This window comes from Olsenella sp. kh2p3 (assembly GCA_900119625.1).
Classification (GTDB): Bacteria; Actinomycetota; Coriobacteriia; order Coriobacteriales; family Atopobiaceae; genus Tractidigestivibacter.
In genome coordinates this window covers 57,672-115,342 of sequence record FPKD01000003.1, presented here as the reverse complement: position 1 = coordinate 115,342, position 57,671 = coordinate 57,672, and the positions used below count along the sequence as shown (strand labels likewise).

General features: G+C 62.9%; 47 protein-coding genes and 3 tRNA genes (1 of these 50 only partly in view). 34 read left to right on the top strand and 16 right to left on the bottom strand.

The window, feature by feature from the left end; all coding sequences use genetic code 11:
- Positions 1–1,252 carry the 5' portion of an aminopeptidase gene (locus BT122_RS05545; protein WP_072354996.1) on the bottom strand. 149 nt of this gene lie to the left of the window's left edge, so 1,252 of the gene's 1,401 nt are visible here — the first part of the coding sequence; its start codon is at positions 1,250–1,252; the stop codon falls past the left edge of the window.
- Between the two features lie 197 nt (positions 1,253–1,449).
- Between BT122_RS05545 and secG the strand changes: the two genes are divergently transcribed.
- The 17 genes from secG (at position 1,450) to BT122_RS05460 (ending at position 21,937) form a co-directional block, all read left to right on the top strand.
- Positions 1,450–1,710: a preprotein translocase subunit SecG gene (secG, locus tag BT122_RS05540; protein WP_072354995.1), complete on the top strand. Its 261-nt coding sequence runs from the start codon at positions 1,450–1,452 to the stop codon at positions 1,708–1,710.
- A 175-nt stretch (positions 1,711–1,885) separates the two neighbouring features.
- Complete coding sequence (locus tag BT122_RS05535; protein ID WP_072354994.1) at positions 1,886–2,701, top strand: creatininase family protein; 816 nt, start codon at positions 1,886–1,888, stop codon at positions 2,699–2,701.
- A 73-nt stretch (positions 2,702–2,774) separates the two neighbouring features.
- Positions 2,775–3,596, top strand: a complete 822-nt coding sequence (locus tag BT122_RS05530) for a creatininase family protein (protein ID WP_072354992.1) — start codon at positions 2,775–2,777, stop codon at positions 3,594–3,596.
- A 47-nt stretch (positions 3,597–3,643) separates the two neighbouring features.
- Positions 3,644–4,717, top strand: coding sequence for a M42 family metallopeptidase (locus BT122_RS05525; RefSeq protein WP_072354991.1), 1,074 nt, complete (start codon positions 3,644–3,646; stop codon positions 4,715–4,717).
- Between the two features lie 212 nt (positions 4,718–4,929).
- Positions 4,930–6,612: a peptide ABC transporter substrate-binding protein gene (locus BT122_RS05520; protein WP_072354990.1), complete on the top strand. Its 1,683-nt coding sequence runs from the start codon at positions 4,930–4,932 to the stop codon at positions 6,610–6,612.
- 98 nt (positions 6,613–6,710) lie between these two features.
- Positions 6,711–7,751, top strand: coding sequence for an ABC transporter permease (locus BT122_RS05515; protein ID WP_072354989.1), 1,041 nt, complete (start codon positions 6,711–6,713; stop codon positions 7,749–7,751).
- 6 nt (positions 7,752–7,757) lie between these two features.
- The gene (locus BT122_RS05510) at positions 7,758–8,729 is read left to right on the top strand and encodes an ABC transporter permease (protein ID WP_083432334.1); all 972 of its coding nucleotides are present in this window, start codon (positions 7,758–7,760) and stop codon (positions 8,727–8,729) included.
- 3 nt (positions 8,730–8,732) lie between these two features.
- The gene (locus BT122_RS05505; protein ID WP_072354988.1) at positions 8,733–9,845 is read left to right on the top strand and encodes an ABC transporter ATP-binding protein; all 1,113 of its coding nucleotides are present in this window, start codon (positions 8,733–8,735) and stop codon (positions 9,843–9,845) included.
- The gene (locus BT122_RS05500) at positions 9,845–10,855 is read left to right on the top strand and encodes an ABC transporter ATP-binding protein (protein ID WP_072354987.1); all 1,011 of its coding nucleotides are present in this window, start codon (positions 9,845–9,847) and stop codon (positions 10,853–10,855) included. The genes BT122_RS05505 and BT122_RS05500 overlap by 1 nt, the downstream gene beginning before the upstream one ends.
- Before the next feature lie 334 nt (positions 10,856–11,189).
- A complete protein-coding gene (locus tag BT122_RS05495) occupies positions 11,190–12,182 on the top strand; it encodes an ABC transporter permease (protein ID WP_072354985.1) in 993 nt (330 codons plus the stop codon).
- Between the two features lie 9 nt (positions 12,183–12,191).
- On the top strand, positions 12,192–13,220 hold the full coding sequence (locus BT122_RS05490; RefSeq protein WP_083432333.1) for an ABC transporter permease: 1,029 nt from the start codon (positions 12,192–12,194) through the stop codon (positions 13,218–13,220).
- A gap of 14 nt (positions 13,221–13,234) precedes the next feature.
- Entirely contained in the window at positions 13,235–15,259 is a 2,025-nt protein-coding gene (locus tag BT122_RS05485; RefSeq protein ID WP_072354982.1) for a dipeptide ABC transporter ATP-binding protein, read from the top strand.
- A 216-nt stretch (positions 15,260–15,475) separates the two neighbouring features.
- Entirely contained in the window at positions 15,476–17,281 is a 1,806-nt protein-coding gene (locus BT122_RS05480; protein WP_072354981.1) for an ABC transporter family substrate-binding protein, read from the top strand.
- Positions 17,282–17,738: 457 nt separating this feature from the next.
- Positions 17,739–17,829: transfer RNA gene (locus BT122_RS05475), tRNA-Leu, on the top strand.
- A gap of 544 nt (positions 17,830–18,373) precedes the next feature.
- Complete coding sequence (locus BT122_RS05470) at positions 18,374–18,817, top strand: ACT domain-containing protein (RefSeq protein WP_059054793.1); 444 nt, start codon at positions 18,374–18,376, stop codon at positions 18,815–18,817.
- Between the two features lie 45 nt (positions 18,818–18,862).
- On the top strand, positions 18,863–21,082 hold the full coding sequence (locus tag BT122_RS05465) for a GAF domain-containing SpoIIE family protein phosphatase (RefSeq protein WP_083432332.1): 2,220 nt from the start codon (positions 18,863–18,865) through the stop codon (positions 21,080–21,082).
- 81 nt (positions 21,083–21,163) lie between these two features.
- Positions 21,164–21,937 carry an anti-sigma factor antagonist gene (locus BT122_RS05460; RefSeq protein WP_072354980.1) on the top strand — a complete coding sequence of 258 codons (774 nt, stop codon included), beginning with the start codon at positions 21,164–21,166 and terminating at the stop codon, positions 21,935–21,937.
- Between the two features lie 241 nt (positions 21,938–22,178).
- Here the strand turns inward: BT122_RS05460 and BT122_RS05455 are convergent.
- Together BT122_RS05455 and BT122_RS05450 are read right to left on the bottom strand one after the other, a co-directional pair.
- Positions 22,179–22,252: transfer RNA gene (locus BT122_RS05455), tRNA-Cys, on the bottom strand.
- Positions 22,253–22,289: 37 nt separating this feature from the next.
- Positions 22,290–22,365 (bottom strand) — tRNA-Gly (locus tag BT122_RS05450).
- A 235-nt stretch (positions 22,366–22,600) separates the two neighbouring features.
- On the opposite strand from BT122_RS05450, the gene BT122_RS05445 reads away from it, so the two are divergent.
- From BT122_RS05445 to BT122_RS05430, 4 genes are all read left to right on the top strand, one after another.
- Positions 22,601–23,506 carry a putative ABC transporter permease gene (locus tag BT122_RS05445; RefSeq protein WP_072354979.1) on the top strand — a complete coding sequence of 302 codons (906 nt, stop codon included), beginning with the start codon at positions 22,601–22,603 and terminating at the stop codon, positions 23,504–23,506.
- A complete protein-coding gene (locus BT122_RS05440; RefSeq protein WP_286130313.1) occupies positions 23,503–24,786 on the top strand; it encodes a cysteine desulfurase family protein in 1,284 nt (427 codons plus the stop codon). Before BT122_RS05445 ends, BT122_RS05440 begins: the two co-directional genes overlap by 4 nt.
- Positions 24,786–25,877, top strand: a complete 1,092-nt coding sequence (gene mnmA / locus BT122_RS05435) for a tRNA 2-thiouridine(34) synthase MnmA (RefSeq protein ID WP_072354978.1) — start codon at positions 24,786–24,788, stop codon at positions 25,875–25,877. The genes BT122_RS05440 and mnmA overlap by 1 nt, the downstream gene beginning before the upstream one ends.
- A 69-nt stretch (positions 25,878–25,946) precedes the next feature.
- Positions 25,947–27,281: a lysylphosphatidylglycerol synthase transmembrane domain-containing protein gene (locus BT122_RS05430; RefSeq protein ID WP_072354977.1), complete on the top strand. Its 1,335-nt coding sequence runs from the start codon at positions 25,947–25,949 to the stop codon at positions 27,279–27,281.
- An 85-nt stretch (positions 27,282–27,366) separates the two neighbouring features.
- On the opposite strand, the gene BT122_RS05425 is transcribed toward BT122_RS05430, so the two are convergent.
- Entirely contained in the window at positions 27,367–28,311 is a 945-nt protein-coding gene (locus BT122_RS05425; protein ID WP_072354976.1) for a lactate/malate family dehydrogenase, read from the bottom strand.
- 45 nt (positions 28,312–28,356) lie between these two features.
- The gene (locus BT122_RS05420) at positions 28,357–29,502 is read right to left on the bottom strand and encodes a DUF389 domain-containing protein (protein WP_072354975.1); all 1,146 of its coding nucleotides are present in this window, start codon (positions 29,500–29,502) and stop codon (positions 28,357–28,359) included.
- Between the two features lie 661 nt (positions 29,503–30,163).
- On the opposite strand from BT122_RS05420, the gene BT122_RS05415 reads away from it, so the two are divergent.
- The 5 genes from BT122_RS05415 (at position 30,164) to BT122_RS10850 (ending at position 37,010) form a co-directional block, all read left to right on the top strand.
- Entirely contained in the window at positions 30,164–32,023 is a 1,860-nt protein-coding gene (locus tag BT122_RS05415) for a TerB N-terminal domain-containing protein (RefSeq protein WP_072354974.1), read from the top strand.
- A complete protein-coding gene (locus tag BT122_RS05410) occupies positions 32,020–33,411 on the top strand; it encodes an ATP-binding protein (RefSeq protein WP_072354973.1) in 1,392 nt (463 codons plus the stop codon). Before BT122_RS05415 ends, BT122_RS05410 begins: the two co-directional genes overlap by 4 nt.
- A 6-nt stretch (positions 33,412–33,417) precedes the next feature.
- Positions 33,418–35,823 (top strand): DEAD/DEAH box helicase, encoded by a 2,406-nt coding sequence (locus BT122_RS05405; protein ID WP_072354972.1) that lies wholly within the window; start codon positions 33,418–33,420, stop codon positions 35,821–35,823.
- A 167-nt stretch (positions 35,824–35,990) separates the two neighbouring features.
- On the top strand, positions 35,991–36,596 hold the full coding sequence (locus tag BT122_RS05400) for a hypothetical protein (RefSeq protein ID WP_072354971.1): 606 nt from the start codon (positions 35,991–35,993) through the stop codon (positions 36,594–36,596).
- Between the two features lie 165 nt (positions 36,597–36,761).
- On the top strand, positions 36,762–37,010 hold the full coding sequence (locus tag BT122_RS10850; protein WP_143189983.1) for a hypothetical protein: 249 nt from the start codon (positions 36,762–36,764) through the stop codon (positions 37,008–37,010).
- A 35-nt stretch (positions 37,011–37,045) separates the two neighbouring features.
- On the opposite strand, the gene BT122_RS05395 is transcribed toward BT122_RS10850, so the two are convergent.
- A complete protein-coding gene (locus tag BT122_RS05395; protein ID WP_143189982.1) occupies positions 37,046–37,897 on the bottom strand; it encodes a DUF2238 domain-containing protein in 852 nt (283 codons plus the stop codon).
- 257 nt (positions 37,898–38,154) lie between these two features.
- Between BT122_RS05395 and BT122_RS05390 the strand changes: the two genes are divergently transcribed.
- Positions 38,155–38,946, top strand: a complete 792-nt coding sequence (locus BT122_RS05390; protein ID WP_072354968.1) for a hydrolase — start codon at positions 38,155–38,157, stop codon at positions 38,944–38,946.
- Between the two features lie 173 nt (positions 38,947–39,119).
- Positions 39,120–40,436 (top strand): histidine--tRNA ligase, encoded by a 1,317-nt coding sequence (gene hisS / locus BT122_RS05385; RefSeq protein WP_072354967.1) that lies wholly within the window; start codon positions 39,120–39,122, stop codon positions 40,434–40,436.
- 407 nt (positions 40,437–40,843) lie between these two features.
- Here the strand turns inward: hisS and BT122_RS05380 are convergent, their stop codons facing one another.
- Both BT122_RS05380 and BT122_RS05375 read right to left on the bottom strand, forming a co-directional pair.
- Positions 40,844–41,575 (bottom strand): PrsW family intramembrane metalloprotease, encoded by a 732-nt coding sequence (locus BT122_RS05380; RefSeq protein ID WP_072354966.1) that lies wholly within the window; start codon positions 41,573–41,575, stop codon positions 40,844–40,846.
- A gap of 356 nt (positions 41,576–41,931) precedes the next feature.
- Entirely contained in the window at positions 41,932–43,311 is a 1,380-nt protein-coding gene (locus tag BT122_RS05375; protein ID WP_072354965.1) for a Na+/H+ antiporter NhaC family protein, read from the bottom strand.
- Positions 43,312–43,492: 181 nt separating this feature from the next.
- Here BT122_RS05375 and BT122_RS05370 point away from each other — a divergent pair, with 181 nt between their 5' ends.
- Positions 43,493–44,434, top strand: coding sequence for a LysR family transcriptional regulator (locus BT122_RS05370; RefSeq protein ID WP_083432330.1), 942 nt, complete (start codon positions 43,493–43,495; stop codon positions 44,432–44,434).
- A gap of 184 nt (positions 44,435–44,618) precedes the next feature.
- Here the strand turns inward: BT122_RS05370 and BT122_RS05365 are convergent, their stop codons facing one another.
- The 6 genes from BT122_RS05365 to BT122_RS05340 all read right to left on the bottom strand — a co-directional run bounded on the left by BT122_RS05365 (position 44,619) and on the right by BT122_RS05340 (position 50,722).
- Positions 44,619–44,933, bottom strand: a complete 315-nt coding sequence (locus BT122_RS05365; RefSeq protein ID WP_072354963.1) for a DUF4160 domain-containing protein — start codon at positions 44,931–44,933, stop codon at positions 44,619–44,621.
- On the bottom strand, positions 44,933–45,199 hold the full coding sequence (locus BT122_RS10960; protein ID WP_072354962.1) for a hypothetical protein: 267 nt from the start codon (positions 45,197–45,199) through the stop codon (positions 44,933–44,935). Before BT122_RS10960 ends, BT122_RS05365 begins: the two co-directional genes overlap by 1 nt.
- Before the next feature lie 270 nt (positions 45,200–45,469).
- Positions 45,470–46,687 (bottom strand): ABC transporter permease, encoded by a 1,218-nt coding sequence (locus BT122_RS05355; protein ID WP_072354961.1) that lies wholly within the window; start codon positions 46,685–46,687, stop codon positions 45,470–45,472.
- Complete coding sequence (locus BT122_RS05350) at positions 46,684–47,445, bottom strand: ABC transporter ATP-binding protein (RefSeq protein WP_072354960.1); 762 nt, start codon at positions 47,443–47,445, stop codon at positions 46,684–46,686. Before BT122_RS05350 ends, BT122_RS05355 begins: the two co-directional genes overlap by 4 nt.
- A 1-nt stretch (position 47,446) precedes the next feature.
- Positions 47,447–48,847 (bottom strand): efflux RND transporter periplasmic adaptor subunit, encoded by a 1,401-nt coding sequence (locus tag BT122_RS05345; protein WP_072354959.1) that lies wholly within the window; start codon positions 48,845–48,847, stop codon positions 47,447–47,449.
- Positions 48,848–49,366: 519 nt separating this feature from the next.
- A complete protein-coding gene (locus tag BT122_RS05340) occupies positions 49,367–50,722 on the bottom strand; it encodes a dicarboxylate/amino acid:cation symporter (protein ID WP_072354958.1) in 1,356 nt (451 codons plus the stop codon).
- A gap of 480 nt (positions 50,723–51,202) precedes the next feature.
- On the opposite strand from BT122_RS05340, the gene BT122_RS05335 reads away from it, so the two are divergent.
- From BT122_RS05335 to BT122_RS05320, 4 genes are all read left to right on the top strand, one after another.
- Positions 51,203–51,490, top strand: coding sequence for a type II toxin-antitoxin system Phd/YefM family antitoxin (locus BT122_RS05335; protein WP_072354957.1), 288 nt, complete (start codon positions 51,203–51,205; stop codon positions 51,488–51,490).
- 4 nt (positions 51,491–51,494) lie between these two features.
- Positions 51,495–51,791: a type II toxin-antitoxin system RelE/ParE family toxin gene (locus tag BT122_RS05330; protein ID WP_072354956.1), complete on the top strand. Its 297-nt coding sequence runs from the start codon at positions 51,495–51,497 to the stop codon at positions 51,789–51,791.
- 35 nt (positions 51,792–51,826) lie between these two features.
- Positions 51,827–52,717, top strand: a complete 891-nt coding sequence (locus BT122_RS05325) for an RluA family pseudouridine synthase (protein ID WP_286130312.1) — start codon at positions 51,827–51,829, stop codon at positions 52,715–52,717.
- 171 nt (positions 52,718–52,888) lie between these two features.
- On the top strand, positions 52,889–54,484 hold the full coding sequence (locus BT122_RS05320) for a 4Fe-4S dicluster domain-containing protein (protein ID WP_072354955.1): 1,596 nt from the start codon (positions 52,889–52,891) through the stop codon (positions 54,482–54,484).
- A gap of 324 nt (positions 54,485–54,808) precedes the next feature.
- Here BT122_RS05320 and BT122_RS05315 read toward each other — a convergent pair whose 3' ends face one another.
- Positions 54,809–55,117: a CDP-alcohol phosphatidyltransferase gene (locus BT122_RS05315; protein WP_072354954.1), complete on the bottom strand. Its 309-nt coding sequence runs from the start codon at positions 55,115–55,117 to the stop codon at positions 54,809–54,811.
- Positions 55,118–55,394: 277 nt separating this feature from the next.
- Here BT122_RS05315 and BT122_RS05310 point away from each other — a divergent pair, with 277 nt between their 5' ends.
- Positions 55,395–56,231, top strand: coding sequence for a nitroreductase family protein (locus BT122_RS05310; protein ID WP_072354953.1), 837 nt, complete (start codon positions 55,395–55,397; stop codon positions 56,229–56,231).
- Between the two features lie 422 nt (positions 56,232–56,653).
- Here BT122_RS05310 and BT122_RS05305 read toward each other — a convergent pair whose 3' ends face one another.
- Positions 56,654–57,640, bottom strand: a complete 987-nt coding sequence (locus BT122_RS05305) for a D-isomer specific 2-hydroxyacid dehydrogenase family protein (RefSeq protein WP_072354952.1) — start codon at positions 57,638–57,640, stop codon at positions 56,654–56,656.
- Positions 57,641–57,671: the final 31 nt, after the last annotated feature.

The following is a 57,671-nucleotide window of genomic DNA, read 5'->3' as shown; positions in this document are numbered from 1 at the left end:
TGCCACCGCCACCGGCGTCAACGCGGCCGAGCTCGGCGGTCTGGAAGCGGACGTTTGCGTCATCCATCACGCGACGGATGAGGGCAACGTACTCGGCGTCGGCATCGTTGGAGCCAGACTTGCCGCTGCCTCCCGTGTACTTGTTGAAGGTGAGACCGCGCCCAAGGAAGCACGAGTTCTTTGCCTCGAAGACCGAGGAGTAGTTGGGGTCGAAGGCCGCGGAGACGTCACTCGAGAGCATGCGAGAGCGCTCGAGGCAACGGCGCAGCGCCAGGGGAGTACCCTGTCCGGCTGCCTCGATAAGCTCGGCCATGACATCCTCAAAGAAGCGGCTGCTCATCGAGGTAGCACCGCGGCTGCCAATCTCCTCCTTGTCAACAAGGATGGTGACGGCGGTGCGCTTGGGCGCCTCGCACGCAAGCTGGGCAAGAAGCGAGGGATAGGCGCAGGAGCGGTCGTCCTGGCCGTAGCCCAGGATCATCGAACGGTCCAGGCCCATGTCGCGCGCCTGGCCAGCGGGCACAATCTCAAGCTCGGCGGAGAGTAGGTCCTCCTCGGTGATGTCGTACTTCTCGGCGAGAATATCAAGGACGGTTGCCTTAACCGCTTCTTTGTCTTGGTCCTTCTCGGCGCCGTCGCTAGCTGCCCTGGGGCGGTTGCCCACAATCACGTCGAGAAGCTCGCCCTCAATGAGCTCGGACGCCTTCTTCTGCATCTGCTCACGGGCAAGGTGGGGGAGAAGGTCGGAGACGCAGAAGACGGGGTCCGATGGGTCCTCGCCAATCACGACCTTGATGACACTCCCATCCTTCTTGGCAACAACGCCATGGATTGCCAGAGGCAGGGTTGCCCACTGGTATGTCTTCACGCCGCCGTAGTAGTGCGTGTCAAGCGTGGCGATGTCGTTTCTCTCCTCGAGCGGGTTCTGCTTGACGTCCAGGCGGGGCGAGTCGATGTGGGCACCAAGGATGTTGACGCCCTGCTCGAGGGGCTCCGTGCCCAGCTCGATGAGCATGAGGCTCTTGCCGCGAACCGACGCGTAGACCTTGTCGCCGGCCGAGAGCTTCTCGCCTGCCTTGACAGCCTCCTCAAGCGGGCGATACCCATGTGCCTCCGCAAGCTCGATGGCGGTTGAGCAGCACTCTCGCTCCGTCTTATTCTCAGAGATGAACTTCCTGTACCCCTCGCAGAATTCAGTGAGCTGCGCCAGGTCCTTCTCGCCATAGCCCTTCCAGGCGTTTGGTCTCTCCATTCCTGCTCCCTTCCAAAGTCCTCGGGTAAGCTCCGGAGAAGACTGTATCACCCATGGAACTCGCGCCGTTCATCGCGCCGCTCGCCGGACGTAATCTGAGTTGTGAAATGAGAAAAACGATAAAACACGCGTATCACCATATGCTATGCTGAATCACATTGCATACAGCCCATCCGCTCTCGAAGGAGCCAGAATCCGTGAACGTCCTCAACGTCATCCTCCTTGTCTTGCTGTTCATCTCCGGCCTGCTCACCGTGGCTCTCGTCCTCATGCACTCGGGCAAGGGCACGGGCGTCTCTGACATGATTGCCTCCTCGCTCTACAATGCCTCCGCCGGCTCTGGCATCTGGGAGAAGAACCTCGACAGGCTCACAGTCATCACCTCCGTCATCTTCGTTGTGTGCGTCATCGTGATGGCGGTGACCTTCCCCACGGGAACCATCGGCCTGGCCGGCTAGGCCTTCTCGAAAAAGCGCTTTCATGCGGGACGGAGTGGCGTGTGCCCCCCGTCCTTTTTTGTCTGCATGCAAGGGTTTGGTTAACAGGTGGGACATTAAACCATCGAGTTGGCATCCTTAAACGCTTGCAAGCCTATGCTGGTGACATAAAGGCTTGTCACAAGGAGGATGCCACATGTACATGGAGAGAAGCACCTGGACGCAGGTTCGTGACTACTTCAAGGAGCACGACCTGGTGATTATTGGAGTTGGCTCGACGGAGTGCCACGGCAGGCACAATCCGCTGGGCACCGATACCATGGCGCCAGACAAGATCCTTGAGCTGCTGGAACAGCGCGACGGGACGTATCTTGTGGCTCCAACCCTTCCCTATGGCGCAACGGATGACCTTGTTGGGTACCCTGGCACGGTGAGCCTTGGCGTCCAGGGGCTCTACGACGTCCTTTCGAGTATCACGCGGCAGCTCAGAGCCTATGGCGCACGCCGCTTCGTCTTTCTCAATGGTCATGGCGGCAATGTTAAGTCGCTCTCGATGGCATCGATGGACCTGAACGATGCCGGCTGCCTTGCGGCGGTGGTCAACTGGTGGAGGGTTGCCCCGCAGCTTGATCCCGCATGGGGCGGCGGGCATGGTGGCGCCATGGAGACCAGCGCCAATCTCGCCATAGACCCGGCCTCCGTTGACATGTCGCAGGTGACAGACGAGAACCTGCTCCCCGACATTGGGGCCGACATGCCCTCGACGGGATGGAACAGCGTGAGCTTTGGCGGTGCGGAGGTGGAGTTCCCGCGCAGGCTTGCCCGCTTTGCAAGCTCCGGTTGGGTTGCCGAAGGCCACGACGACCATCCACGCGGGGCAAGCGCGGAGCTTGGCAAGGAGATGCTCGAGGGTACGGCTGCGTGGCTTCAGGAGTTCACGCACGCCCTCGAGGCAGAGAAGCTGCCCGAGCCAATCGACTTCTCTCGGGCAACGGAGCACCTCGACCAGTAGCGCACACTGCATAGCTGCATCTGTACCAGGCGTTCCCGCCTGCCGAGGGACGGGCGGACAACAAGGAGGAGAAATGCGCATCGAGCTGAGTACCTGGCCTGCCGTGAAAGACTACTTTGAGCAGGGAAACGACCTCGTCGTCATGGCCATAGGAAGCACGGAGGAGCACGGGAGGCACAACCCGCTGGGAACAGACACCCTTGCACCCAATCTGCTGCTGGAAAAGATTGATGCTGCCCTTGGCGAGGACGTGCTCATTGCGCCCACGATTCCCTTTGGCAACGCGGATGACCTCCTGGGGTTTCCGGGAACGCTCTCGATAGGCTATGACCTTCTCCGTTCGCTTGTCCGGACGCTCAGCATGCAGCTCTACGACTATGGAGCAAGAAGGTTCCTCTTCATCAACGGCCACGGCCCCAACATCAAGCCCATCTCAAGCGTGTGCGAGGAGCTCAATAGGCGAGGGTGCCTCGCGGCAAGGGCGGATTGGTGGCTCATGGCAGGCGAGCTCAACCCTGCGTGGGGCGGTGGCCATGGCGGGGCAGAGGAGACGGCTGCGGTGATGGCCGTCGACCCCTCGCTTGTGGATTCCTCCGAGCTTGGCCCCATGGCGCTTGCTAACGACATCTCCGACGAGCTTCCCACGTCTGGCTGGGACAACGTTGAGTTCAAGGGCGCCCACGTTGCCATTCCGCGTGACGCCTGCCGCTACGCCGGCAACGGCTGGATTGGCCCCGACGACCCAGCGGACGCCAACCCGGAGTGGGGAGGCCAGATGATGGACGGCGTGGCCAGCTACCTCGTCGACTTCATCGGCGCCCTCAAGCGCGCGCCGCTTCCCGCGCCCATGCCCGTCCGCACTACCAAGGCATACGGCGGCAATGGCGGCAAGTAACGTCAGCACGTACGCGATATTGGCTCCCAGGAGAGAGGCAAGTGGCAATGGATTTCAACGATAGCGAGGTCGTGGACCTTCTCGGCAGGCTCTCTAACGCAAAGTCCCCCTCGGGCTTCGAGGACGAGACCATAGAGGTCGTGCGCGACTTCTGCCAAGGGTGGGCAAAGGTCGAGACCAACAGCGTCCACGACGCACTCGTCACCCCCAAGAACTTTACAGGCGAGAAGCCCGTGCTCATGCTCGATGCCCACGGCGACGAGGTTGGAGGCATGGTCAAGTCCATCCGCTCCAACGGCACGATGACCTTCGTTGAACTAGGACGCTTCTCTCCCAACGTGCTCACCGGCCAGGACGTGCTGGTGAGAAACACGCTTGGCGAGTGGGTCCATGGCGTGATTGGCGTGAAGCCGCCCCACTTCATGAGCGCTGCCGAGCGCGCCTCCGGAGAGCTGCAGCTCATCCTGGACGTTGGCGCCACCTCCAAGGAGGAGGCGATAAACGTCTTCCATATGGGTATGGGCGAGCCTTTTGTCCCGGCCACCAAGTTCGAGTACAACGAGAAGACTGGCGTTGCGTTGGGGAAGGCATTCGACTGCCGCGCAGGAGTCACCGCAGAGCTCCTCGCCCTGCGCGAGCTTTCTAGCCGCACGGATCTACCCTTTGACGTTGTTGCCTCGGTGAGCTCGATGGAGGAGGTGGGGGAGCGCGGCGTGCTGGCAGCGGCGCTGCACTTCGATCCCATGGTCGCCTTCATGTTTGAGGGCTGCCCGGCAGATGACACGTTTACCATCCCCGATGACGTCCAGACTGCCTTTCGCCATGGCCCCATGTTTCGCTACTTTGACTGCTGCATGATTACGAACCCTCGCTACCAGCGCTTTGTCCTCAAATGTGCGGCGGAGGCGGGACTTGTCTGCCAAACGAGCGTGCGGGAGGGCGGCGGCACCGACGGCGGCCCCACCCACATGCTTGACATTCCCTGCGTGGTCGCTGGCGTTCCCAGTCGCTACGTCCACTCGGGAACCGCGCTGTGCACGCTCTATGACGTAAAGATGACGGCGGAGGTTGCGGTTGCCGTGGCCGAGCGGATTACTCCGGATGCCGTTCGCTCCTTTTAAGCGGGGCGTAACCCTTGGCAATCTGGGGTTACATTAACGAGTAATTACGTAGTCATTTCGTAAGTTTTTCTATTTACGTTCTTAACGTTACATGTAGACCATTCGTCCTTTATGAACACTGTTTAGAAACATTGACTCGCTACGCTAGGTCACAACATCAAGGTGGGACTTGGTGCTTTGGTATTCAAGTTGGCGTGGAAGAGGAGGAGCATATGGAAGACAGATTTGGCGGAGTCTCTCGTCGAGGCTTCATCAAGGGCGGCGTTGCCGCAGCGGCACTGGCCGGCCTCGCGGGATGCGGCAAGAATAACTCTGGAAGTGCGACTTCGGGTGGCTCTTCCTCTGATGCGGGAGCCAGCACGGGCGGCGTGCTGAAGTACTATATCAACGACCCCGTTGCCATCGACCCCTACAACACGCAGGAGTCCGAGGGCACCCAGGTTGCGAAGTGCCTGTTCGACTCCCTCACCAAGTACAACTACGACACCAAGGAGCTTGAGCCGGCGGCGGCCGAGTCCTGGGAGTCCAACGACGACGCGACCCAGTGGACCTTCCACATCCGCAAGGACTGCAAGTTCCACAACGGTGACACCGTGAAGGCAGAGGACTTCAAGCGCGCCTTTGAGCGCATCTGCGACCCAACGATGAAGACCCCCTCGGACGTTGCCTACCACCTCGACCCCGTAAAGGGTGCCAAGGAGATGCAGGCGGGCGAGGCCGACGAGATCTCTGGCGTCACATGCCCGGATGATTACACGCTCGTCTTTGACCTGACCACGCCCATGTCCGAGTGGCCGCTCGTCTGCGCCCACCAGGCGCTCGTGCCTGTTCCTAAGGCGGCGCGTGACGATCCCGACAGTTTCCTCGTTGCCCCCATCGGCAACGGCCCCTTCCAGATGGATGGCACCTGGGTCTCCGGCCAGTACATCAACGTCAAGAAGTTCGACGGCTACTACGGCACCCCCGCAAAGCTCGATGCCGTGAACTTCTCCATCCAGAAGGACCCGGATACCGCATTCAAGGAGTTCCAGGCCGGCAACATCGACTTCTGCTCCGTGCCCTCCGGCCGCCTTGGCGAGGTCGAGCAGCAGTACGGCACCTCCGATGACGGCTATACCGTGACGCCGAAGAAGCAGGTTCTCACCGGTGCTGAGGCCGCGACCTACTGGCTCATCTGCGAGATGGGAGACGAGAACCTTGGCAAGAAGGAGGTCCGCCAGGCGCTCAGTCTTGCCATCAACCGCCAGAACATCTGCGACACGCTCTTCGAGGGCTCCCGCAAGCCCGCTACCAGCTGCTTCCCGCCGCTGATTGACGACTCTCCCGACTCCACCTGGGAGTACTGCGACTACAATCCCGACAAGGCTAAAGAGATCCTTGATAGCGCTGGCTACACCGCAGACGCGGATGGCAAGCGCAATCTCACGGTGAAGCTCTCCTACAACTCCGGCGGTGGCCACGAGGACATCATGTCCATCATCCAGGGCGACTTCGAGGCTATTGGCGTGACCGTTCAGCAGAACTCCCAGGAGTGGGCTACCTACCTCACCGCGCTCGATGGCGGTGGCTTCCAACTTGCCCGAATGGGCTGGATTGCCGACTACCCCAATATGGACAACTTCCTGTACCCCAACTTCTACAGCACCTCGTCGAATAACTACGGCAAGTACTCCAACCCCGAGTTCGACAAGCTCGTCGAGGAGGCCCGCAAGGTCACCGACGAGGACGAGCGCAAGTCCGAGTACCGCGAGGCCTGCAAGCTCCTGGGCGAGGACATGCCGGTCATCCCCATCATGTTCTACGCGCACGACCACATTGGCTCCGAGAGGATTCAGAGCCTGTACTACGACCCGGCAGGCATTGCCCACCTAGGTGAGGCGAGCGTCCAGGCCTAGTCCCCACAAGCTCGTGCGGGGCATCGGGGCTCCGGTGCCCCGCCCTGTCTTTTATCGGCATCTATTCGCTCGTCCCATGCGGTGGCAGGGGAGTGACCATGGGAAAATACATCATCAAGCGCGTTCTGCAGTTCATCCCGGTGTTCTTGGGAGTCACGCTGATTCTGTTCTCCCTCGAGAACATCGTTCCGGGAGACCCAATCAGGTTGATTGCCGGCGACAAGAAGCTCGACCCCGTCACCGAGAACAACCTGCGCGCCTCCTTCCACCTCATCGAGACGAACGATGATGGCACAATCAAGTATGACGAGAACGGCAACACCATCGAGACCCCTATGTGGGAGAGGTACTTCCTCTACGTTGGTGGCCTTCTCCACGGGGACCTTGGCGTGAGCTACCAGAAGTCGGGCCAGTCGGTCTCGAGCATCCTGGCAGACAAGTACCCCTACACCGTGAGACTTGCCATTGTGGCAATCATCATGGAGGCGGTGCTCGGCATAGGTGCCGGCATAGTGAGCGCACTCAAGCGCTACTCATTCTGGGACATATTTGTAACGTTCCTCTCGGCCCTGTTCGTCTCCATGCCTGCGTTCTGGCTGGGCATGCTCTTGCAGTTGTTCTTTGGCGTTTTTCTTAAGGATGCGACCGGCGGTGCCTTCTATTTGCCCATATCAGGTGCCGGTGGGCCATATGCCGAATTTCAGGACTGGATGTACTACATACTCCCCGCATTCACTCTGGCAGCAATCTCAATGGCATATACGGCCCGCATAATGCGGTCTCAGTTGCTTGAAGTCATGAACCAGGACTACATCCGTACGGCAAAGGCAAAGGGCCTATCTCGTAAGGACATCGTCATCCACCACGCCCTCAAGAATGCGCTCATCCCCGTTGTCACTTACATTGGCATGGACTTCGGCGGGCTGCTTGCCGGTGCCATTCTGACCGAGACGGTCTTCAACTGGCCTGGAGTTGGCTATGAGACATACCGCGCCATCACCCAGCGCGACTGGCCCCTGGTGCTAGGCTCGGTTACCGTCATCGTGGTCGTGGTCATGGTCATCAATCTTGTCGTTGACGTGAGCTATGCCTTCCTTGACCCGCGCATCCGCTTTGGCGCACCAAAGAACGAGAGGTAGGCAGGCATGGCAGAAAACACCACACAGACATCTGGGGCACCAAAGGACGAGAACACCCTTGGCATCTTCTCCGCGAAGGCCGCCGCAGCTGCCGTCAACGCCCAAACCTCGTCCAGAACCATGTGGGGCGACGCCTGGAAGCGGCTTAAGCGCAACAAGCTGGCCGTGATTGGCATAATCTGGATTGGGATTGTCATTGTTGTCGCGCTTACGGCAGATCTCTGGGTCCCAGGCACGCTTGGCAATCCCACTGAGACCGACTCGGCAACCATGGCCCAGAACTCGAGGCTTGCACCGTCCCCCGATCACCCATTTGGTACGGACACACTTGGTCGTGATGTCCTGTGCCGCGTTATCTACGGTTCGAGGATCTCGCTTGCCGTCGGCGTTCTTGCAACTGCCATTTCGACCGTGCTGGGCCTCATCATGGGCGCACTTGCCGCCTATTACGGTGGCATTTGGGACACCATCATCATGAGGTTGGCCGACATCTTCTTAGCCTTCCCGTACACGCTCTTTGTCATCGCGATGCTTGCGGTCATTGGGCCGGGCATCCAGAACGTGTTTATCGCCATCGGCATCCTGGGCTGGCCGTCCATCGCCCGCGTGTTCCGTTCGGCAATCCTCACTGTCAAGGAGAACGACTACGTTGACGCGGCGCGTGCGATGGGCGCCTCCGACGCGCGCATCATCGCCCGCCACATCTTCCCCAACTCCGTGGCAGTCATCGTGGTCTACGCCACGATGAACATCGGCTCCGCAATCCTCACCGAGGCGGCCCTTTCGTTCCTGGGCATGGGCGTCCAGGCGCCCAACCCGTCCTGGGGCATTATGATCCAGGACGGAGCCACCTACCTTGCTACCCAGCCTTGGCTCATGATTATGCCCGGCCTCGCAATCCTTACCACAGTGCTTGCCTTCACCCTCCTGGGCGACGGTCTGCGCGATGCCCTCGACGTCAAGATGAAGGATGCCTAAGCCATGTTCGAGAAGAAGACTAGAGTGCAGATGCACCTCAAGGACCAGCCCGTCCCCGAAGGAGAGCACCTTCTTGAGGTCGACGACCTCAAGATGTACTTCCACACGCAGGACGGCGTGGTCAAGGCCGTGGACGGCGTGTCCTACACCCTCGACCGCGGCGAGACGCTCGGCGTGGTGGGCGAGTCTGGATCGGGCAAGTCCGTCACGCACCTCACCATCATGGGCCTCATCGACATGCCCCCGGGACGCATCGAGGGGGGTGACGTTCGCTACCGTGGCCAGTCCCTCCTCAAGATGAGCGAGGAGCAGATGCAGGACATCCGCGGCAACGACATCGCGATGATCTTCCAGGACCCCATGACCTCGCTGAACCCGGTCTACACCATTGGTCGCCAGCTGGGCGAGGGCATGCGCCTGCACCGCGGCTACTCCAAGGATGAGGCACTCAAGCGCTCCATCGAGCTTCTCGACATGGTGGGCATCCCCAACCCCGAGCAGCGCGTCAAGGACTACCCGCATCAGTTCTCCGGTGGCATGCGCCAGCGCGTCATGATTGCCATGGCGCTTGCCTGCGACCCCGACATCCTCATCGCCGACGAGCCCACCACGGCCCTCGACGTGACCATCCAGGCGCAGATCATCGAGCTCATGCGCGAGATGCAGAAGAAGAACGGCAACGCCATCGTGATGATTACCCACGATCTGGGCGTTGTTGCCGACGTTGCCGACAAGATCATGGTCATGTACGCGGGGCATCCCGTGGAGTTTGGTACGGCCGATGAGATCTTCTACAACTCCACGCATCCCTACACCTGGGGTCTCATCCGCTCGATCCCCGATCCAGTCATGACCGAGAAGCACCCGCTCACGCCCATCAAGGGCAACCCGCCCTCGCTCGTGACGCTGCCATCTGGCTGTGCGTTCTCGCCGCGTTGCCCGTATGCCACGGACAAGTGCCGCTCCGAGCGTCCTGGCCGCATCATGGTTGGTCCCAATCACTATTCCTGCTGCCACTACGCGCTTGACAAGGACTTTGTCACCAAGAATGCCCCCAAGACGAGCAGGACCACGGCAGCAGCGCCTGAGCTGGCCGAGAAGGGAGGCGAGGCGTAATGGCAGAGCCTCTCCTTAAGGTCGAGCACCTCACCAAGGAGTTCCCGGTAGACTCGAGCGTCTTCTCTCGCGAGAAGCGCAAGGTCTCCGCCGTGAGCGACGTGAGCTTCCAGATCTATCCCGGCCAGACCCTTGGCCTGGTCGGCGAGTCCGGCTGCGGCAAGTCCACCACGGGCCGCTGCATCATGCGCCTCATCGAGCCCACTTCCGGCAAGATCACCTTCGATGGCAAGGACGTCACGAAGATGAACCGCAGGGAGCTCAAGGCCATGCGCCGAGACATGCAGTACATCTTCCAGGATCCCTACGCGAGCCTCAACCCGCGCATGACCATCGGCGAGATCGTCTCCGAGCCCCTCGTCATCCACAACGTGATGTCGGACAAGGCAGAGCGCACCAAGTACGTTGCGTCCCTTCTTGACATGGTTGGCCTGAACCCCGAGCACATCAACCGCTACCCGCACGAGTTCTCGGGCGGCCAGCGCCAGCGCGTGGGCATTGCGCGTGCGTTTGCCTTAAAGCCCAAGCTTATCATCTGCGACGAGCCGGTCTCGGCGCTTGACGTTTCCATCCAGGCGCAGGTCTTGAACCTCCTCGCTGATCTTCAGCGGGAGTTTGGGACGGCCTATCTCTTTATCGCTCACGACCTCTCGGTGGTGCAGCACGTCTCTGATCACGTTGCTGTCATGTACCTGGGCAACCTCATGGAGTACGCGGACTGGAAGGAGCTCTACGAGAAGCCCTGCCATCCCTATACGCAGTCGCTCCTCTCGGCGGTCCCCGTGCCCGACCCCGACATCCAGCACTCGCGCAAGCGCATCATCCTTGCCGGCGACCCGCCGTCGCCCATCGACCCGCCCTCCGGCTGCCGCTTCCACACGCGCTGCCCGCTTGCTACGGAGAAGTGCGCCAAGGAGCACCCGGACTTCTGCGACCTTGGCGGCGGACACTTCTGCGCCTGCCACTACGGTCAGCCGTTCCCCATCAAGGATTCGTCGATCGAGCTTTAGATAACCCATCAGTTCTTGAATCAATTCGCCCCGCGTCTCGACCCAAGGTCACTGGCGTGGGGCGTTTTGGTCGTTTGGTTTCCATTCTGTTTTCCGTTGTGTAACGTGGACGTGGTGCTAGACTACCCCATGTTGTGTCGTGCTGCGTCAGACCCACATGGCGTTGCGTGACACGCAACACGTGGGTGGCCATATGGCGAAAACTCGTCCCTTTTCGTTGTGCCAGGGGGACTGCGCACCGTATGGCTCGGGCGAGCGGAACCCCCAAGGGGCGTGTCGGCACGGGCTGCCGGCACCTCTCCTTTGGTTGCGCGAACGGCACAAAGGAGTTTCGATGGCACGATTTTTAGGGTACCTGGCCAAGAGGATCGTCAACTACATTGTGATGATCTTCGTTGCGACCTCGCTTACCTACTTCCTCGCGTGCGCTTTCATGAGCCCGCGCTCGAACTACGAGTCGCGTACGCCGCGGCCGTCCCAGGAGTCCATCGAGGCGTCCCTGGACAAGGCCAACCTCAACGACAAGACCCCGGTCACCGAGCGCTACCAGCGCTGGCTCTCGAACATCGTGACCGATTGGAACTGGGGCCTCTCGCCTGCAGGCGACTCGGTGAACAACGAGATTTCGAGCCGTATTGGCGCTTCGGTCAAGCTCATGCTCCTCTCGACGATCCTCTCCATCGTGATCGGCGTGAGCCTGGGCGTCTACACGGCGCAGCGGCAGTATCAATGGCAGGACAGGTTCTGGAGCGGCCTAGCCTCGGTCTTCCTGGTCATCCCCACGGTTGTTCTCGCCATCCTCATCGTGTTCTTTGCCATCGAGATAAACCAGCAGACGGGGCAACGCATCTTCTACGTCACGGGACTCTCGAGCTATGACGGGCCCAACTTCTTCATTGGGCTGATCGACTTCCTGCAGCACATCCTGCTGCCCACGATCGTCCTCACCATCATCAGCTCCGTGGGCTACCACCTTAACCAGCGCACGTACCTCCTGGACGAGATGCACGCTGACTACGTGCGCACGGCGCGCGCCAAGGGCCTCACCAAGAAGCAGGCCATCCGTAAGCACGCTCTGCGCGCCAGCCTCATTCCTACCTCGGTGAACGTTGCCTTCTCCATCGCGAGCATCTTCACCGGTGCCGTCATGACCGAGAAGATCTTCGCCATCCACGGCATGGGTGAGTACTTCATCAACTGCATCAATAACAACAACATCAACGGTGCCGTCGCGGTCGCCGCCTTCTCGGGCGCCTGCACGCTCGTGGGTGCCCTGCTCGCGGACCTCTTCGCCGCGGCGCTCGACCCCCGCATCAAGATGAGCTAGGAGATGGCAATGGAAGAGCAGAACAACAAGAACGAGCAGCTCACCAACGCCCAGCTCGAGCTCCAGGCCGACGCTGCCGGCCCCAGCGAGGTCAAGCGCATCAGCTACGCAAACCTCATCGCACGCAGGTTCTTCAGGCAGAGAAGTGCTGTGGTGGGTCTTACCATCCTGGGCATCCTGGTGCTTCTCGCCATCTTTGGGCCCCTCATCTGCAAGTTCGGCTATACGGACCCCGACTTCACGGCCATCAACGTTGCGCCCAACGCGCGCCACTGGTTTGGCACCGATGGCGGAGGCTTTGACCTCTTTGCCTGCGTGGTCCACGGCCTTGGCCGCTCCCTCGTGATCGGCCTCACCTACGCCATCCTCACGACCGCCATCTCGGCCATCGTGGGCACGGCCATCGCCTACGCGCGCGGCTGGGGCGAGAAGATCGGCATGTGGCTTCTGGACATGCTGCTTGTCATCCCGAGCTTCCTGCTCGTGGCCATGGTCGTGCGTGCCGCATCCGGGACGCAGGGCTGGCTCATGCTCATCCTCGGCCTCACGGCCTTTGGCTGGATCGGCTATGCGAGGACGCTGCGCACCATGGCGCTCTCGCTGCGCGAGCGCGACTACGTGCGCGCGGCCAAGTACATGGGCGTGCCCTCGATCAAGATCATCGTTCGCCACCTGATCCCCAACCTTGGCTCGATCCTGGTCATCGACACGGTCCTCGGCGTCATCAGCGGCATCAACTCCGAGACGGCCTACAGCTTCCTTGGCCTGGGCATCAAGGCGCCCGACACCTCTCTGGGCTACATCCTCTCGCAGGGCTCCTCCGCCATGCTCTCCGCCCCGTGGATCGTCCTCATCCCCTCGGTCGTCCTCATCGTCCTGTGCGTGAGCATGCAGCTCATCGGCGACGGGCTGAGGGACGCCTTCGACCCCTACTCCCGCGCCGCGGGCGAGGTGGCCGACGAGGAGTCCAAGAAGGACGAGGCCGAGAAGGCCACCGCGGCTGCTGGCAGCACCGCCGCCGGATCCGACCACGAGTAGACGGAGAAGCACGCATGTCTGACACCAACAGCACCACAACCATGGACGACACGCTTCGCTACGAGCTGCTCGAGTCCAACGGACCCAAGGGCGCGCCGACCGGCGACCCCGTCATGAGCGTTCGCAACCTGCGCGTCTCCTTCAACACCGAGGCCGGCGTGGTCCACGCCGTGCGCGACGTGAGCTTCGACCTCTGGGGCGGGCGCACGCTGGGCATCGTGGGCGAGTCCGGCTCGGGCAAGTCTGTCACGGCCCTCTCGCTCATCGGGCTTCTCGACGATAACGCCCACGTCACGGGCTCGGTGAAGCTCAACGGCGAGGAGCTCATCGGCAAGAGCGACGAGGAGATGTCCAAGATCCGCGGCGCGCGCATCTCGATGATCTTCCAGGACCCGCTCTCGGCCCTGACGCCCATGTTCTCCATTGGCGACCAGCTTGCCGAGGCGCTTCTCATCCACAATCCCGAGATGCCCAAGGATCAGGTGCACAAGCGCTGCATCGAGCTGCTCACCCTGGTGGGCATCACCGATCCCGAGAACCGCCTGGACGCATACCCGCACGAGTTCTCCGGTGGCATGCGCCAGCGCGTGGTGATTGCCATCGCTATCGCGAACAACCCCGACATCATCATCGCCGACGAGCCCACCACCGCCCTCGACGTGACCATCCAGGCACAGATCCTGGACATCCTTAAGGTCGCGCAGAAGGAGACTGGTGCCGCCGTCGTGCTCATCACCCACGACCTGGGCGTTGTTGCCGGTACCGCGGATGACGTGATGGTCATGTACGCCGGCCGGGCGGTGGAGCGCGCGAGCATCGACACGCTCTTCGAGCGTCCTTCTCAGCCCTATACCATGGGTCTTCTCGGCGCCGTGCCCAAGCCCCACGTGGCGGCCGAGCATCGCCTGGTTCCCATCAAGGGCAATCCGCCCTCGCTTGCGGCCATTCCCGCAGGCTGCCCCTTCTCGCCGCGCTGCCCCATGGCAACCGACGAGTGTCGCAAGACCGAGCCCGAGCTTCTGCCCATCGAGGCGGGGGAGGGTCACCTGGTCTCGTGCCACCACATGGACGAGATTCGCGACAAGCACCTTACCTACGCGGACGTCTACCCGGCGCTCGAGCCGTTGCTGCCCAAGTGGGCCGACGTCCCGCGCGACAAGCGACCTGTGGTGCTTGAGGTCAAGGACCTGGTGAAGACCTTCCCCATCCAGGGCAAGGGCCTCATCCGCAGGAACAAGGGGACCATGACGGCGGTCGACCACGCCTCGTTCACCATCCACGAGGGCGAGACGCTGGCACTTGTCGGCGAGTCCGGCTCGGGCAAGTCGACCACGCTCATGCAGATTATGGACCTTGTGGTCCCCGAGGAGGGCACGATCACCGTCCTGGGGAAGCAGACCTCCGAGCTTAAGAGCGCCCGCGACCGCCGCGAGCTGCGCCGCAACCTCCAGATCATCTTCCAGGACCCCATGAGCTCGCTCGACCCGCGCATGCCCATCTACGACGTGCTGGCAGAGCCCCTCGAGGCGCAGGGCTGGGACAAGAACAAGATCAACAAGCGCATCGGCGAGCTCATGTACCTCGTGGGCATCAACCCGGACTACGTCGACCGCTTCCCGTCGCAGTTCTCCGGCGGCCAGCGCCAGCGCATCGCCATCGCGCGCGCCCTCGCCACAAGCCCCAAGCTGCTCCTTCTCGACGAGCCCATCGCCTCGCTCGACGTGTCGATCCAGGCAGGCATCATCAACCTGCTCGAGGATCTGCAGGTGCAGTTGAAGATCTCCTACCTCTTCGTTGCGCACGACCTCGCCGTGATTCGCCACATCTCCGACACCGTGGCCGTCATGCACCTGGGCAAGATCGTGGAGTACGGCGATACCGAGGAGGTCTTCACCAACCCCCAGGACCCGTATACCAAGGCACTGCTCTCCGCCATCCCCATCCCCGATCCCAAGGTCGAGCGCACGCGCGAGCGCCTTGTGTACAGCGACGGCAAGCTCATTCCCGCTTCAAGCCTGATTCCAACCTCGCTCAAGTAGCACGTTTCGCCGAGCAACTGTGCGTTGTGGCTGTCTTGCGGGCCCGGACTTCCGGGTCCGCTTTCTTGTGCCAACCGAACATTTGTGGCGGAATCATTGCGTGTAGGTTTCTAAACGCAATTCGAAATCGTTGCGATTTCATTACTTAATGCCAGTCTGATACCATTCTTACTGGTTCATTACGAACCGGTATCATCCGAGAGAACGGGAGAGAACATGTCTGTTTCCAACCTTTCGCGTCGTGCCTTCCTGGGCATGAGCGGCAGCGCCGTCGCGCTGGCCGGCCTGGGCCTCGCGGCATGCGGGTCCGACTCCTCGTCCAGTGACAATGCCAATGCTACCGGCACTGCCAACAGCACTGATGTCACCGGCGTCGAGCCCCAGAACGGCTCGCCCGCAACCACGCCGCTTGACCAGCTGCCGCTTCCCGAGAAGGGCAAGGTCTACAACAACCCGCTCGACCGCGACCAGATCCAGGACGGCGGCACCCTCACCCTTCCCGCCGGCGAGATTGGCCCCAACTGGAACTACCTCTCCATCGAGGGCAACACGCAAGAGATGCACAACATGTGGGACTGGTACATGCCCACCAACCTCTTCACCTCTGACGCCACCGCCTCCAAGTTCGAGCCTAACCCGAACTTCGTGACCAAGGCCGAGACCACCGATGAGGGCGGCAAGCAGGTCCTGACCCTCGACCTCAACCCCGACGCCAAGTTCAACGACGGTACCCCCATCGACTACCGCGCCTTCCAGGCCGTGTGGACCGTCATGAACGGCACCAACCCCGACTACACCCCCGCCGCCACCGACGGCTACGACCGCATCGAGTCCGTCGAGAAGGGCGAGTCGGACAAGCAGGTTGTTATCACCACCTCCAACCCGGTCTATCCTGCCGAGGCCCTCTTCAACCTGGTCATTCACCCCGATGCCGCCGACCCTGAGGTCTTCAACAACGGCTGGAACAACAACCCCCACGCCGCTGAGTGGGGCTATGGTCCCTATACCGTGGACTCCTTCGACACCACGCAGGTCACTTTTGTCCCCAACCCCAACTGGTGGGGCGACGCTCCCAAGCTCGAGTCTGTCACCTACAAGCAGATGGACTCCCAGGCGCTCTTCAACGCCTTCAAGAACGGCGAGATTGACGCGACTGGCACGGCCCAGAGCGGTTCCCAGGAGATGCTCTCCAACTTCTCCAGCATGGACAACGCCGAGATCCGTCGCGCCAACAGCCTCTCCATTGCCAACATCGAGATCAACTCCACGCGTGGCGTGCTCGCCGACATTGCGGTGCGTAAGGCCTTCGTGCAGTGCCTCGACATCCCCACGCTGCGCTCCGTTGTGTTCCAGGGCGTGAACTGGGAGGAGGACGTCCCGGGCTCGCTGCTCACCCCCGTCTGGGCTGACGGCTACGAGAACAACATGCCGGACGATGTCACCAGCCTCACCACTGCCGACGAGCGTACCGCTGCGGCAAAGAAGACCCTCGAGGACGCTGGCTACGCTCTCGACGACGACGGCTACTACGCCAAGGACGGCACCGAGGTCGCTTTCTCCTTCACCACGTTCGGCGACTCCAACACGGTGAAGAACCGCGCTGCCGCCATCATCAAGATGGCCAAGGACGCCGGCATCAAGATCGACCAGGACGCCAAGCCCTCCTCTGAGTTCTCCACCACGCTCACCAGCGGCTCGTGGGACATCTGCCTCTTCGGCTGGGTCTCCACGCCCACGTCAGTCTGGAACGGGCCGCAGATCTACGGCTCCGACTCTCCGTCGAACTTCACGCACCTGGGCAGCGCCGACCTCGACGCCGAGCTGGCCAAGATCATCTCGATCGAGAACCACGACGACCAGATGAAGGCCCTGAACGCCGCCGAGAAGGAGGCACTGGCCTCCTATGGCTTCGTGCCGCTGTACGCCGGCCCCGACGTTGTCGTGACCAAGCAGGGCCTCGCCAACTACGGCCCCGCGCTGTACCTCACCGTGGCGAACGAGAACATCGGCTGGGCGAAGTAGTTCGGCTGTAGGCTAAGGCGCGTTTACTGCGGCAGCTGAAGCTTTTGGGCCCCTCCGGCGAGCATTCGTCGCCGGAGGGGCTCTTTTGTCGGCGTGGCGTATGGGACCGCGTCTCTGGCGTCAGGCAGGCGAGAGGGTCTTCTCGCTGGCGCCCTCTCTTGACGTGCCGCGTCATTTCGCCGTTTAGGAATTTTCCGAACGTTTAGACAGCCTTAAACGGCGAGATCTCGCGGCGTTGCAGGAAAGGCGCGGAATCCGAACGGTTAAGCCGTTCTAATCGTTCGGGAAAAACCTAACCGGTGAAATCGCGCGGCATTGGCGAGAGGGTAGGACCGTCTGACGACAGGAGTAAGCCCTGTCCCTTTCGGCACATTTTTGGTCTGGCGAGAAAAACTTGCGATTCGCGCTTGCCACTGCGCGAGCGTGTGTTAAGATACTCCTCGCGTTCAAGGCGCACGTCGGAGTGGCGGAATTGGCAGACGCGCTAGCTTGAGGTGCTAGTGACTGACTAAAAGGTCGTGCGGGTTCAAGTCCCGCCTCCGACACCACGAGCGTTCGCGGGTCCCCGGAAACGGGGGCCCGCTTTTTTGTGTCGAGAAGGGCTGCAGACGATACGTTGCGTACGTGTTTCTCGATACACATTCGTGAACGAATCTGTGACGCGCGCAGGTCGATACACGTTCGCACGACGAATGTGTATCGATGGGATTTTGTTGCCCGGCAACAAAATCCCGCGGCGGCGGGATCCGGGGGAAATCGCCCTTCCGGCGAGAAAACGGCGCCGGAGCGGGGACTTCGGACGGGATTCCGTACGAGACGCGCTCTCCGGCGCCAATTCTGCGCCCAAGAGGCACTTCCGTGCGAGAAGAGAGCGGTTTCGCACCCGCTGGCGCCAGAATGGTGCCTGAAAGGCCCCTCTCGCACGCAGTCGCCGCCGTAACGCGCCCCAGGCGTCCCCCAACCACGCCTTGCGCCATTCGTAGCCCGCTCGAAACCAAGATGAAAACTGAAAGCGCGACCATGTCCCTCATAGTTCCTTGTCGGTCGCGATGCCGTCGCAGGCGTCGCAGCACTACCGGGAAGGGGAGCGCCATGGAGAGTGCGATGATCGACCAGCTGACCGTCTGCCTGCCCAACGAACCGGGAAAACTCGCCCAGATGAGCCGGGCCATGGGTGCGAACAACATCCAAATTCACGCGCTCATGGTGGCGGACACCACGGACTTTGGCATCATACGCATCGTGTGCGACCGCCCGCAGGACGCCCTCTCGCTGTTGCTCGGCCTTGGTTACGATGCCACGCTCACGCAGGTCGTTGGCATCGAGGTCTCAGACGTCCCTGGCGGCCTTGGGGTCCTCCTCGACCATCTGGCCTCGGCCGACCTCAACGTGGAGTACGCTTACACCTGTCCCATGGGCGGTCGAACCGTCGACATTGTGAAGGTCACGGGAGAGCCGCTTGCCATCAAGCTGCGCGAGAGCGGCCTTATGATGGTCTCGGCGGAGGAGCTCTGCACCCCGCGCCAGATCGTGTGAGCAGGCCTGCCGCCCGGGATTGTGGTTTCGAGGAAGGGGCGGCACGTGGCAAAGAACGCACTCAGCACCAAGCGCGTGGAGGGCATCGGCGAGGGCAGCCTTGCTGCCACCTTTGCGCGCCTCCTCCAGCTTATCTCAGAGGCTGTGGTGGCTTTTGACGGAGCAGGGAAGGTCCTTCTCGTCAACGACCAGGCAACGTCTCTCCTGCCGCACGGGGAGTCCGAAAGCCTTGTTGGTGCCGATGTACGTGCGCTCTTTCCGCCGGCGGGCAGCTTCGATCCAGAGGCACCCTTCTCGACAGACGCGCTGCCGTTTCCCGTCGAGGGGACGCCGGCAGTTGTGACCATGGCCTCTCTGGTGGGGGAGCCCATGCGCCTGAGGGTCCGCTGCGACCGCGTGCAGGCGGCAGGCGAGACGTACGTGTTGGTCGCGCTTCCGGCCGAGAGCGAAAGCCTTGAGGCGCATCAGGGCGAGAGGGACTTCGAGGACCTGCTCCGGGCAAACAAGCGCCTGGCAGGCGCCCTGCGCATCGTTCTCGACACGCTGGACTCGCGCGACGTCGAGACGCTCTTCTCGCGCGTGCTCGAGGAGATCACGCAGACCATGGACGCCGACGCCACGATCGTCTACCTGGCCGAGTCCGACGGTTTCCACCTGAGGGGCTTCTCGAAGTCGCTCGAGGGCGCCCGGGTGCCGCACTTCATGGCGTATGGCAAGTCAGTCGAGACCCTCGCCACGCGTGCCGGCCACGCCCTGCGACTGCGCGTGAAGCCCCCGCAGCCGCAGGAGCTGCGCCAGGGCAAGATTCGCGTGAGCGAGGTCGTGGACGAGGAGACCCGCGAGATCTTGCGCATCCGCAAGAGCCTGCTGCCGCCCTTCGCGAGCTTCTTTGCCGTGCCCGTGTGGTTTGGCGGCCACGTGATAGCCATCATCGAGGTGGGCTGGTCGCGTCCGCACCCTCTGGGGGCAGACGACGCGCGTCTCCTCGACTCCGTTGCTCACTACCTCTCGGTGCAGCTCATGGGCGCCTTCTCGACCATGCGTCAGCAGCGTGCGGAGCGTCTCGCGCAGCGCGGGTCCGAGCTGCGCGAGGAGCTTCTGGATGCCTCCGAGGCTGACGAGGACCTGGCCTCCCGCACCGAGCAGTCGTTTGTTCAGGCGGCCGAGGAGCTTGACGCCGTCTACGTGCGCCTTGAGGAGAACGTCCACCAGAGCGTCTTGGTGGCCGAGTTGCCCATCGCGGGCATGCGCGCCGTGCCTATCGACCTCGATGCCGTCGAGAAGGGCCACGTGGAGGATAACGTGGCCGTGGTGCCGGTGCAGGCGGGCACGCGCGTCTTTGACGTCCTGCGTGATCTGGGGGAGCCCTGCGTGGGTGCCCTTGTGGACGCTGGTAAGCTCGCGGGCGAGAGGCGCTGCTGCCTTGTGCTGCGCCCCGATGGCGCCGAGCCCCTTGATTCCGGCGAGCTTTCGTTTCTCGGCACGCTTGCCGGCGACGTGCGTGACATCTTCCTGGGCGAGGAGAGGCGCGAGAAGGACAAGCGCATCTCTCAGGCGCTCCAGACGGGCATGCGCAACGTACTGCAGCGCGTGGACGGGCTCACGGCGCAGGGGATCTACTCCTCAGCAACCGAGTCTGCCTTCGTGGGCGGTGACTTCTACGACCTCATCCGCCTGCCGGGGCGGCGAGCCTGCGTGATTATGGGTGACGTCTCGGGCAAGGGCGTGGAGGCGGCATCGGTCTCGGCGGCTGTCAAGACTGCCCTGGGTGCGTACTCCTGGGAGGGACTTGCACCGGCGCGCATGGTGCGCTCGCTCAACGAGTTCCTTCTCGGCTTCTCGCGCATCGAGACGTTCGCGACGCTCTTTGTGGGCATCGTGGACCTTGCGGCGGCGAAGCTCACGTACTGCTCGGCGGGGCATCCGCCTGCGGTGCTCGTGCGGGCGGCAACGCGCCAGATTGACCTTCTCGACGTGCAGTCCGGCGTCGTGGGGGCCTTTCACGACATGGAGTACCGCGACGGCGTGGCGGCGCTCTGCGAGGGCGACATCCTCTTCCTCTACACCGACGGCACCACCGAGGCGCGCTCGCCCTCTGGCGCGTTCTTTGGCGAGGACGGGCTCCGCGACATGGTTTCCGCCGAGACCGCGGGGAGCTTCGAGGGGATTCTCGACCGCTGCCTCGCGCGCCTTGACGACTTTACCGGACGCAACCTCAACGACGACGTCTCGATGGTCGTCGTGCGCTTCGACGAGCTGGGGTAGGGCGAGCGGCGTCTGGGTGACAGCCGTGTCGTCTGCGTACTTCTCGGCATACAGCCGTGTGGTTGTGGGAAGCATTCCCGTATGGAGAGAATGCCGGACATAGCCGTTGTGAACGTCGCGGGAGACCTGGACGTGACAAGCGTGGGTGCGCTGAAGAGGACGATAGACGCGCTCATTGCTGACGGCTGTCGGCGTATCGTTCTGAATATGGGTGATGTGGGATACGCAGACTCCGCTGGGCTGGGGCTTGTGCTGTTGGAGCTCCGCCGCATGAGGTCTTTGGGCGGGCTTCTCTCGCTCACCAACGTGCGTCCGCGCGTCTACATGAGTCTGGCGCTCATGCGCATTGTGGACTACATGCCGGTTTCGCGGGCCGGGAGCAAGCGCACGGTCTCGGAGCTCGACCCGTCAGTGCTGCCGCTGTGGCGCACAACGTTTCCCGTGGACGCCGTGCACCTTTCCGAGGCTCGCGATCACGTGGGCGAGCTCATGCGTGGGATGCCCTTCTCGGAAGACGAGATCTTTGACATGACGCTTGCGTGCGGGGAGGCATTGGGCAACGCCGTCGACCACACCTGTGCCACGGGCGTGTTGGCAACCGTCACAGCCTACGACGATAGGATCGAGGTGGACGTTGCGGATTGCGGCGAGGGCTTCGAGCTGGGCGCTGACGAGGAGCCGCCCGAGACGGGCCCGGGTGCCGAGCGTGGGCGCGGCATTCGTCTCATGCGCCTTCTCACCGATGCCGTCTCCATCAAGCGCAAGCCCTCAGGGAGGGGAACCGTTGTGCGCCTGGTGAAGCTTGTGCCCGCACGCGAGAAGATTGGGGTTTCTGGCAGCGGCGCGGGAGCCTAGCGGCGTCTTCGGTTGCACCTGCTGCGGGAACCGCCCTTCCGGCACCAAATCGACGCCATAGCGGCCTTGCCCCCGACATTTCGCGGAGAATATCGCTTTCTCTGAAGCTCTCCCAGAGTTTGCCCAGTTGCCAAGAAGCAGTTTTGAGAAAAAGCGATAAACTCCGCGAGCACGGAGGCGGCCTCCGCGCTGGTGCCGCAACCAAAAAGGGCACCCGCCGCAGCGGGTGCCCAGTCTCTTCTGGAGGCGAAGCCCGGATTCGAACCGGGGGTAAGGGCTTTGCAGGCCCGTGCCTTACCACTTGGCCACTTCGCCATATGAAAAAGGCCGATTTACACCGGCCGGAAATGCATGGAGCGGGCTACGGGGTTCGAACCCGCGACCTCCACCTTGGCAAGGTGGCGCGCTACCAACTGCGCTAAGCCCGCGACGCAGGGGATAATATACGGGAACCGTCGCGCCGATGCAAGCGAGAATTTGAAATTTTTTGAGGGTCTTGTAAACACCGCAGGTAGAAGCCACAAAATGACGAGAAGAATCTCTGGAGACGTCGCTGGCGGTCGTGTCGTATGCTAAGGGGGCGCGTGGTCACGCATCCAAGACCGCCGCGGCGGCAGCCCTCGGGCAGTCGCGCCTGACCGCCCACCCAAAGGGAGACGCCCCATGATTCTCAGCCTTCTCACGCTTCTCCTCATTGCCCTTATCGTCGAGGGGTTCGTCCGCGTGATCCGTTACTTTGCGGACTGGCTGCGCCAGGGCAGGAAGCTCGACGCGTCAGAGGTCTCGGAGGCGCACGAGGCAGAAGAAGCTGCCGAGAAGGTCGCCGAGCGTGACCTCAAGGGCATAGACGACAAGGCCGCGCCGCAGCGTCGCGCCACCGTCATGCGCACCGAGCACGACGCAATCGAGGCGTATCTCGACGAGATGCACCTGGGCTTCTACCAGGTCATCATCGTCTTCTTCCTTGGCTGCATCGCGGGCCTCTTCGTCGAGGAGGTCTGGATGTTCGTGACGGCGGGCCTCACGCAGAGCCGCGTGGGCCTGGTATGGGGGCCCTTCTCGCCACTCTATGGCTTTGGGGCCACGTTCCTCACGCTCATCTGCTTTGAGATGCGCCGCCACCACGCCAAGGGCTGGCAGATCTTCCTCATCTCCATGGCGGTGGGTGGCATCCTGGAGCAGGTCACCGGCTGGTCGATGGCAACGCTCTTCCACGCCGAGTCCTGGACCTACGAGTATCTGCCCGACCACATTACCCAGTGGGTTGCCTGGCGCTTCCTCTTCTTTTGGGGCATCCTGGGGCTCACCTGGTGCCGCGTGGTCATGCCGCCCCTGCTCTACCGCATTGGCATGCCCACCTCTCACCGCCAGCTGGTCTTTGTGATCCTGGTGAGCGTCTACCTTGCGGCGGACATCTGGATGACGCTCGCATGCTTCAACCGCAAGACGGCGCGCGACGCCGGCGTCTCCGCGAGCAACGCCTTCGAGCAGTGGGTGGACGAGCACTACACGGACGAGTTCATAGCCAACCGCTTCCAGAACCTCGTCATTGGGGGCGACGAGCAGTGACGCCCGACCGCATGGTGCCACGGTCTGCCGCGCAGGTGCAGGCCACGAGCGGCGCGGGCGCGCCTGCCCCTGCCCGCGATGTCTACCTGGACTACGCTGCCGCCACTCCGCTAGACCCCAGGGTCCTCTCGGCCATGGAGCCCTACCTCACACGCTGCTTCGAGAACCCCTCGGCCCCGTACGCCCGCGCCCGCGCGGCGCGAGATGCCGTTGAGGGAGCGCGGGCGGACATTGCGCACCTCATGGGCGCCAAGCCAGATGGCGTCATCTTCACCGCTGGCGCCACCGAGGCCAACAACCTTGCCTTTGCGGCAGCGGGCGGTGGCGTTGTGACCGACGCCGCCGAGCATGAGTCCGTCCTCGCCTGCGCCCAGGCACGCGATGCCGTGGTGGTGAGCGTGGGCGCCGACAGCCGCGTTGACCCGGAGCGGCTGTGCGCGGCCATTGGCCCCACCACGCAGCTCGTCTCGGTTGAGCTTGCAAATGGCGAGGTGGGCGCCGTGCAGCCCGTGCGAGAGATTGCCCGCAGGGTCGCCGTGATGCGCCAGCAGCGCCTGGCCGAGGGGAGCCGCGTGCCCCTGTGGCTGCACACGGACGCCTCGCAGGCCGCCGGCTCGCTCTCGTGCAACGTGACCTCGCTTGGGGCCGACATGGTCACCCTCTCTGCCGCCAAGGTCTACGGGCCAAAGCAGGTGGGCGTCCTCTGGGCGGGGGAGGGTGTGCGCCTGCGCCCTCTGGTCCTCGGCGGCGGCCAGGAGGGCGGCGTGCGCTCCGGCACCGAGAATGTGGCCGGCGCGGTGGGGTTCGCTGCCGCGCTCTCAATCGCGCAGAGCTGCCGCGCCGAGGAGTGCCGCCGCGAGGAGGCGCTGCGTTTGCGGCTTGAGCGCGCCCTTGCGGACGAGTTCCCCGGCATGGTGGTCTCGGGGCCGAGAAGCCCCAAGCACCGCCTTCCCGGGCTTCTCCACGTGAGCTTTCCCGGCCTCGAGGCCAGGCGCCTGGTGGTGCTTCTCGAGCGCCGCGGGGTCTCTGTTGGGACGGGCAGCGCCTGCGCGGCCAGCCGCATGCGCGAGAGCCACGTCCTTCACGCCATGGGGCTGCCCCCAGAGGTCTCGGCGGGGAGCCTCCGCATCACGATGGGTCGTCCCACCAGCGCTGACGACATCGACTACGCGGCCGCGCAGATCGCAGACGCCGTGCGCACGGAGATGCAACGCACAGGTCTCACGCAAGAGGACATGCTCAGCCGTGCCGGTGGGCTGGCCATGGGGAGGAGGCGCTAATGGGCGAGAAGGTCTTTCTCGGCCTCTCCGGAGGCGTGGACTCGGCGCTCTCGGCCGCGCTCCTTGTTGAGCAGGGCTACGACGTCACGGCCGTCTACATGCGCAACTGGTCGCGCGACCTGCCGGGGTACCGCTGCCCCTGGGCCGACGACCTTGCGGACGCCGAGCGCGTTGCTGTGACCCTGGGCATTGGCCTCGAGGTCTGGGACTGCGAGGAGGAGTACCAGCGCACCGTTGTGGACTACCTGGTGGACGCCTACGCGCACGGCCTCACACCCAACCCCGACGTGATGTGCAACCAGACCGTCAAGTTTGGCACCTTTGCAGACCGCGCCTTTTCGCGTGGAGCGGACCTCATTGCAACGGGGCACTACGCCCGCGTCCGCCGCGACCAGCAGACGGGCTCCACCCAGCTCCTGCGCGCCGTGGACGAGCACAAGGACCAGACCTACTTCCTCTGGCGCGTGGGCGAGGAGGCTTTCGCGCGCACGCTCTTCCCTGTGGGCGACGTGCGCGACAAGGCCGAGGTGCGCCGCATGTGCGCCGAGAGGGGCCTGGGCGTGGAGTCCAAGCCAGACTCCGACGGCATCTGCTTTGTGGGGCCCGTGGGCATCCGAACCTTCCTCCTGGACACGCTGGAGCGACGTGCCGGTGACATCGTGGAGTGGGAGACGGGCCGCGTCCTGGGCCACCACGACGGCGCCTTCCTGTTCACGGTGGGGCAGCGCAAGGGGCTTGACCTGGGCGGTGGCCCTGCTCGCTATGTGGTCTCGACGGACACCGAGAAGAACGTGGTCTACGTGACCGCGGACCCTGCGTGCCCGGGCCTGTGGTGCACGCAGCTCGACCTCTCCGACGTGCACTGGATTGCCGGCGAGCCGCCTGCGGACGGTGAGTACCTGGTGAGGACGAGGCACACGGGCGAGCTGCGGCCTGCTCGGGTGGAGGTGCTCGATGACGGGCGTGCCCGCGTGAGCTTCCCCAAGCCCGTGCGCACGGTGGCCCCAGGGCAGTCCGCCGTCATCTATGGGGGTCTCGTCTGCCTGGGCGGAGGAATCGTGGAACCAGACCCGGTGGCCTATAATCGATAGGCTAGCTCTAATGATGTAGTCGGTCGACGCCCATGGCGCTTGCCTGGGACTGGCGGGTCGGAGGTGTTTGTGGCAGAGGACGCCGAGAAGAAGGCCTCTGCGGCGCAGAAGCGCCCCAAGGCTCCAAAGCCACAGGTCGTTGGTGCCAAGGTGAGTCCCGCCAAGCCCAAGGCAAAGGTCGGTGCTGGGGCCACCACCAAAGCTCGCGCCGCTGCCACTGGCGCTGGCGCCAAGGTCAAGTATCGCGTTAACGCTGCGAAGGCGGTCTCGGCCAAGGACCGCGAAGCCGACAAACAGAGCATGGGCCAGGTGCGCAAGAGCCTGGTGTTTCTCGGCATCGTCACGCTTGCCTATCTGGCGTACCTCATCATTTCCGGCCAGATGGATGTGTTTCTCAGCAGCCTTGCGCAGGTCGACAGCTCGTGGATGCTGCGCGGTGCCCTCTGCTACCTGGTCTACTACGTCATAGGCGTCTCTGCCTACGTGCTTTCGGTTGTCGCAGACCCCAAGTCTCCCGTGGGCGTTCGCGACCTCATGAGCGTGGAGGCCGCCGGCGTCTTCTTCATGAACCTCACGCCCAACGGCATGGGTGCCGCGCCCGCGCAGATCTACCGCCTCACGCGCTCGGGCCTTTCCGTGGGCGGGGCGGGTGCGCTTCACTCCACGCGCTTCATCATGTACGAGGCGGGCGAGGGCATCTTTGCGGCCATCATGCTCATCTTCCGGCTCGACTACTTCCTGGACTCCTTTGGCGACTTCATCATCATTGGCATCCTGCTCTTTGCCTTCAAGATTCTGGAGTGCGTGGCGCTCTTTGCCATCTGCGCGTACCCCAAGTTCTTCTCGAGCATTGGCAACTGGGTGCTGCGCTTTGCCAACAAGCGCGGTTGGGTGAAGGACTACGACCACTGGTACCAGGTCGTGAACAACCAAATCATGGAGTTCTCCGACGGCTTCAAGTCTGCCGCCAAGAACAAGGGAGACCTCGTGGGCGTGCTGGTGCTCACGCTGCTTCAGCTGGGCTGCCTCTACGCGCTGCCGTGGTTTGTGCTCAACGCCTTTGGCAAGGAGGCCGACCTTGTGACCTGCCTGGCGTCTGGCTCGATGCTCGAGCTTCTCACCTCGGCCATCCCGCTGCCTGGCGGCACCGGCGGCGCCGAGGGCGGCTTTGCGCTGCTCTTTGGCAGGATGTTTGGCGCACAGGCCTCCGCGGGCTTCGTGCTCTGGCGCGCCATCGAGTACTTCCTGCCCACGCTGTGCGCGGCGCCGCTGCTGGGCCTGCGCTCGACGAGCGGCGAGAGCATCAACCACCGCTTCAGGCGCTATGGGATGCGGCTGCGCGGGCTCTTCTCGCGCAGGGGCTCAGGCAAGGGCTCCAGCGGGATCAAGATCACGTTTAAGTAGCGAAGCGGCGGCGAGCATAACAAAGCGACGGGGACGCACGTTGGCGCCGCCCGCCGCTTCTGTGCTACCTGCGGATCGCGCAAGGCTACCAGGAGACCTTGGCGTTGTTCTCCTCGATGTGCTTGCAGCTTGCCTGCCAGCGCTCCTGCTCATGCGGCGTCATGGTGGGGACGATGACCTTCTCGACGCCGCGTGCGCCAATCACGCAGGGCAGCGACGCATAGTGGCCCGAGACGCCGTAGACGCCCTCGACAAGGGTCGAGACGGGCGTCACAAGCTTGGTGTCACCCAGGATGGCGGCGATGATGGCTGCGGTTCCGTTGGCGATGGAGTACTCGGTGCAGGCCTTGCCCGCCATGGTGGTGTAGCCTCCGCGCACTGCCTGCATCTCGAGCGCATCGCGGTCGAGCGAGATGCCCGTCTGTGCCTCCAGCTCCTCGGGCGTGAGACAGCCAAAGGTGACGTGCGACCAGAGCGCAAACTCCGAGAACCCATGCTCGCCGAGCATCCATGCGTTGATCGATGCCTGGTCAAGGCCGGTCGCGCCCGCAATGGCATGCTTGAAGCGCGCGGAGTCGAGCGTGGTGCCCGAGCCAATCACGCGCCGCGGCTCGCAGCCGGCGAGGTCGCGAATCTCGGTGGCAATCACGTCGTTGGGGTTGGAGACGCTCACCCAGATGCCCGTGAAACCGGCGCCCTCGATACGGCGGACGAACTTCTTGGGCTCCTCGACCGTGAGGACAAGCTCGCCGTCACGGTCGGTGCGGGAGGCGTCCACGTGGCCCGCGGCGTTGACAATGACGTCGCACGTGGCAAGCTCCTCGTAGTCCACGCCGCACTCCACGATGCGTGCGGGGCGGGGATAAAAGCTCATAGCGTCGAGAAGGTCGTTCGCCTGCGCGCGGCAGAGCTTCTCGTTGGTGTCTGAGAGGCGAATCTCGTCCACGAGACCCTGTGCGAGCAGCGCGTTAGCGACGTGTGCCCCCACGTGGCTGCAGCCGATGATGCCGATGGTCCTGTGTGTTGCCATGTTCTGCGCTCCTCGTGTGGCGGTTGTCTTTTGTGGCCCATTGTCTCACTGGGCGGCGTCGCCTGTCACAAAGCGCACCTGGTCCACGTTGGGAACGTGCACGCGTACGAGCGCCTCGGCACGGTCCCGTTCGTCTTTGGAAAGCGTTCGGCTACTGGTGACCGTTGCCACGATGCGCTTGGTTGGCTGAGAAGGGCCTGCGTCAAAGCCGTACTCGGTTCCCACGGAATAGCGCTCGACTTCGGGCTGGACCGCCTTGAGCTCCTGCGTTGTGAGGGCCGTCTCGTAATGGTCCGAGGTCTGGGAGATTGTTGCGGCGGTATCGGCCGAGCTCTTTGTGTGCTGCTGGACGGTCTCCCGGACAACGCCTGCGGTCACCATGAGGCAGGGGATCGCAAAGACAAGCGTCCCGATGATGACGTGTCTGCGCAGCCGATGCGAGATGGCAACTGCCTCCTCGCTCTCCTGCGGAGTCACCACGCCGTCATCGTTGATGTCTCTGTGGAGCGGCGCGTGAAGGAGGAGCAGCACGACCTCGGCGGCGAGTGCGATGAAGACCACGTTGACGCCAAACTCGTAGAGGGCACCGGCAAAGCGCGGGAGGCTCTGTAGGGCAATGCCGTAGCCGGCCGAGCATAGGGGTGGCATGAGGGCGGTTGCCACGGCAACGCCTGCGATGAGGGTCGACGGCTCCTGCTTGCGGGAGTTCCCCAGCCCACCCGCGAAGCCGCCGGCGAGCGCGATGAGCAGGTCCCATATCGTTGGGGTCGAGTTGTCGAGAAGCGCGCTGGTCTCGTAGGGGATGGGCGTGAGGAGGAAGTAGACGGTGGAGGTGGCAAGGCATATCGCCATCTGGAGGACGAGGCCCGCGACGGCGTGTCGCAGGAGGCGCACGTCTGCCGTTGCCACGGCGTAGGAGATGGCCAGCACCGAGCCCATGAGCGGGCAGATGAGCATGGCACCCACGATGGCCTCGGTGGAGTCCGTGTTGAGGCCGATCGACGCTATGAGCATGGCGACGATGAGAATGCACATGTGGGTGCCGTCGAGCTTCGAGCCGCCAACGAAGCGCTTTCTGATCTGTGGCCAGGATGTGCGGCCTTCCCGCACGTCAAAGGCACGCCTGAGCCCTGCGAGACCTCGATGGACCCAGCTTTCGTTGGAACCGGCTGTTTTGGCCTTCTCTGCCATGGACGCGCCCCCCGCTTCCTGAGTTTCATGTGGCATATGATGTCCAGGCACACTTTCCTGTTATCCGGCGCGCCTCGAGGATTCTTGTGCCCCAAACGTGGGGCGACAACTCCGATACCTGTTCCTAAGAGTGCGAAAGACCCGTCTTGGGGCAGCGTTGGGGATTCCTGATGGCTCGAATTGACGGTTGGTGGCAGTTTTTCCGAGATACCTCGAGTATCGGTAAGTTCAAAATCTGAAAAATGGCAGGTCAGGGAATTGCTATCTCATGACCTATATATAAGGTATTTAACAAAAACTGCCACCAACCGTCATTCTTGTCACGAGAGACCATCCGTGGGGTTATGGGTCGGCCGAGCTCAGCCGCAAAAGCCCTGTGCCCAGAACACGGGGAGGCCTTTTCCGAGACTAAAAACACAAAACGCCGGTTGGTGGCAGTATTCTATAAATCATTTATATGCAGCTACAGCTATAACAATCTAGTAGCTGCGGTTATTCAGAACCCAACATCGCCTGTACATAGGGATACCCCGAAAAACTGCCACCAACCGTCAATCTGTGCCAATGTGCCAAGCGCTAGATTGCGTACATGTGTTCTCATGAACTTCGCGTGGTAGTAGAATGAACATCTACGCAACTTTGACGTGCGGGGAGGTGCAACTTGGAAGAGGGCGGGACTGGTCGCTTTGCGGGTCACGCGCGCTCGCGCGCACAGGAGGTCCTGGAGCAGATCCTTTCGTCCAAGGACGCCCGCGCGCTTGTCGGCATGAGCCAGAAGACCTATTCCGACCAGCCAATCCTTCGCACTGGCGCAGACTTCGCACGGGAGCGTGCGCAAAGGCGCAAGGAGGGACGCGATGCGGCGCGTATCGCTCGAGAGCAGAGGGTTGAGAGGCGTCATCAGCAGCCCCCTGCAGCAGCAATTCGCCAGACGGGAGAGGCCGGCTCTGTTGCGACGGCTTCGTCTTGGCCCTCGTTCTCGTTTGTCATGCCCGGCCTCGATGCGCGGGAGGACTCCGATCCCGCCAATTCCGAGCTTCCGCCTGCGCTTCAGGAGCTGCGTCGGCTTGAGGGGGATGGCCTTCGCCTGGGAGAGCTCTTCTGCCGCCAGGCGCGCCTTGCGGCAGACTACGAGGACAGTTTCCCGTTCGAGGGCTTCCATCCCTATCGCTACCTGCCAACCTACAAGGACCTTGGGAACCGTGAGCTGCGCGGCTACTTCACGTGGCGTACCGAATGGCGCCGGGGCACGGCTCTCGACGCCTCAGCCACCTACGTCACGATTCTCGCCTTCGAGCTGATAAATGGCGTTGGCGCCGAGCCAGGTGCAGGGGTTCTCTCCTCGCTGCACAGGCTCGAGCGGCGTTGCGCCGAGCAGGATGCACGAGGCATTGGGCCAAGCGTGACCATGGACCTCAGGCGCTGGGAGCGAGACTACGCCATCTGCATGGGGCTTGATGTTCGCCAGGCGGTGCCGGAGTCAGAGCGCCTGTTTGGCGCGGGGGTCGAAACCCTGCGAGCCATGGAGCGGGCGGAGCTTCTCTCCCGTGGCCTGCTGGAGAAGAAGCCGGGGGAGGAGGTAGCCGCGCCATCGGACGATGAGGTGCTGGTCGCCATGGGGAACGTCTCGACCATGGACGTCTTTCGCTCTCCGTTCGTTCGCGCGCACCGGGAGTCCGTTGCTGCCGTGGCTTCGGCTGTTGCGCGCCGCATGGCAGTCCACTGCAATCGCCGCAGGAAGACCGGCTGGGTCGATGGCCTCGTGGGCTATCGCACGTCGTGGCCGTTCACGCCGCTTGCGGGCGTCCCGCTCGACCACGGCTGGGAGGGTCCAGAGCGCACCATTCGGATATGCCCTGGCCAGGTGGTGAGCTTTCGCTTTGGCCGCTGGACGGAGCGGCTTGCCTACTCCACCACCGAGCGCAGCCGCGACCTCGCGCGCCTCCTTCGCGCGATTGACCGTCAGATGCGTATCGACTGGGAGTTCGGTCATCCCCTCAAGGAGCAGAAGCTGCCCCGCTACCTGGAGAAGATGGTCGTCGAGGAGAGCCACGCCCAGCACGAGCGCGAGGCGGAGGCAGAGCGCCGCCGCTTCAAGGTCGACCTCTCCAAGCTGGGCGGCATTCGCAGCGCGGCAGCCGTCACGCGCGAGGCGCTCCTGGTGGACGAGGAGCGCGAGGGGTACGTGCCTGGCGATGCCGCCGTGGAACCGAAAGAGGCGCCGGAGACGCCACGGGCTGTAGCCGTGGCGGCACCCGCGCCAACTCCGGCCGACGAGCCCACGTCCAAAGCTGCCTCGCCAGACCTTGGCCTCACAGACCAGGAGAGCGCGCTTCTCACCGCGCTTCTCGACCACAGGGAGGCGGAGGTCCCGGCAGGCACGTCCGTCGACATGCTCGTTGACTCCATTAACGATAAGCTCTTCGACCTGGTGGGAGACACGGTGCTGGAGTTTGGCGATGCCGGCCCCGCAATCGTCGAGGACTACGAGCAAGACCTGAGAGGATATCTACAGCCATGAAGCAAGCAACTGCAGAGCAGGCGCCCCGCGTCCCCAGGCGCATCGCGCAGGTTATCGTCAACTCCCTGAAGGGAGGCGTCGTCCCTCGCGTGGGCCTGCCCTACATCACCGTTGGTCGCGACCGCGAGGTGGCGGCCCTCCTCCACGACCTCGACCTCGTCGCTGACGGCGGTGCGAGCTTCCGCTTCCTTGTGGGTCGCTACGGCAGCGGCAAGAGCTTCCTTCTCCAGACCATCCGCAACCACGCCATGGGCAGGGGCTTTGTGGTGGCAGACGCGGACCTCTCGCCGGAGCGCCGGCTCCAGGGCACGGGCGGCCAGGGCCTTGCCACCTACCGGGAGCTCATTCGCAACCTCAGCACCAAGACCAGGCCCGAGGGCGGTGCCCTCAACCTGGTCCTCGACCGTTGGGTCTCGAACGTGCAGTCGCAGGTGACGCTCGAGGACGGTCTCTCTCCCGAGGACCCCGCATTCGCTGATGCCATGGAGCGGAGAATCATGGGCACCATGGCCTCGGTTCAGGAGCTGGTCCATGGCTATGACTTCGCACGGCTTCTCACCATGTATTGGCGCGCACACCTCGAGGGGGATGACGAGACCAAGGCCAACGTCACCAAGTGGTTCCGCGGCGAGTATCGCAACAAGACCGAGGCAAGGCGCGAGCTGGGTGTGAACATAGTGATCGGCGACGACGACTGGTATGACTACCTCAAGATTCTCGCGACCTTCCTCGTGGGCGCGGGCTACAAGGGACTCGTCATCCTTCTCGACGAGATGGTGAACCTCTACAAGATTCCCAACGCGGTGAGCAGGCAGTACAACTACGAGAAGGTGCTCACCATGTACAACGACACGCTCCAGGGAAAGGCGCACCACCTGGGCATCATCATGAGTGGCACCCCCCAGGCGATTGAGGACAGGCGACGCGGCCTCTACTCGTACGAGGCGCTGCGGAGCCGCCTCACGCAGGGGCGCTTCTCGCAGGACGGCCTGGTGGACATGCTGGCGCCAGTCATCCGTCTGGAGCCGCTCACCCACGAGGAGCTGCTGGTGCTGGTCGAGAAGCTCGCGGACATCCACGCGGGGCTCTTTGGGTACCAGCGCACCATCACCCAGGACGAACTCGTGCGCTTCCTCGAGACCGAGTACGGCCGCGTGGGCGCGGACACCCACCTCACTCCACGCGAGGTCATCCGTGACTTTGTCGAGATGCTCGACATCCTCTCACAGAACCCCGGCGTCACGGTTGAGCAGCTCCTGGGGAGCGGTCAGTTCTCCTCGCCGGTAAAGACTCCGGCGGAGGAGAACGCGGCCTCCGGATCGCCTGACTCCCTGGCGGTTGGACAGGCTCCGTCTGGCAAAGACGAGTTCGCCGAGTTCGACATCTAGGCCGCCATGGACGCATTCGACCGCTACGCCCCGTTCATCCAGGACTTCATCTACGAGCACGACTGGCAGAGCCTGCGCGCCGTGCAGGTTGCTGCCGCAGACGCCATCTTCAACACCGACGAGAACGTCCTGCTCACCGCTTCGACCGCCTCGGGCAAGACCGAGGCCGCCTTCTTCCCCATACTGACGGAGCTCTGGGAGGACCCGCCGGCCTCGGTGGGCTGCGTGTACATTGGACCGCTCAAGGCGCTGATAAACGACCAGTTCCTGCGCCTCGAGGACCTCTGTGCGGAAGCCGACATCCCGGTGTGGCACTGGCATGGCGACGTCTCCCAGTCGCACAAGGCAAAGATGCTCAAGCATCCTTCGGGCATCCTCCAGATCACGCCGGAGTCACTAGAATCAATGCTTCTGCACCGGCACAACGCAATTCCGCGCATCTTTGGCGACCTGCGCTTTGTCGTGATCGACGAGGTTCACTCGCTCCTGCGTGGCGATCGCGGCGGCCAGACACTCTGCTGCCTCGAGCGCCTCTCGCGCCTTGCGGGCGTGGTGCCCAGGCGCATCGGGCTCTCCGCAACGATCGGAGACCCCGAGGCAACCGGCGCATACCTCTCTGCAGGCACAGGTCGTGGGTGCGTGATCCCTCGGCTGGACGCGCCCAAGGAGCGCTGGCGCCTCTCGATGGAGCACTTCTACGTGACGGGTCCGCAGGCGCCGGAGCGCGGCGAGGACGGTCTGGGCCACGGAGGGACGGCTTCCGAAGAGGCTGCGTACGAGACGCCCGAGACATCCGTGGCTGAGCAGCGCATTCCCAGCCGAGAAGAACGCGTTGAGGACGTCTCCCCGAGCGCTTCTCCGCAGACCGAACAGCCCGACCCGGAGGCGCCCACAGACAGGGCCCCGGTCTTTGCCGACCCTGGCCTTGCCTACGTCTTCGAACACACTCGTGGGCGCAAGTGCCTGGTCTTCGCCAACTCACGCGAGGAGTGCGAGGCCGTGACGACAACGCTTCGCCAGTACTGCGAGGCGGTGGGGGAGCCGGACCGCTTCCTCATCCATCACGGCAACCTCTCCGCGAGCTTTAGGCAGACGGCCGAGGAGCTCATGCGCGACGAGAACGCGAACCTCACCACCGTGACCACCTCGACGCTCGAGCTTGGCATCGACATCGGACGTCTCGAGCGGGCATTCCAGATTGACGCGCCGTTCACGGTGAGCTCGTTTCTGCAGCGCATGGGCCGCACCGGCAGACGTGGCCAGCCGAGCGAGATGTGGTTCGTCATGCGCGAGGACGAGCCCGAGGCCAGGGCGCTGCTCCCCGAGACCATCCCATGGAAGCTCCTGCAGGGCATCGCGCTCGTGCAGCTCTACGTCGAGGAGCGTTGGGTCGAGCCGCCGCAGCTGGACGGCTTGCCGTACAGCCTTCTCTACCACCAGACCATGGCGATGCTCGCCTCGACGGGCGAACTCTCGCCGGCCGACCTGGCGCGCCGCGTGCTCACCCTTTCTCCCTTCCATCGCGTGACAGCGGATGACTACCGCACCCTCCTTCGTCACCTCGTGGAGACGGACCAGGTCGAGCGCACCGAGACGGGCGGTCTCATCGTGGGCCTTGCGGGCGAGCGCGTGACGAACGACTTCCGCTTCTACGCTACCTTCGCAGAGGACGAGGAGTTTACCGTGCGCTCCGAGTCCCAGGAGCTTGGCACCATCGTGCAGCCGCCGCCGGTGGGGGAGAGAATCGCAATCGCGGGCGCCGTCTGGGTGATCGAGGAGATTGACTACAAGCGCCACCTCATCGAGTGCACGCAGGTGAAGGGCAAGGTCCCGGCGTACTTCGGCATGTGCGCGGGAGACGTGAACACCCGTGTGCTCGAGCGCATGCGAAGCGTTCTGCGCGAGACGCGCGGCTATCCCTACCTGCGCACGAATGCGCAAGCGCGTCTGGAGCAGGCGCGCCACGTGGCAGCGCTCGCCCACCTGGCCTCGGAGCCGCTCGTGTGTGTGGGTGGCACGTCGTGGTGCCTTCTGCCGTGGCTGGGAAGCTACGCCTTTCTCGCCCTCGAGCGTTTCCTCAAGATTCGTTGTGCCGATAAGCTCGGGCTCAAGGGGCTGGACTCGTCGCGTCCATACTTCATGCAGTTCACGATGGGCGCCGACGCGAGTACCTTCTACCGGGTAGTGAAGGAGGAGGCAACCCTTCCCCTTGACCCCATGGAGCTGGTCTATCCGGGAGAGGTGCCCCGCTTCGACAAGTACGATGGTTTCGTGTCGGACGAACTGGTACGCAAGGGTTTTGCGTATGGGGTTCTCGACGTTGAGGGCATGCTCGCTCGCGTGCTCTCGTGGCCCGATGCGCCGGGGTGTGCCATGAACGCCCTTCCTGACACGAATCTGTCACCAATCTGACCGGAACAAATGTTCTTCTCGATGGTATGATGTCCCTGCAGGGGATGAAGACGCCTCGGAGGCCCCCACTGGCACGAGACGGAGTACGTCACCCTTGCGAGCAACGCTCGGGCGTGGTCGGCGACGGCCGGCTTCCTATCGGTTGTTTGAGGTGTGGGGGCAATCAGATGTCTGGATACCAGGAAAGTTTGGTCAAGGTCAGCTGTCTGGCAGAGGCGGCTGGCATTCGCAAGGCGTTCGACGAGTCGGGCAACTCCCTCTTCGGGATGTACGGGGTGGAGCGCGCGGTGCGGGACGTGGGTCCCGAGTTGCCGTCTCAGGCAGGCGATATGCTCTGCCTGCCTCGCGTCACCTTCAAACGGGGTGACTTGTTTGTGGTGCTGTGCGGAGACCGTCATCCCTACCAATGCTGCAGTGGGAGGTGGTTCTACATAGATGGCCTGGCAGACGTTGTGCATGAAGACTACAGGGCCTATCTCGTGCCCGTTGAAGAGAAGGAGGTACGCACTTCCTGGAACGATGACGCCCGGCTCGCCCAACGCTCGTACGTGAACTGGAAAGACTACCTTTCCAACGTTGCATGGACCTGGCACAAAGACGAGGTCGATCCACGGGTCCGCTTCTCCGAGGTTGTCTATGGCATCAACGTTGCACCGCCCGCAGACTTAGGGGTTGACCCCGATCCCATTTTTGCCATCGCACGGATGCTTCGAGAGCGTGGGCTCACAGGGGCCATTGTTAACGGCAAGATCCCGATGGAGGACATCATGTAGAAGCGCATGCGGGGCGGGGTCGCGGCGAGCGGCCCTGTCCCCGCTATCTTCGACGCGGCGGCACTCACCTTGAGGGCGTGGCCTCGCCAGCGCGACCGACGGTAATCTGGCGATACGAGATGAGACGGGCGGGAGCCACCTCCGACGAGAGTTGGAGGTAAGCCGATGAGCGATTACGAGATTGTCAGCACCATGATCAACCTTGTGACACTTGTCATCGCGGCGATAGCCCTTGGTCTGAACATCAGGCCAAGAGGATGGCCGTCCCCAGAAGCTAGGAACGGCCATCCTCTCCACGCTGAAAACGTGAGAAATGGAGGTGGCCTGTCCCGCGCCCACGGGTGCCACCCGTCTCATATCATAGCAGAGAATCAGGGGTCGAGAAAGGCGCCGCTCAATCTCTCTCCGGCGTAATTGCATCGGTCGCAGAAGGTTTCTCCTCGGGCCACCTACTCGCACTGACGCTTCTTGCCCTTTCGCGCTGCCTCCATCTCATCAAGCCGGCGCTCGTTCTCTTGGTACTGCTCTACGGGCACTGGCCTTACGTGCAGGCCCTCGGCCCAGTTGCCGCTCTCGTGTTTCTTGAGGTGGCGGTATCCAACAACCGAGAAGACCAAGGCTCCCACAAAGTTCACCAGAAGGTCCTTCATTGTGTCGATGAGCCCGATGTCAAGGTATCCGTTGATGGTCGTGGTCTCGCCTGCGGCTGTGGTCATCGTGGTTGTCGCAATGTCGTTGATTTGGATGCGGTTCCCCTCGTTTGCGGGGTCGAGCGCAACGGAGGATATGCTCGTGACGAAGGTGTCCTTCTGCATGTCCATCCCAAAGAATGTGTCGAAGCTAAACTCGACAAACTCCCAGAGGACGCCGATGGTCATCGAGAAGCAAAAGGCAACCAGCGTTACATAGATAGGGGAGAGGCTGATGTTCTTGCTCGACCCGTTGAGAAGGTCGACAAGGGAGAAGCCAATGGCCGCGCAGAGAAAGCCGTTGAGCGTGTGCAGGATGGTGTCCCAGCCAGGAATCAGCACGTAGTAGTGGTCAATCTCTCCGAGAATCTCTGCGGCGAAGATGAACGAATAGATAATTGCCTGGAAGAGGCCGGGAATCTCTATATGGGTCATCCCCTCGACGAGCGATGGGACGAGGAATAGCACGAGCACCAGTATCGAGATGGCCACGCCCTCCCAACGCTGGGTCATGATGCATCGGATGAGCGTGACGAGAACGAGCGCCCTGAGAATCGAATAGAGGATGAAGGCGCGGCGATTGAGCGCAATGCGGTCTTTAAGACGACGCACGATTGATTGGAGCCTGCCCTTTTGGCATGAGACGTTCCCTTCACGGTTCAACATGTGATGAAAGAAATCCTAGCCTACGCAGAGAGGCTCCACGAGGCTCTTCTCGCCTGCGCCCAGGCTGGCGCCAAACTGCCTCCCTTTTTCAGCGTCGTCGAGAATTACTATGGATCGTGAACGTGCCGCGCATTCGGTGGGTAATAACCGAATGCGTGACATAGCACAGGGTGCCGACACCCGTTCAAGAGGGGGTATCGTTCATGGATGAGAACAGCATGGAGCCGGTTGTGGTTCCAACGCCTGTGAAGAAGGAAGCTCCGATCATTCAGGCGAGGCTGCGTCACAAGATTCTCAAGATGCCGGAGGAGTCCTGGAAGGCGAGCGGCATTCGCATCTTTGGCCGCAAGATTCGCTCGCTGGTCTACACCACCGACCTCGCGGTCATCAAGAACTGCGACGCAGACGCCGTCTTCGCCGTCTACCCCTTCACGCCGCAGCAGTCCATCTCCGAGGCAATCATCGATGCCGCGAGCATCCCAGTGTTTTGCGGCATCGGCGGTGGCACAACGCGTGGCGTTCGCACGGTGACCCTCGCGCACGACGTGGAATGCCAGGGTGCCATGGGCGTGGTTCTCAACTCGCCCATCTCCAACGTCAACCTCCGTGCCGTGTCTCTCGCAATTGACATTCCTACGGTCATCACCGTTGTGAGCGCCGACACCGACATTGCCGCGCGAATCGATGCCGGTGCGGCAATCATCAACGTCGCTGGCGGCAAGGACACGCCGTGCATCGTGAGCAAGATCCGCGAGAAGTTCCCAGACGTCCCCATCATCGCGTCGAGTGGCGGCACGGAGGAGTCCACGCGCGCCACGGTCGAGGCCGGCGCAAACGCCGTCACATACACCCCTCCCGCGCCAGCCATTCTCTTCAAGCAGATGATGGCCCAGTACCGCAGCCCCGCTGCAACCACAGAGCAGCCTCAGCACACCGCGCTCGAGGTGCTCCAGGCGGCTGGGCTCTGGCACGATCAGAACGGGCAGAGTCACTAAGAGTACGACCTCGCGCATAGACGGACGCATCATCTACCTTTCCGCTACAAGCGCCGCCTAGACAGGGCGGGCGCTATACTTGCAACCCGAGTATGGTCGCGGAAGGCGGCGCGCAGGACGCGTCGTTTGTGGCCGCGGCCAGATGCGCCCCCAGGGCGCGGAAGGAGCACCACATGGCACAGCGGGTTCAGGGAACCGAGGACCTCTTCGGTGGATACATGCGCGCGTGGCAGCACATGCAGGACGTGGCGCGCGACCTCTTTGGCGCGTACGGCTTCGACATGGTCGAGACGCCAGCAATCGAGCAGGTAGACACGTTCGTGCACGGCATCGGCGAGTCGACTGACGTCGTGCGTAAGGAGATGTTCCGCATCGTCTCCGGCGCGCTCTTCGAGAACCTGCTCGAGCAGGGCTCTGAGGCTGGCCTCAAGCCCAAGCAGCGCCTGGCCATGCGTCCCGAGGGTACTGCCGGCGTGGTGCGCGCGGCGGTCGAGAACAACATGGTTCCTCAGGGCGCCGCACCTGCCAAGCTGTGGTACGCCGAGGCAATGTTCCGTGGTGAGCGTCCCCAGAAGGGCCGTCTCCGCCAGTTCCACCAGGTGGGCGTCGAATGGCTTGGCGCCGCGGACCCGGCGGCGGACGCCGAGTGCATCATCATGCTCATGGAGTACTACAAGCGCCTTGGCTTTGACCCCTCCCGCCTGCGCCTCTCCATCAACTCGATGGGTGACGCTGCGTGCCGCCCCGCATATCGCGAGAAGGTCCGCCAGTTCATTCTCGACCACGCGGACGAGATGTGCGAGGACTGCCTCGAGCGCGCGGAGATCAATCCCCTGCGCAGCTTCGACTGCAAGAACGACCACTGCCGCGAGGTCATGCGCGACGCCCCTCTCGCTAAGGACAACCTCTGTGACGACTGTGCCGAGCACTATGCCCAGGTGAAACGCTACCTCGATGCCGCAGGCGTCTCTTACGTTGAGGACCCCACCCTTGTGCGCGGCCTCGACTACTACACCCGCACGGTCTTCGAGGTTGAGGCCGTGGACGGTGGCGTTGGCGCAATCGGCGGCGGCGGTCGCTACGACGGCCTCATGGAGCTCGAGGGCGGAAAGCCCACCCCCGGCATCGGCTTCGCGGTGGGCTTCGAGCGCATTGCCCTCGCGCTTGCTGCACAGGGTGGCTCGCTCGAGACTCCCCAGCCGGGCTGCGTCTACGTGGCAGGGACCTCTGCGGACGAGCGCGAGGCGGTCTTCTCGGCCACGCTTGCGCTTCGTCAGGCGGGCGTTCGCACCGAGGCCGACTACCAGGGTCGTTCGCTCAAGAGCCAGTTCAAGCAGGCCGACAAGCTCGGCGCTCGCGTGTGCGTGGTCATCGGGCCCGACGAGGTGGCGGCCAATGCCGTGACCCTGCGCGACATGGAGACGCACGAGCAGACCCAGGTGCCCGTCGAGGCGCTTGTCCCTGCGGTGAGCGCACGACTGGCGCGGTAGCGCCAGCACCTGACGGCGCCGCAAGCCCAGCGCTTGGCGAGGCCGGAAGTTCCGTGTCCCGCGCAGCGGGAAGTACCGTGTCCAGCGCCGCCAATGTTGAGCTTTCGTACGAGATCCCGTCTAACGTGTGCCCTCCGGCGTCATTTTGGCGCCAGAGGGCACATTTCTTCTCGCATGCTGGAGGCACCTCGGGTACCCATCCCCGTGTTCAGCATCGTCTGCTGTGCCAAGCGCGCCCTGCTGTGGCCCCTCGCGATGTTTATCGCTTATTCTTAAAATGGTGCTGCGTTTCCGCAGGTCGACGAGATCGTTTTTAAGAAATGGCGATAAGCTACGCCAGTAATCGCATGCTGCCGGCGCGGGCAGACCGGCAGCAAAAGGCAAGCGGCGCGAGAGATGCGCCGCTGCTACGCGAAGCGCCGGTCGTGCTTGGCCGCCGAGCGTACCACGAGGAACACAATCACGTAGATCACGGCGACTACTAGCAGAAACGTGCCGTCTCCGTAGTTTGCCAGCGTGGCGGTGGCGTCGTAGAGCCCGTGCAGCATGGCCGAGAGCGCAAAGCCAATAACAACGCACAGCGCGGACCCAATGCGGTGACCGCGCACGACGAGGTACTTGGCCTCCCCGTAGAGCATGCCAAACAGCACGGCAAAGCCCATGTGAGCGGGTATCGCCATGACCGCTCGACTCATGAGCACGCCCGTGCCGTAGTTGAGTCCGTACATCACGTTTTCCATGGCCGCAAAGCCGAGCGAGGTGAAGACCGCGTACACTACGCCGTCGTAGCGGCAGTTAAACGCTTGGTTGTTCCACGTGGCGCGTCCCATGAGGATGTACTTGCATGCCTCCTCGATGACGCCCACGACCACGAAGTCAGACAGGAGCTCAAAGCCGAGCGTGTTCTCCCTGAGGCCGGACAGAAGGCCATAGACGGACATTCCCACCTGCTCGAATATGCCAGCGAGAAATGCCGCCAGCACCCCCTGCAGGATGAGGTGCGTAAGAAGCCCCGCAGGCTCCTTCTCCAAGGGGTCGAGGTTGTAGACGTAGCGCATGAGGACGACCGCCGGACCGATGGCCAGGACGAGAAAGAACAGCAGGTAGAGTGTCAGACCGTCTGCCAGAAGGAAGAACATGGTGCACCTTTCCGCGAAGTCTCTGCTGGTTGAAGGGTACCCCATAGCTGAGAAAAAGCACCCTCCGGCGAGAATTCGGCGCCGGAAGGCGCGTCTCGTACGGAATCCCGTCGGGAACCGGTCCCCCGGCGTCAATTCCTCGCCGGAGGGCGCGTCTCGTACGTGATTGATGCGGCAACGCACCTTCCGGCGTCAATTCTTCTCCGAAGGTCATATTTCCGCAGGAGGGGAGAAGGAAACCCCGCTGTGGCGTCATTTCTTCTCCGGAAGGGGCGTTTCGTACGTGATTGCCTCGGGAACCCCTGCTGCGGCGTCAAATCCGCGCTGGAAGGCCCTTTTCGTACGGAATCCCGTATCTACGCTGCGGCGGGCATCCTCCGCACGTCGTCGGCGGGCGTGAGGCCCAGGAGCTGTGCGGGCTTGCTGTCGGGAAACTCGGGGCGCCTGCGCTGCCAGACGCTTATCGCCAGGGTCCATAGCGGCAGCAGGTAGCAGAACGTTGCCGCCACGATGCTCAGTGCCGGTGCCCCCACGCTCGAGAGCACGGCTACGTTGGAGATTGACCACGGCACGAGCGGGCTTACGATGACCACGCTGTTCTCGAGGTCAAGCGCGAGGGCACTCCCCGTGCCCTCGGTACGACGGCACAGCTGGTCGGTGAGCATGATGGCAAGCGTCTGGTTGCACGCGACCATGCACGAGACCACGCTCGTCGCAAGCACCCCAATGAACGGGGTGGAACGGCGCGAGAAGCCCGTGACCAGCCCCACGGCGCCATCGAGCAGCCCAGTCCTCTTGAAGATGCCCGCATAGGTGGACGAGACGCCCACCACGAGCGTCACGTTGGACATCGAGACGACCCCGCCGCCGTCGATGAGCGGCGCCACCGCAGGATCTGCGGCATGATAGCCAAAGACGAGAAGTTGCGGAAGGTCAGCAGGCGAGACCCCCTGCACCCCAACGCACACCACACATGCCACGCCCAGGCTTACCGCCATGGCAACCAGCACATTCACGCGGGCGAGCGAGAGCGCCACGACCAGCGCCGCCGGGAGGATCACAAGCCAAGAAAGCGAGAACTTCTCGGCTAGCGCCGCCGCTACGCCTGCTGCGCTTGAACCTCCCTTTGTCTGCATGCCCATCGCGAGGTACGCAGCGCAGGCGACGAGAAACGGCACGAGGCCGGTACGCAGCATGCGACGCACGTTGTCATAGAGTTTCGTGCCCGTGAGCTGTGAGACAAGAACCGCACTGCTCGAGACCGGGGAGCAGCGGTCGCCAAAGTAGCAGCCAGCGAGCACCGCGCCACCAGTAACCAGCGCGTTTGCACCCATGGCATGCGAGACTGCCATGCAGATCACGCCCATCGTTGCTGCCGTCCCAAAGGCGGTTCCCATGAGGAGCGACATGAGGCAGCAGAGGAGAAATGCCGCGAGTACGGCTGCTGACGGCTGAATGAGCACGGAGGACCAGCTCACAATTGCCGCAATGGTGCCAGAGGCACGCCATGCCGCGGCGAGTGCGCCGGCAATCATGAAGAGCACGAGCATGGATGAAACAGACCGCATGGATGCCGCCCCTGCCCGTGCAAGCTCTGAGAGTGAGTCGCCCCGGCGCACGCCATAGACAAGGAAGAGGACGAGACCTCCGGCAAGCACTGCTGCCAGGGGGACGCCCATGGCGGTGCCCGCAACGAGCATTGCCGCAAACACTCCAAGCGTTACTGTCTCTGCCATGTCCCTCGTCCTTCTCGGCTGTCCTTCCCAGGCACGAGAAACACTATGGACATGCAGCAACCAAGTCAAACTGATTAATCTAGTATGAATCACTAAAGAATTTTGTAATATGGGCATAACAGGGCGGACGTGACGGCGCTGCCCTGCCGTCTGCATGATTTTCTCAGGGAGATGGTGCCGCGTGAACTTCCAGACCATGGACTACTTCGTTGCCGTTGCCGAGGAGCGCAGCTTCACGCGCGCGGCCGGTGTCATGCATGTGAGCCAGCAGACGCTCTCGGCTAGCGTTGCCGCCGCAGAGCGCGAGCTTGGGGTGAAGCTCGTCGAACGCACCGTCCCGCTTGCGCTCACCTACGCGGGCGAGGAGTTTCTCGCCTACGCGCGGCGCTTCCAGGCCGAGCAGCGTGCCATGGGCCAGGAGTTCCGCGACATCGCGCACAACGACCGGGGCAGGATTCGCGTGGGTGTAACGGCCACGCGCGGACACATCATCATGCCGCGTGCCATCGCCATGTACCAGCGGGCGCACCCGCACATCTCGATCGCGCTCTTCGAGGGCGAGAACGACGAGCTTGTAGACGAGCTGGGGGAGGGTCGTCTCGACATGGTCGTCGCGACCGTCGCCGCGCACGTCCCGGGGCTCGAGGTGCACCAGCTCTTCCGAGAGGAGGTCGTGCTCATCGTTGCGCGGTCTCTGCTCGAGGATCTCTATGGCGAGGAGGCGGAGGCCGTGGCCGAGGAGTGCGAGGCTACGGGGTCGATTGCGGGGCTTGCCGCGTGCCCGTTCTTGATGATGGGCGAGAAGGACGTCCCAGGTGAGTTTTCGCGCCGCAAGCTCGCCGAGGCGAGTATCTCACCCGAGGTCCGCGTGGTGTCGAAGAACTCCGAGACGCTCATGGCCCTGTCGCTGCGCGGTGTGGGTGCGTGCTTCGTGCCTTCGGAGCTTGTCGCCACCACCTTTGCAGACCCCGCCGCGGCGGGCATGCGCGTCATTCATCTGGGGGAGGAGATGAGCTATCCGCTCTCGGTGGCGTGGCGCTCGTCAGCCCATGTGTGGTCGGCCATTCTCGGCTTTGACCAGGTGCTTCGCCAGCAGTTTGCCGACGGGTCCAGGATGACGTAGGAAGCTGGCTGGGTTGTCGCGGGGGGCAAGCCCCGCCGCCGAGGCTCTTCTCGCCCTAGCGGTGCCGCGGCGATACCGCGGCGATACAGGTTCGTGCACGAATCTGTATCGCGCGCAGGTCGATACAGGTTCGGCATACGAATGTGTATCAATTTGTGTCAAGTCGACTCACACGCCCGTCACATTAGCAGCCGGCAAGGTGAGCAAGTAGCCCGCATTTCAATTTCTGATAGAAGCGAGGCTCAATCCCCTCGTAAAACTCCACCCATTTGCTCACGATGTAGGCGTGGTTCTGGACGATAAAACGCTGGATGTCTCGTAGGTCCCTCTTCGAGAGGTCGCCTGGTCGGGCAACGATGCACCCGCCGTCATTGGTCAACCAGAATTTGGCGTCACCGTCTGCTGGGCGTCTTACGCCAACATGCACATGGATTGGCTCGTTATTCTCGCCAGCCCAAAAGTACAGCACGAATGTGCCAAAGACGAATATCTTTGGCATTATGCGATGTTCCTCTCGCCTGAGTGCCGCTCGGCCATATCGAAGATGAGGGGGGCGTTATTGTGCAAGAAGTCCGTGAGAAACTCAAGCTCGGTCGTTGAGAATCCATCCACGTCCTTCCAGCGGCACTGGGGGAGAAGGCAATCCGCTGAGTCGAGACCCCCATCTCTTGGGCGCTCGACAACCACGCGAACCGTCCCATCGGCCCGAGTGGCTGAGCAGGCTATTTTCGTCTCGTCATCTAAGCGGGCATATTCCCACAGCATGGCGGCCTCCTTCCGAAACTAGGAAAAGCATACCCAATGCCGCGCCATCCTTCTCGTCGCTGCCGAATTGCCGCGGCGATACACATTCGTGCGCGAACCTGTATCGCGCGCAGGTCGATACAGGTTCGGCATACGAATGTGTATCGACAGCCCAGGAGAGGTGTATCGGCAGCCCAGAGGTGTATCGGCAGCCCAGAGGTGTATCGGCATCCCAGAGGTGTATCGACAGCCCAGACGTCGCAGCGCCGGCAGCGGAGGAACGGAGCAGCGCTACTGGTACCGCAGCGACTCCACGGGGTCGAGACGCGCAGCGCGCCAGGCGGGATAGAACCCAAAGAGCACGCCGATGCCCACGCAGATGCCGCAGGCAAGGCCCACCGCCGTAGGGGAGATGACGGGGGTTACCGCAAACCCACCCATCTCGCTCGACATGCTGGCAAGCTGCGCCAGCACGTTTGCGCCGGCATACCCTAGGATTATTCCAAACGCGCCTCCCACCAGGCACAACGTGATGGATTCAAGCAAGAACTGCCACGTGATGTCTGCGCGCCGTGCGCCCAGCGCCTTTCTCAGCCCTATCTCGCGGATCCTCTCGGTGACGTTGGTAAGCATCATGTTCATGATGCCAATGCCGCCAACGATGAGAGAAACGCCAGCGACGCAGGTCATGAGTGCCTGGAACGCCCCCATCGTCGAGTCGAGCTGCTCGATGACCGAGGCCATCGTGGTGACGCCCACGTAGTAGTTGGGCGCCTCGCCGCTCGAGGGGTCCTCATCGGGAAGGTTGAAGTAGCTCCTAAGATAGGACTCCGTCCGTGCGGGAATGCCGCTCATGTCCGTGTCCTCGCGGGCAAAGCCGATGATCTGGCTCACGCCCGTATTGCCGCTCATGCGCTTCTGCATGGTCGAGAGCGGCACAAAGGAGTAGCCATTCATCATGCCCGAGCTGCCAACCACGCCCACAACGGTGTAGTCGTCGTTGCCAACGTGGACGCTCTGCCCCACCGCCTCGTCCGCCGATCCCCACATGCGCTCAGCAATTGCCTGGTCGAGCATGATGACGCGCGACCCTGCGTCCTCCTCGCTCTGCATGATGACGCGCCCGGCGATGGCTTTCGTGCCCATGGCCTCGAAGTACTCTGGCTCCACGCCCAGAAGGGTGCTGTTCTCCTGGGTCACACCGTTGGAGATGGCTCCCGAGTTGTAGGACGCCGCTGTGATGAACTCGTAGTCGTCAGACATTCCGGCCTCGAGCGCCGCGATGTCATCCATCGTGACCTCACGACCAGGCCAGCAGTCAATCATGACCGTGCGTGACTGGGAAAGTCCCAGCTCACCCACAAGCGATGCCTTGACGCCGTCTATGAGCGCTGTCATGGAGATGACGGCAGCGATGCCAATGACAATGCCCAGAATTGTGAGCAGGCTTCGTCCTCGGTTTGCCTGGATGGCAGAGAAGGTCTCGTAGAAGAGGTCCCGAATCCTCATGCGCCCGTCACCTCCTGTGTGCCGTCGAGCGCCTGCCGCTCTCGCCGGGCTAGCGACGCCACGTAGGCGCGCTCCTGCTCGTCAGAGAGGAGCCGCCCGTCTCGTATGTGCACCACGCGGTCCGCCCAGCCTGCGACGCTCGAGTCGTGCGTGATGAGCACTACGGTCTTGCCGCGTTCTTGCATGCGCCTGAACGTTCGCATCACCAGCTCGCCGGTGGCGGAGTCGAGGTTTCCCGTGGGTTCGTCAGCAAGGATGAGCGCGGGGTCGTTCACCAGCGCGCGGGCGATGGCCACGCGTTGCATCTGCCCGCCGGAAAGCTCGTTGGAGCGGTGGGTGTAGAGGCTCTCGGGAAGGCCTACCTCTGCAAGAGCCTGCCACGCCCTCAGCTCGCGATCGGCGGTGGTGCCCCTGCTGTAGACCAAGGGAAGCATCACGTTTCGAAGCACCGTGGCACGTGGGAGCAGGTTGAATGACTGGAAGACAAAGCCAAGCCGCGTGGAGCGAACGTGTGCCAGCTCGTCGTCGGTGAGCTTTGAGACGTCGATGCCCTCGAGGAGGTAGAGTCCGGAGGTGGGGCGGTCGAGGCAGCCGAGGATGCTCATGAGCGTGGACTTGCCCGAGCCGGAAGGGCCCATGATGGCGAGAAACTCGCCGCGCTCGACGTCCAGGCTCACGCCGCGAAGCGCTGGCGTGAGGCCGGCGGCCGAAGAGTAGATGCGACAGACCTTCTCGGCGTGGATGACGTGGGAGGCCATGCTAGGCCGCCGAGCTCGAGGAGGATGCCTCGCCGGTCATGGTGTCCGCGCCTGTCTCGGCGCCTCCCTGCATCACGCCTATCACGACCTCGTCGCCTTCGGCAATGTCACCCTCGACGGCCGCCATGGTTCCGTTCGATGCAAGCACTGTGACGTGTCTTGCCTCCGTTGTGGGGAAGCCGGCGTCGTCCTGCCCGGTAACAACGCTCACCATGGCTTGGTCTCCCTCGCCGTCTACGGCGCTCAGCGGCAGCATGAGCGCGTCGGGGATGTCCGTCGAGGAGATGGTGACACTTGCCGTCATGCCTGGCTTGAGCGACGGGTCCGGGTTGGGGATGAGAAGATCGACGGCATACGTGACAATGTTTCCGCCGTAGCCCGGCATGGCGCTCGAGGCGTCTGCGGAGGAGACCGTGGCGATGCGGGTGACGGTGGCATCAAGCTCGACGTTGGGAAGCGCCGAGAAGGTCGCACGTGCCGCTTGCCCAACGGAGACCTTGGAGATGTCCATCTCGTTCACCTGTACCGAGACCGTCATCTGCGAGAGGTCGCCGATGGTAATGAGTGAGCCAGAGGACCCAACGGCAGTCGTTGCCGTGGCGGCGGCACCGGCGCCTGCCCCGGAGCCCACGGCGGCGCCCTCGACGGCGTTCATGACCACGATCGTGCCCGAAGCGGGCGCCGTGACGGTGCGTTTGTCGGCGGTTGCCACGGCGTCGTTGTAGGCGGACTGGGCGGTTTCGAGCGCAAGCTGGGCAGAATCGACGGCGTCGGCGGCCGAGTTCACCGTGGCGAGGTCCGTTTGGTTTGCGTAGTAGGCGTTGTAGGCGGTGGTGTAGTTCTCCTTGGCCGATGAGAGCTGTGTCTTTGCCGAGCGCAGCTGGATGTCGGCCTCGCGCACTGCCTTGTCAAGGGAGTCGTTGCGGATGGTGAGGAGGGTAGAGCCCGCCTCGACGTAGTCGCCCTCGCTGACGAACACCTCGGAGATGATGCCGTCCACCTCGGGCGTCACCACGACGGAGCTCACGGGCTGGACGTTGCCAGACGCCTTGACCTCGTCCTTGAACTCTCCGCGCATGACCGGTGTGGTCTGGAGCGCTGGCTCCTCGGGGGAGTCTGCGGCCTGCTGGGATGTCACGGTCCATGCAAGGATGCCGAGAACCGCGCAGGCAGCGACAATGCCAATGACGATATTCCGGCGGCGGCGCTTCTTTCGGTGGGCGAGGAGGCTTGCCATGGCACTGCGGGTCTCCTCGTCCTCTTCGGCGGTCTCGCCTGGCAGGGACGGCGAGGCGCTGGGGGAGTCCCCAGATATCACGGGGAGGCTGTCGAGTGGGTGGGCGGCTGGCTTTGTCTTGTCAGGCTCGCCAGAATCTGTGGTGCGGTCGGTCTCCTGGGACATGCGTCCTCCTCGCCCTTGTGTGCCAAACGGGTGGTGCGGGGTGCCGTCGTGCCTGCGATGTTGAGCGAACGCTGCTGTTTTGCCTGCTCAACGTGCTTAGGGACATGATACCGGGGCCTTACCATCAGGAACCTATCGGCAAGCTTACAAATCTGTAAGCGGCGCTTGCGCCTGCGGACGAGCGAGGCGGTAGGCACGGGGGTTCTCATCCCGTCGGCTGGAGTTTGCGGCCAATAGGCAGGGCTTTTCAGTTCCGAAGGCCTATTGCCTCTCAATTATTGAACGTTATTTCTTCTAAGAATGACATTCTCCCAGTTGCTGTTAGGATTTCTCGGAATATCGCGCAATAAATCCTTGCCAGCAAGGCAACATCGAGTCGCGCACGGCTCTTGCCCCGCAGCTAACGCTCGCCCAACAGCCTGTGGCCCACATGTGGCCAGGCAAAATGGGGCACACAAAACGGGCTCCCCAATGCCCAGACGGCACCGGGGAGCCCGCGGAGACGCTGTCACAGAAGCGCTACGCCGCGCTTGCCTGGCTCGTGTTCTTGAGTCCAAACGAATCCTCACCGTCGTAGACGCTGCGGTCTACCAGGCCCTCGCCTGCCGCAACAAGAAGCGAGGCCTCTGCTGCGCCGAGCACGTTGGTCGCCGTGCGGCCCATGTCGACGATAGAGGAGATGGGCGCCACAAGGGCGATGGTCTCCACGGGAAGCCCCAGTGCAGCCAGGAGCGCCGTGGCGGTGATGGTTGCCGTTCCCGGCACGCCCACGGTGCCAATGGAGACAACCAGCGTGAGCAGGACGAGGAAGGCGTACTGTACCGGCGTGAAGGGGATGCCAAGCGCGTTGATTGCAAAAACCGCAACGAGCGTTGGCCACATACCGGCGCATCCAGGCATACCAAGGTTCGCGCCAAGGCCGGCCGTGAAGCTTGCCACGTCCTCGTCGACGCCCAGGTTCTGGGTGAGCGAGCGAATGGTTACAGGGACCGTTCCGATGCTGCTCTGCGTGGTGAAGGCGGTGACCGCCGCGGGGGCCATGCCCTTGAGGAAGCGCACCGGGCTCAGGTGGCCAATCCATGCCACAAAGGCAGACTCGACACCAAAGAACTGAATGGCGAGAACCACATAGGCAACGGAGAGAACACCGAGTAGCGGCACGAGCTGGGTGACGTCAGCGCGTCCAACGGCACGACCAATGAGGGCCACCACGGCGTAAGGCGTGAAGCCGACGACCCAGCTTACGGTCTCGCCCAGCACCTTGTTGCCGGCATCGACAAACGCCTTGAACGGACGAACGTCGACCTTCTCGTCATCTTCTCGCTGCGAGGCAAGGCGGTTGTAAGCCAGTGCCACGATGATTGCAAATATGATGATGGGAACCACCGCGTTGCTGGTCCACGCAGCTGCGAGGTTCTGCGGGAAGAGGCCAACGATGGTGTCGGTGACCGTGGGGACCTCCTTGGCCTCGTACGTGACGCCGTCAAGCGAGAAGCCCGTGCCAACGCCAAGGGGCAGCGCGATTGCCAGCGTGAGGAGGGTTGCCGTGAGCGTGTTGAGCACGAGGTAGAGTACCGACTTCACCCCGATGCCCTTGAGGTGGACGAGGTCCGCTAGGTTGGTGACGCTCGATATGATGCTAAAGAGGAGGAGTGGTACCACAAGCGCGGAAATCACGTTTGCGTAGATGATTCCAAAGATTGCGTAGTACGAGAAGGCCTGGCCAAACGCGACGCCAATGACTATGCCGAGTCCGGTCGCGATGAGGGTGCGCACGCCAAAGCCCACCTTGAACCGGCGCTTGAGCGTGGCGAGAAGGGCGAACGCCACAATGGTTGCGACGAGTGCCCAGAGTGCCGTGATATCAACCTGCATGAGATGCTACCTTCCGACGTGTCGTATTCGTTCCAAGTGGGGGATGCGGGCGAGCTGCTTCGCCGTTCCGGTTTTGCTACACATTCGGTGATAGATGGTGGCCATGGCGCGCTCCTCAATTTCTAGTTCGCGAGTAGGATATTGGTATGGTCGATTTTTTGAACGATTGACGCAAGGCCCCGCGTTGTAGCGTTTTCCGACAACTGGCGTTCGGAAATCGAGGTGGCAAGGGGCCTATTGACGCTCCTTGTTGTTGGCGCGCAAGGTTCTGCTCATCCTGCGGGGGCACTTGGATGTGCAAGCCGGCCATGATTCGCGCCGGTGGGTTCGACCGCATCTGCAAGCTCTCGCGCAAGACGGCGGCCATCGTCCGGGGGTAGGGTCGCGCTGGACGATGCCGGTCTGAGCCTCCTCTTTGCTTGCCGTTTCACATGATATTTGCAGTAAAATACATGTGAACCCATCGAGAGGAGGCTCGGCATGCCGGCGATGACGTCGCTTAGCGAGTTCAACAGGCACCAAAGCGAGACAATATCCGAGCTTGAGAAGACGGGGGAGCCTCTGTACCTCACCAGAAACGGCAAGTCTGCCGTGGTGGTCATGGACGCGGACGCTTTCGACCGCATGGTTTCTGCCAAGGAGGAGCTCCGCACTCGCGAAATGGCAGTGTACGACGGTCTCATGCAGGGATACCAGGACGTTCTTGATGGCAAGACGGCCCCCGCGCAAGATGTCTTCACCCGCATTCGCTCCAAGCGCGGCTGGTAGCGCCATGTCGTGCGAGGTGCTGCTCACCCAACACGCGGAGAGTTTCCTTCTCGAAAATGTGACTCTCGAACGCGTGATGAGAAGGATTGAGGAAACCGTTGAACTTCTCGGTGCGTATCCTTTGATCGGCAAAGCGTACGATCCATCGTATCCTGCCGCACGCCCTCCCTTTCCGTGCAGGTTTCTTCAAGTTTCCGACACACCGTTCACGCTCTATTATCTCTTTGACGAGGAGGCCGGCGTCGTGACGGTCTTCGATGTCGAGTGGAGCGCGGGAGACCCGCGCCGCCGCTTTGTGTGAGTGGTACATTGACGCGGTGAGGTTGGAGGAAGTTCGTGCGCTACGAGTTTCTCGGCGAGAAGGACGGCGCGTCGCGTCTCGAGTTCCGCGCGCTTGAGGACTGCTCGGCGCTCGACCTGGCGCTTGCTGCCGGGATGTCGCGGCGGTCTGCCGGCCGCGCGTTCCAGCGCGGCGAGCTTTCGCATGACGGAGAGGTGCTCGCGCCGCCGTCACGGCTTTTGGCGGGCGATACGGTGACCGTTGCCCTTGCCCGGCCGGCAGCTGCGACCGCGCCGCCGGACGTTCCTCCTGCCACCCTCATCTACCAGGACTTCGTTTGCCTTGCTGCCGAGAAGCCCGCGGGCATCCTGGTGCACGGGGACGGTACCGGCGCCCCCACGCTTACAGACCGCGTGCGCGTCTCGCTCACGCGCCAGGGTGTGGCGGCAACCCCGCAAGCGGTGCAGCGCCTGGACGTCGATACCACGGGCATTGTGCTCTTCTCGCTCTCCGAGGAGTACCAGCCGGCGTTTGACGCGCTTGTCGCTGGTCACGCAATGCGCAAGCGCTACCTCGCCGAGGTTGCTGGCACCTTTCCGCAGGATGCGACAACCATCGATAGGCCCATTGGGCGAGACCGTCACGACGCACGCCGCATGCGCGTGTGCCGTCCGGGGCAGGGTCAGTCTGCCCTCACGCGCGTACGCGTGCTCGAGCGGCGGGCGGCAAGCACGCTCCTTCTCGTCGAGCTGGGCACAGGCCGGCGCCACCAGATTCGCGTGCACCTCTCGTCTGTGGGCTTTCCCATCATGGGGGACGCGCTTTACGGCGGAGCACGCGACTCGCGTGGTCTCATGCTACATGCGCTGGAGGAGGAGTTTGACCACCCGGTGACCGGCGCGCACGTGCTTCTCCGCAGCGAGATCCCGGAAAGGTTCCGAGCGTAGATGTGGGCTGCGCGCTCACGGTTGTGCGCCCGCTTGCAACACCATTTCGACTCATGCAGCGCACGCCCGGTTGCGCGATACTGTTGATGAAGGGGACGTCGTCGCGGTGACGGCGTAGCGCCGTTTGCAGCGCGGCGCGAAGAACAGAAAAAGAAGCGAGAGGATTCGCCGATGGCTGACACCATGCGTGGCGTGTACACCAACCTGACCGAGATTAGGCGCAATGTCTTCTGCGAGGTAGCGAAGATCGCGTACGAGGGTGGGGAAGACGAGGCGAAGAAGCTCGACGAGCTCCCGTACAAGATTATTCCCGGCGACGTTGCGACCTACCGCGAGAGCGTATTTCTCGAGCGCGCCATCGTGGGCGAGCGCATCCGCCTCACGCTGGGCCTTCCCCTGCAGGGCGTCGACCGTCCCGAGCAGCTCTCCGACGGCCTTGCTGAGGCGGCAAAGCCCGAGACCTATTACCAGCCGCCTCTCATCAACATCATCAAGTTTGCCTGCAACGCCTGCGAGGACAACGTCTATCGCGTGACCAACATGTGCCAGGGCTGCCTGGCGCACCCCTGCCGCGAGATATGCCCCAAGGGCGCCATCACGTTTGTGGACAAGAAGGCCCACATCGACCAGGAGAAGTGCATCCACTGTGGCCAGTGCGCCAAGGTGTGCCCCTACCACGCCATTCTCCACAAGGAGCGGCCCTGCGCCTCGGCCTGCGGTATGAAGGCCATTGGCTCCGACGAGCACGGTCGTGCGGAGATTGACTACGAGAAGTGCGTCTCCTGCGGACAGTGCCTCATCAACTGCCCGTTTGGCGCCATTGCCGATAAGAGCCAGATCTTCCAGGTCATCCAGGCCATCAACGCAGGCGACGAGGTCATTGCTGCCGTGGCGCCGGCGTTTGTCGGCCAGTTTGGCGGCAAGGGCAACGTGGGCAAGCTGCGCGAGGCCTTCCACCAGCTGGGCTTCTCCGGCGTTGAGGAGGTCGCGCTCGGTGCGGACCTCTGCACCATCCAGGAGGCCGAGGACTTCATGAACGAGGTTCCCGACAAGCTCCCCTTCATGGGCACGTCGTGCTGCCCCGCGTGGTCGGTCATGGCCAAGAAGGAATTCCCCAAGTACGCCAACTGCATCTCCATGGCCCTCACGCCCATGACGCTCACGGCGCGCATGATTCGCACCCAGCACCCCCACGCCAAGATCGTCTTCGTGGGGCCCTGCGCCGCCAAGAAGCTCGAGGCCATGCGCAAGTCCATCAGGAGCGAGGTGGACTTCGTGCTCACCTTCGAGGAGATGGCGGGCATGATGGAGGCCAAGCAGATCGACTACCTCTCTCTGGCCGACGACAACAAGAGTGACTTCGACGTTGCATCCGCCGACGGTCGCGGCTTTGCCGTGGCGGGAGGCGTGGCCACGGCCGTGGTCAACGCCATTCACCGTCGCTACCCCGATCGCGAGGTCAACGTGGCAAACGCCGAGGGTCTCGAGGACTGCCGCAAGATGATGAAGGACGCCGTGCGCGGCAAGTACCCCGGCTACCTGCTCGAAGGCATGGCGTGCCCGGGCGGCTGCGTGGCTGGTGCTGGCACGCTGCAGGCCATCAACAAGTCTGCTGCGGCAGTTAAGCGCTACGCCAAGCGGTCTCCGCACGAGAACGCTACCGAGAACGCGTACCGCGTGCTCATCCCGGCGCTTGCCGAGGAAGATGGCGTGGATACCGAGGTTGAGGAGACTTTCGAGGCCCAGCGTCCGGTGGACGAGAAGTAGCGGCTCGGCGGCGGCGCCGCGGCCGGTGGCGCGCGTCTCGGCCGCCTGCCTGTCTCGGCTGTCCAGCGCTGCGCGAAACCAAAAACTGCGGCTTAATTGCAGTGTGCCGAGAAGGACCAAGCGTTCTACCTGCGGTTCTTCTCGGCACACCCTTCGCACGACTGCAACTAAGTCGCAGTTTTCCGCGCGAGCCGCCTTCGGGACCCCGCGAGCCCCTTGGATCCTCCTCGCCACCCCCGCCCTCCGGGTTCCGCGAGGCGGGGGTGCACAAAACGGCCCCGTCGGCAACTGCCAACGGGGCCATGAGCAGCTATGGCAGTGGACCTACGCGGTCTTCTCGCCCTTGACCGAGGCATAGAAGGTTGCCTGGTCAAACACATCCTTGATGGTCTTGCCGTGGACAAAGGGGAGCATGAGGAACTCGTCGACCGTGTCGACAAGCTCGCTGCAGTCTACGAAGTGGTTCTTGGAGTTGCGCCGCGAGGTGTCCTGCGCGCGCCAGGCCTCAAAGTTGACGTCTGTGAGGTAGTAAATGGCCGACCCGACTTTCATGTACACGGAATGATTCCTATGAAGGTAGTCGGCCAGATCGTTGTAGCTGATATCGAGTGCCTCTGCCGCTTTCTTTCCCATGGCATGTCCTTTCGCCGAACGACCATGACTTGCATAGATTGACTATATCCCCGTTGGCTCAGAGTTAGTCCCGCGTTTGGATAATGTTCCCTTCTCGTCGGCAAGCGATTGTTTCTCCAAATAAGGTGCAGCTCGAAAGGGGTGCTCGTCTGCCGCCCGCCCGATTGGTCGCGCTTGGTCGCGCTTGTGACGCAACGTGTGCGCTAGCATAGTGGGGAATGCGCACGGGCCCGGGGCTGCCCGCTATCGGTTCGAGGCTTGATGAAGGGGCGCCGACATGGAAGCAACAGAGGCCGCTGTTCTTGCGTCTGCGTGCGGGCGCCGTCGCACCGTGCGCACCTTCGACGCCTCGCCGCTCTCGCCGGAGGCACACGAGCTTCTCGAAACCCTGGCATCCCATGATGAGAACCCCTATGGCATACCGGTTGAACTGCGGCTTATTGACGCCAAGACGTACGGAGCTACCAGTCGCGTAATCCGCGGAACCACGTGGTATGTGGTTGGTTCCCTCTCGCGTTGCGCGCACGCCGAGGAGGCCTTTGGCTACGCGGTTGAGCGCCTGATCCTTGCCGCGACAGCGCACGGTCTGGGGACAGCTTGGCTTGCGGGCACCATTGACCGCCCCGCGTTCGAGCGCGCGGTGGGGGTGGACGAGAACCGCATCATGCCGGCTGTCATTGCTGTGGGTACGCCTGCAGCCCGCATGTCCGCGCTCGAGCGCGTCATGCGCTCGAAACTGCACGCGGACGAGCGAGCACCGTGGGACGCGCTGTTCTTTCGAGGTGACCTCGCGCACCCCATGTCCTCACCGGATGAGCTTGGCCCCGCACTCGCCGCCGCGCTCACCTGCGTGCGTACGGCGCCCTCGGCGCAGAATCTCCAGCCGTGGTGCCTGGTCTGCTCGGACAGGCGCATCGACCTCTTTGAGCATCGCACGCTGCCGCTGCGCCCCATCGGGGACGTGCAGCTTGTGGACATGGGGATAGCCATGCTCCACCTTGAGGCCGGCCTTGCCCAGCAGGGCATGTGTGGCACATGGTCGTTTGACGGGCCGCGCGCCAATGCTGGCGACCCCAACTCCTCTACGACCTACGTGGCTACCATCAGTTTTTAAACACAAGCCGCATCAAGTGTTGTTTACTTCTCAGACGCCAGGGTACATACTTCATCGAAACGAAGGTTAGCTTCGAGACACGGCTCGGGGCTCGAGTGAGGGAGGCGATACCGATGGGCAGTGAAGACGAGATACATTCAAACCTGTCTGCGGCCGCCAACCCAAGGCACGCCCGTTTGTAGGTCCCGGGAGGGCCAGCAACGCGAAGCGTAATTCGCATCAAGGGCGCTAGCAACCTGGCGGCGCGTAGACAGAAGCTCTACAGGTTGCGATTGCAAAGGAGCGTTACCACCCTAATAGTTCAGAGTTAAGTCTACATGACACGAGGGGGCCGGCAGTCCTAGAGACGCCGGCCCCCTTTTTCTCCGTATGGTCTTCGCGGCGAGACGCTCGTTCCTTTCGCGCTCGCGGACTCGCCCTTGCTAGTGGCGTACCTCGAAGGGCGTCTCCTCGCCTCGCTCGAAAGCGAGGAGGGCGCTTGCGGAATTGCGGATCATTGCCTCAACGTCCTCGGCGGTGTAGAACGCCATGTGCGGCGAGACGATCACGTTGGGGAAGGCCATGAGGATCGAGCGATCGCGGTTGGGAAGCACGTCTCGGCTGCGGTCGAGGTAGTAGAGGTCCTCCTCGTGCTCGATGGTGTCGAGCGCCGCCGCGCCAACCTGTCCGGACTCCACGGCATCTACCAGCGCCTGCGTGTCGATGAGCATACCGCGCGCCGCGTTCACGATGGTCACGCCGCGCTTCATCTTGGAGAAGGCCGCGGCATCGATCATGTGGCGGTTCTCGGCCAGGCCGGGCGCGTGGAGCGTGATGGCGTCAGACTCGGCATAGAGGGTGTCGAGGTCGACGTAGGTTGCGAGCTTGGCGACCTCGGGGTTGGGGTAGGGGTCGTACGCCAGGAGCCTGCAGCCAAAGCCCGCAAGGTGCTTCACCACGGTGGTTCCAATACGACCAGTGCCAATGACGCCCACCGTGGAGGTAGAGACGTCCTTTCCCAGCTTGCCGTGGAGGCCAAAGTCCTGCGCGAGGGACTGGCGCGAGAGGAGCTTCACCTTTCGCTGTGCCATGAGCAGCAGCATGATGGCGTAGTTGGCCACCCCCTCGGGCGGGTAGGGGGCATTTGCCACACGCATGCCCAGCTCGTAGGCATGGGAAACGTCGATGTGCTCGTATCCGATGGTCCTGGTGGCAAGGTTCTTGATGCCCTCCGCATGGAACGCGTCGAGAAGCTCGGCGTTCATGGGGTTGGTGATGATGCAGAGGGCGTCATAGCCGCTGGCCAAGCCAACGTTCTCGAGGCTGGGGTACTCGGACGTCCAGCCGTACTCGAATCCCATCTCGTGCGCGCAGGCGTCAAGGTAGCCCAGTTCGTCATACTCGCGCAGGGCATAGGCAAAGAGCTTCATGTTGTATCTCCTTAGGTCACGCTCGGTGCGG

Bases quoted from the DNA above. Each gene is read 5' to 3' on its own strand.
- BT122_RS05535 (WP_072354994.1), top strand. From the start codon at position 1,886: ATGTACATGGAGAGAAGCACCTGGACGCAGGTTCGTGACTACTTCAAG.
- BT122_RS05530 (WP_072354992.1), top strand. From the start codon at position 2,775: ATGCGCATCGAGCTGAGTACCTGGCCTGCCGTGAAAGACTACTTTGAG.
- BT122_RS05525 (WP_072354991.1), top strand. From the start codon at position 3,644: ATGGATTTCAACGATAGCGAGGTCGTGGACCTTCTCGGCAGGCTCTCT.
- BT122_RS05520 (WP_072354990.1), top strand. From the start codon at position 4,930: ATGGAAGACAGATTTGGCGGAGTCTCTCGTCGAGGCTTCATCAAGGGC.
- BT122_RS05515 (WP_072354989.1), top strand. From the start codon at position 6,711: ATGGGAAAATACATCATCAAGCGCGTTCTGCAGTTCATCCCGGTGTTC.
- BT122_RS05510 (WP_083432334.1), top strand. From the start codon at position 7,758: ATGGCAGAAAACACCACACAGACATCTGGGGCACCAAAGGACGAGAAC.
- BT122_RS05505 (WP_072354988.1), top strand. From the start codon at position 8,733: ATGTTCGAGAAGAAGACTAGAGTGCAGATGCACCTCAAGGACCAGCCC.
- BT122_RS05500 (WP_072354987.1), top strand. From the start codon at position 9,845: ATGGCAGAGCCTCTCCTTAAGGTCGAGCACCTCACCAAGGAGTTCCCG.
- BT122_RS05495 (WP_072354985.1), top strand. From the start codon at position 11,190: ATGGCACGATTTTTAGGGTACCTGGCCAAGAGGATCGTCAACTACATT.
- BT122_RS05490 (WP_083432333.1), top strand. From the start codon at position 12,192: ATGGAAGAGCAGAACAACAAGAACGAGCAGCTCACCAACGCCCAGCTC.
- BT122_RS05485 (WP_072354982.1), top strand. From the start codon at position 13,235: ATGTCTGACACCAACAGCACCACAACCATGGACGACACGCTTCGCTAC.
- BT122_RS05480 (WP_072354981.1), top strand. From the start codon at position 15,476: ATGTCTGTTTCCAACCTTTCGCGTCGTGCCTTCCTGGGCATGAGCGGC.
- BT122_RS05470 (WP_059054793.1), top strand. From the start codon at position 18,374: ATGGAGAGTGCGATGATCGACCAGCTGACCGTCTGCCTGCCCAACGAA.
- BT122_RS05460 (WP_072354980.1), top strand. From the start codon at position 21,164: ATGGAGAGAATGCCGGACATAGCCGTTGTGAACGTCGCGGGAGACCTG.
- BT122_RS05445 (WP_072354979.1), top strand. From the start codon at position 22,601: ATGATTCTCAGCCTTCTCACGCTTCTCCTCATTGCCCTTATCGTCGAG.
- mnmA (WP_072354978.1), top strand. From the start codon at position 24,786: ATGGGCGAGAAGGTCTTTCTCGGCCTCTCCGGAGGCGTGGACTCGGCG.
- BT122_RS05425 (WP_072354976.1), bottom strand. From the start codon at position 28,311: ATGGCAACACACAGGACCATCGGCATCATCGGCTGCAGCCACGTGGGG.
- BT122_RS05420 (WP_072354975.1), bottom strand. From the start codon at position 29,502: ATGGCAGAGAAGGCCAAAACAGCCGGTTCCAACGAAAGCTGGGTCCAT.
- BT122_RS05410 (WP_072354973.1), top strand. From the start codon at position 32,020: ATGAAGCAAGCAACTGCAGAGCAGGCGCCCCGCGTCCCCAGGCGCATC.
- BT122_RS05405 (WP_072354972.1), top strand. From the start codon at position 33,418: ATGGACGCATTCGACCGCTACGCCCCGTTCATCCAGGACTTCATCTAC.
- BT122_RS05400 (WP_072354971.1), top strand. From the start codon at position 35,991: ATGTCTGGATACCAGGAAAGTTTGGTCAAGGTCAGCTGTCTGGCAGAG.
- BT122_RS10850 (WP_143189983.1), top strand. From the start codon at position 36,762: ATGAGCGATTACGAGATTGTCAGCACCATGATCAACCTTGTGACACTT.
- BT122_RS05390 (WP_072354968.1), top strand. From the start codon at position 38,155: ATGGATGAGAACAGCATGGAGCCGGTTGTGGTTCCAACGCCTGTGAAG.
- hisS (WP_072354967.1), top strand. From the start codon at position 39,120: ATGGCACAGCGGGTTCAGGGAACCGAGGACCTCTTCGGTGGATACATG.
- BT122_RS05380 (WP_072354966.1), bottom strand. From the start codon at position 41,575: ATGTTCTTCCTTCTGGCAGACGGTCTGACACTCTACCTGCTGTTCTTT.
- BT122_RS05375 (WP_072354965.1), bottom strand. From the start codon at position 43,311: ATGGCAGAGACAGTAACGCTTGGAGTGTTTGCGGCAATGCTCGTTGCG.
- BT122_RS05365 (WP_072354963.1), bottom strand. From the start codon at position 44,933: ATGCCAAAGATATTCGTCTTTGGCACATTCGTGCTGTACTTTTGGGCT.
- BT122_RS10960 (WP_072354962.1), bottom strand. From the start codon at position 45,199: ATGCTGTGGGAATATGCCCGCTTAGATGACGAGACGAAAATAGCCTGC.
- BT122_RS05355 (WP_072354961.1), bottom strand. From the start codon at position 46,687: ATGAGGATTCGGGACCTCTTCTACGAGACCTTCTCTGCCATCCAGGCA.
- BT122_RS05350 (WP_072354960.1), bottom strand. From the start codon at position 47,445: ATGGCCTCCCACGTCATCCACGCCGAGAAGGTCTGTCGCATCTACTCT.
- BT122_RS05345 (WP_072354959.1), bottom strand. From the start codon at position 48,847: ATGTCCCAGGAGACCGACCGCACCACAGATTCTGGCGAGCCTGACAAG.
- BT122_RS05340 (WP_072354958.1), bottom strand. From the start codon at position 50,722: ATGCAGGTTGATATCACGGCACTCTGGGCACTCGTCGCAACCATTGTG.
- BT122_RS05335 (WP_072354957.1), top strand. From the start codon at position 51,203: ATGCCGGCGATGACGTCGCTTAGCGAGTTCAACAGGCACCAAAGCGAG.
- BT122_RS05330 (WP_072354956.1), top strand. From the start codon at position 51,495: ATGTCGTGCGAGGTGCTGCTCACCCAACACGCGGAGAGTTTCCTTCTC.
- BT122_RS05320 (WP_072354955.1), top strand. From the start codon at position 52,889: ATGGCTGACACCATGCGTGGCGTGTACACCAACCTGACCGAGATTAGG.
- BT122_RS05315 (WP_072354954.1), bottom strand. From the start codon at position 55,117: ATGGGAAAGAAAGCGGCAGAGGCACTCGATATCAGCTACAACGATCTG.
- BT122_RS05310 (WP_072354953.1), top strand. From the start codon at position 55,395: ATGGAAGCAACAGAGGCCGCTGTTCTTGCGTCTGCGTGCGGGCGCCGT.
- BT122_RS05305 (WP_072354952.1), bottom strand. From the start codon at position 57,640: ATGAAGCTCTTTGCCTATGCCCTGCGCGAGTATGACGAACTGGGCTAC.